Here is a 57,671-nt window from a genome sequence, read left to right as displayed (position 1 = left end):
CGCGGTTATATTCTGAATACAGTAAAATCAGTCAGCAGAACGTTTAAGGTACATCATACAGACGAACAGCTGGAAGAGGAACTGAATGCGATCGTTGATCTGGGCGGCTGCGTGGAAAATGTCATGATACATCACAGGGTATATGGTACGATGGAAGCTGAACTCGGCGTGAATTCGAGGAGAAAGACAGCGGAATTTATGGAAGATATCCGACGGGGAAAGTCCAGTCCGCTAAAAAACATCACATCGAATTATCATTATCATCGTGTGAGTGCAGACAGTGAAGAGACGCTGGATATGATCGAAGAGGAACTGAAAAAAAGAGGATTTCTTGTGGCAACAACACCGGAGACTGTATAATGTCATATGGGGACTGCAGTAATGAAGTTACGGCAGTCCCTTTCCTGTGCTTAAGATCCGGTACCGAACAATGTCCGAGAACTGTTTGGTCAGCATATTGAAAACGGTAACAATGAAAATTACAGCTTGAAAAATCAATGTGGAACAACTAGAATAGATATATTAGGTTAAAATAAAAGGAAGGATTATAAATATATGGAAATGTTGATAGATGTGTTGATTGATACTTGCCTGGACTGCCTGAAAATGCTTCCTTTTTTATTTGCGGCATTTTTGATGATTGAAGCATTGGAGCATTATTCCGGAGATTTTTCTGCAAAGCTGCTTGCAAAGGTGGGAAAAGCAGGCCCTGTGGCCGGAGCAGTCGTTGGCTGTGTTCCACAGTGCGGCTTTTCTGTGATGGCAGCGAATCTGTATGCGGGAGGAATTATCTCTGTCGGAACTTTGTTGTCTGTATTTGTGGCAACTTCTGATGAAGCGATACTGATCATACTCGGAAAGCCGGAGTATGCAGGGAAAGTGGGTGTTCTTCTGGTGACAAAGGTCGTGATTGCCATTGTGGCAGGATATGTGGCGGATCTGTTTCTGAAAGACAGAATATCCATACCAAAAGCAAACGGCAATCTGTGCCATGACTGCGGCTGTCACAGAGAACATGCGGGGATTGTAAAGCCTGCATGGAATCATACAGTGAAAATGACTGTATATCTTCTGGTATTTACGGGAATATTAAATCTGTGTATCGAATTAATCGGAATTGACCGGTTATCGACATTGCTGCTTGGAGATACGATATTTCAGCCAATGATTGCTGCTGTGATCGGACTGATCCCCAATTGTGCGGCCTCGGTGATTCTTACACAGTTGTATCTGAGCGGTGCCATCTCATTTGCATCGGTGATTGCCGGACTCTGTACAGGGGCAGGAATCGGACTGGTGGTATTGTTCCGCATGAATCATAATAAAAGTGAAAATTTTAAAATCCTGGGAGTATTATACGTCACGGCAGTGATAGCTGGTATGATACTTGAACTGATTTCGTGAAAAACTTGACAGGAAGACGTAAAAAGAATATGATTGGATGAAGGAGAGCAAAGCGGCGGAGATGTCTGTAAGAGATATTCTGCCGTTTTTTCTATAGACAGCTTATGTCATATGATCAAAGGAGGAAAGAAGATATGACAACAAATAAAAGTAAAGTGGTAATTGTCGGATGTGGTCTGGTTGGATCATCTACTGCTTTCAGTCTGCTGACACAGGGAGTCTGTGATGAGATTATGATGGTAGATATCAATCAGGAAAAAGCATTGGGAGAAGTGCTGGATCTCAAGGACTGTGTGGAGTACCTGAACAGAAATACCAAGGTATATCAGGGAAATTACGAGGATTGTGGGGATGCGGATATTATTGTGATTACAGCAGGAGCACCTCCAAGACAGGGACAGTCACGGCTGGATACGCTGGAAGCATCTGCAAAGATTACCAGGTCGATCGTAAAGCCGATTATGGAAAGCGGGTTTGACGGTATTTTTCTGATCATATCGAATCCGGTGGATATTATCGCACATTATGTACAGATATTATCCGGACTTCCCAAGAATCAGGTGATCGGTACAGGCACTGCATTGGATTCTGCACGTCTGAAGAACTTTATTGCAGAACTGATCCACGTGGATCCGAGAAGTGTGTATGCATTTTCCATGGGTGAACACGGGGATTCACAGATGGTGCCATGGTCTGCAGTAACGGTGGCGGGCAAACCATTTTATGATATTATTCGTGATAACCCGGAGCTCGTCGGAGACGTGGATCTGGACAGTCTGGTCATGAAAACGGCACAGGAGGGCTGGGAGATTCTCAACAGAAAGGGAACTACCTATTATGGAGTTGCAACGACTGCTGTCGGTGTGATCAAGGCGATTCTCCATAATGAGAACCGTATTATTCCGGTATCCACACTGCTGGAAGGAGAGTACGGAGAGAAGGATGTATACTGTGGAGTTCCGGTTGTTCTGAACAGAACAGGAGCGTCTGATGTGCTGGAGATTCATATGACGGGCCAGGAGCTGACCAGATTTAAAGAATCTGCAAAGGTCATTCGGGAATATACGCATAAAATTATGGAATTTTAGCTTATAATTGCATTTTCCAGATATTGTGATATAATAGTCAAGTCTAGGTGACGAAGCTTAGGACAATGAGGAGGAATTATAATGGCTACAAAAAAAGCAACATCAGTAACCCCGAAAACCGAAACTGTAAAGGAAACAGCAACAAAAGCAGAGACTGTAAAAGTATCAGCAAAAGCAGAGACGGCAAAGACTCCTGCAACAGAAGCAGCAACAGAGGATAAGGCACCTGAGAAGAAAGCACCTGCAAAGAAAGCAACAACTACAAAAAAGACAACGACGAAAGCAGCAACTGCTAAAAAACCTGCAGCAAAGAAGAATGCAGCAAAGAAAGAAATGAAAGTAAGTGCTGTTGTTCAGTACGGAGGAAAAGAAGTCGAAGAAAAGGATATCATTGCCAGAGTGAAAAAGGCATGGACAGCTTCCGGAAAGAAAGTTGGAGATATCAAGACGATGGATTTATACATAAAGCCGGAAGAAACGACTGTTTATTATGTAATTAACGGTACAGAGACGGGATCAGTTGAGTTCTAGGGAAACATGTATGGAGAGGGGCTGTTGCGGTGACAGCCTCTTTTTGGTATCTGAAAGGGATTTTTTCAGGATTCTCTTTACGATTGAATATCTGACTGATATAATAAAATAGGTTTTTTATATGCGTATCGTTATTGACAAGAATTGAAGGAGATTAGAAACAATGAACGAAATGATGAACATGCTGGATATGCTGAAGGATATGGACGGATCAGCAGATGCGATACTTGAGGGAGCGTCTCAGATTGTTACGGGAGCTGCGGTCGTCACGATTGTGATTGGACTCGTGATTGCGATTTTCGGATTGAAGATCGTCCGGGTGCTTGCCGCATTGATTGGTCTTGTGCTCGGGGCAGGGATCGGAATCGCCGCAGGCGTAGTGGCGGGGCTGAATGGAACGGCAATGATTGGTGTTACTGCTGCGGGAGCTCTTATTCTGTGTATACTGGCTGCTGTTTTGAAAAAGTTCGGCGTCTTTTTAGTGACCTTTTTTTATAGTATGGGAACAATGAGCCTTCTGATTCGGTCAACGAATCTGATCGTCATTATCATCTGTCTGGCAGTATCGATTATTCTTGCTGTTCTGGCTGTGCTTTTTACGGATCTGATTGTAATATTGATTACCGGAATTACCGGCGGAACGGAAGCAGGTATGGCCCTTCCTGTTCTGTTCGGAATGAGCAATACGGTTTGGATCGGATATGCGCTCAGTGCAGCACTCGCTGTGATCGGCTGGATGATTCAGACAATGATGCATTCCAGAAAGGTCGGAAAGAAAGAAAAGATATATTCCAGAAAAGTCAGAGATCAGGAATCCATGGAATCTGAAGTGGAAAAAGCGAGAATGGTTCTTGATGAAGATATGGAAGATTCAGAGGATGAAGACGATTAAAAAGTATTGTGGATAATAGGAAAATGAGTCCATTTTATGACACACCTCTTCTGCTATAGTAATCACTATGGAAGGAGAGGTGTATTTTATGTCAGAAAAGATGAAAATGGTTGTTGCTATTACAGGAATTGCAGTTCAGATGATGTTGATGCTGCTGTATAGTTTTTCGGAGATTGAAGTGCCGGGATATCTTTATATGATTGTATGGATTATGTGTGCGGTTTTTGTGAAAAGGTCTGTTAATAATGGAAAAATAATCTAATTAACAGTATTCTGGCTTAGTTGTATTTTGAACAGGATGTGCTATAATATTGTTAAGATTATTGTGAAGGAGGCTTACTTATGAAACTGGATATGCATTGTCACGTGCGGGAAGGATCTGTTGACAGCAAGGTAAGCTTGGACGAGTATATCATGATCTTAAAGGAAAAAGGATTTGACGGAATGTTGATCACGGATCATGATACGTATCATGGATATCGTCATTGGAAGAATCACATGAAGGGAAAGATGCACGAAGATTTTGTTGTGCTCAAAGGCATCGAGTATGATACTCTGGATGCCGGGCATATTATCTGTATCATGCCGGAGGGTGTGAAGATGAGACTTCTGGAATTAAAAGGTCTGCCGGTCAGTGTACTGATTGATTTTGTGCATCGCCATGGTGGAATTCTGGGACCGGCACATCCCTGTGGAGAAAAGTATCTGAGTTTTACGAATACAAACAGATTCTACAAATCTCCGGAGTTGATCAAACGTTTTGATTTTATCGAAGCATTTAATGCGTGTGAATCGGAAGCCTCAAATGACGGAGCAATGAAACTTGCAAAAAAATATAAAAAACCGGGAATCGGAGGAAGCGATGCACACAAACAGGACTGTGTGGGAATGGGATATACAATTCTTCCGGAACGCGTCACCTGTGAGACCGAGCTGATCTCCCTGATCCGAAGTAAGGCACAGATTGAAACGGGCGGTGCTCTCTATGGCAAGACGGTTAAAGATAAGATGGGAGCAGCACATAAGATTCTGACATACTCATTCTGGTTTTATAACAGAGGAGGGGCGCTTCTCAAGAAACACAGCAGAACGGAGAAAGGGAAAATTGAGAATCCGATTGATCCGATCGATCCGATCGAGATCCCATATCTGCACAATATAAGAAGACAGAAAATGCATGCAGATATGTAAATAAAGGAAAGGTGAAATGGTGGTGAAGAAATTCATCACCATTCTTTGTTGCACCAATATATTTATCTGTGTTAAAATACAGCGTAAGACCAGACATATAAGGAGGAATAATTGTTATGGGAATGACAATGACGCAGAAAATACTGGCAGCACATGCCGGCCTGGAATCTGTAACCGCAGGACAGCTGATTGAAGCAAAGCTGGACGTGGTTATGGCAAATGATATCACAGGACCAATGGCACTGCCTATTTTCAGAAAAATGGCAGATTCCGTATTTGATAAAGATAAAGTGGTTCTTGTACCGGATCATTTTACCCCGAATAAGGACATTAAATCAGCAGAAAATTCAAAAGCAATTCGTGAGTTTGCCAGAGAACAGGGACTGTCCTGGTATTTTGAACAGGGCAAATCAGGAGTAGAGCATGCAATTCTTCCGGAGGCGGGAGTTGTAGCCGCCGGCGAATGTATTATCGGTGCGGATTCGCATACATGTACATATGGAGCTCTTGGATCGTTTTCCACAGGTGTGGGTACAACGGATATTGCAACCGGAATGGCAACCGGAGAACTGTGGTTCAAGGTTCCGGGAGCAATTAAGTTTGTGCTGACCGGGAAACCGGGACCATACGTAAGTGGTAAAGATATTATCATTCATATTATCGGTAAGATCGGTGTAGACGGAGCACTGTACAAATCTATGGAGTTTACAGGAGAGGGTATTGCAAGCCTTTCTATGGATGACAGATTTACAATGGCTAATATGGCAATTGAAGCCGGAGCCAAGAACGGTATCTTCCCGGTGGATGAAAAGACAGAAAGCTATCTGAAAGAGCATACAAAGAAATCTTATCAGGTATTCGAAGCAGATGAAGATGCAGAATATGATGAAGTTGTTGAGATCGATCTTTCTGAAGTACGTCCGACAGTGGCGTTCCCACATCTTCCGGGCAACGCAAAGACGATTGATGAGATCGAAGCAATGGAGCCGATCAAGATCGATCAGGTAGTGATCGGATCCTGTACAAACGGAAGAATGGAGGATATGAGAAGAGCGGCAGCAATTCTCAAGGGACGTACCGTTCATCCGGATGTTCGTGTGATGGTGATACCTGCAACACAAAAGATCTACAAGCAGTGTATTGCAGAAGGTCTTCTGGATATCTTTGTAGATGCGGGATGTGCAGTTAATACACCAAGTTGTGGACCTTGTATGGGTGGCCACATGGGAGTTATGGCAGCAGGAGAAAAGTGTGTATCTACAACAAACCGTAATTTTGTCGGAAGAATGGGACATGTGGATTCACTGATATATCTTGCTTCCCCGGAAGTGGCAGCAGCAAGTGCGATAGCAGGATGTATTGCAAATCCAGAGAAAGTAGGTGACAGATAATGAAGGCATTGGGACACGTTTTTAAATATGGTGACAACGTTGATACGGACGTAATTATTCCTGCAAGGTATCTGAATTCTTTTGATCCGCAGGAACTTGCAAGTCATGCTATGGCAGACATTGATCCGGAATTCGTTCACAAGGTTCAGCCGGGGGATATCATTGTGGCAAATAAGAACTTTGGATGCGGGTCTTCCAGAGAACATGCGCCGCTTTGTCTTAAGACTGCCGGTGTCAGCTGCGTGATCGCTGAGACATTCGCAAGAATCTTCTACAGAAATGCAATCAACATCGGACTTCCGATCATAGAGTGTCCGGAAGCAGCAAAAGAGATTGAAGCAGGGGATGAGGTGGAGATTGATTTTGACAACGGAAAAATCTATGATAGAACCAAAGGCACCGAATACCAGGGACAGCCGTTCCCGGAATTCATGCAGAAGCTGATTGCGGCGGGAGGCCTTGTAAAGTATACAAACAGTAAGAAAAAGTAAATAAGAGGTGTTGGAATGGGTCAAGAGAGAGGTAACGCGGCAGCATTGCTGCCGATAGGAGTTTTCCTGGTAATATTTTTGGGCTCGGGCATCGTGACGGGGGATTTTTATGCGATGCCTGCAATAGTAGCATTTTTGATTGCATTGTTCATTGCCTTTTTGCAGAACAGTGAGCTGAGCTTTAATGATAAGATCAGAATTGCGGCACAGGGAGTCGGAGATGACAATATCATTACGATGTGTCTGATCTATCTGTGTGCCGGTGCATTTTCCGGAGCAGTCACGGCAGCAGGCGGAGTTGAGAGTACAGTCAATCTGGGACTTTCTGTTCTTCCGGCAGGGATTGCAGTAGTGGGACTGTTTGTGATCGGATGCTTTATCTCCGTTTCCATGGGGACATCTATGGGGACGATCGCAGCGCTGGCTCCGATTGCAGTCGGTATCAGTGAAAAGACCGGATTTGCTCTGGCAATCTGTATAGGAGCGGTTGTATGCGGCGCGATGTTTGGAGATAATCTGTCCATGATTTCAGATACGACGATCGCGGCGGTCAAGACACAGGGATGTGAAATGCGGGATAAGTTCAGAGAGAACTTTCTGATCGTGCTCCCTGCAGCGTTGATCACTATGGTGCTGTTTTTTGTACTGACAATGCATGGAGAATGCGAATTAAATGAAGAACTTACATATAATGTTCTGAGGGTCATCCCGTATCTTGTCGTTCTTGCAGGTGCACTGATCGGAATCAATGTGTTTCTGGTGCTGATCGGAGGTACAGTGCTGTCGCTGGTTATTGGAGTTGCGACCGGAAGCCTTGCGCTGGGAGAGATGTTCTCTGCAGTAGGAAACGGTGTGACCGGGATGTATGATATTACGGTGATATCTATGATCGTGGCATGTATTGTGTCACTGGTAAAGGAATATGGGGGAATTCGCTTTATTCTGAATATGATAAAAACGAGAATCAAAGGACAGCGCGGAGCTGAGATCGGAATTGCAGGTCTGTCACTTCTTGTAGATATGTGTACAGCAAACAATACGGTTGCAATCGTTATGACAGGACCGATCGCAAAGGAGATCAGTGAAGAATTTCATGTGTCTCCGAGACGATCTGCATCTTTGCTGGATATCTTCACATCGGTGGGGCAGGGGCTGATTCCATATGGAGCACAGCTTCTGTCAGCGGCGGGTCTTACCGGACTTACTCCGTTTCAGATTATGCCGTATCTGTTCTATCCTGTGTTGATGGCGATCAGTGCCGTGCTTTTCATTCTGTTTCGAAAAGCAGATTAAAGTAAGTATGGAAGGAAGAAAAGAGAATGAATCTACATTATAAAAGTACAAGAAATTCCAATCTCAGAGTGACAGCTTCAGAAGCAATCTTAAAAGGACTTGCTCCGGACGGAGGACTTTTTGTTCCGGAAAAACTTCCGGTGCTGGATGTTTCTATGGAAGAACTGAAGGGAATGACGTACCAGGAGACGGCATATACCGTAATGAAGCAGTTTCTGACAGATTTTACGGAGGAAGAGTTGAGAAACTGTATCACCAGGGCATATGACAGTAAGTTTGATACAAAAGAGATTGCGCCACTGGTAAAAGTAGACAATACCTATTATCTGGAATTATTCCATGGTGCAACGATTGCGTTTAAGGATATGGCACTTTCGATTCTGCCACATCTCATGACGACATCTGCGAAGAAGAATCAGGTGCAGAATAAGATTGTGATCCTTACTGCAACCTCCGGAGATACAGGCAAGGCTGCACTCGCCGGATTTGCGGATGTGGAAGGAACCAGAATCATCGTATTCTATCCGAAAAACGGTGTCAGCAGAGTGCAGGAGCTCCAGATGGTCACTCAGAAGGGAAATAATGTAGATGTTGTGGCAATCCATGGCAATTTTGATCATGCACAGAGCGGTGTGAAAGCGATGTTTGAAGATTCGGAGCTGGCGAAGAAGCTGGAAGATAATGGTTATCAGTTTTCTTCTGCTAATTCCATTAATATCGGACGCCTTGTTCCACAGGTCGTATATTACGTATATGCATATGCAAAACTTCTGGAAAATGAAGAGATTCAGCTAGGAGAGAAGATCAATGTTGTTGTTCCGACAGGAAACTTCGGAAATATTCTTGCGGCCTATTATGCAAAGCAGATGGGAGTGCCGATCGATAAGCTTGTATGTGCATCCAATGAGAATAAAGTTCTGTTTGATTTCTTCCAGACCGGAACTTATGACAGAAATCGTGAGTTCGTACTTACTTCTTCTCCGTCTATGGATATTCTCATCTCCAGCAATCTGGAACGTCTGATCTATCTGATATCAGGAGAAGATGATCAGAAGACAAAGCAGATGATGGAAGATCTGAAGTGCAGAGGTGTATATGAGATAACGGATGATATGAAGGCACGAATGAATGATTTTGTGTCAGGATATGCAACGGAAGCAGAATGTGCTCAGAATATCAGGGAAGTATACAATAAGACCGGATATGTGATCGATACACACACTGCGGTGGCATCTTATGTATGCGGGAAATATCAGGAAAACTCACTGGATTCCAAAAAGAGTGTGGTTGCATCTACTGCAAGTCCGTATAAGTTTGTAAAAAGTGTTCTGACGGCAATCGATGAAAAGTATGCAGATATGGATGAACTGGATCTCTTGAAAGTATTGGAGACTGTGTCCGGTGTAGAGATGCCACAGGCAATTCAGGATATTCTGAATGCAAATGTTCTGCATACCCTGGAATGCGAGAAGGATAATATGCGCGAGACAGTGGAGAAGATTTTAAATATATAAGAATATTTATGTTAATTATAAATAAATTTCATAATTGGAAAAACAAAAAATGCAGGATTAATTGATTAATCCTGCATTTTTTGTAAAAGTGAAAACGAATTTTTAGGAAAAGAGAAAAATAAATGAATAATAAAGGATATAAACTTTCGCGAAAGAGATTGTTAAAGTGTTGACTTTTTTGTAGAAAAATGCGATAATGGAACAAATGTCGTTGTTGCGGGACATGGGATAGGATGAACAGCTCCGACGACGCTCAAATTTATAGAAAAGAGGTTAAACAAAGATGGCGAAAATCGATTTAAGTAAGTACGGCATTTCAGGAACTACAGAGATTGTACACAACCCTTCTTATGAATTATTATTTGAGGAAGAGACACAGGCAGGTCTTGAAGGATTTGAAAAAGGACAGGTCAGCGAGCTTGGAGCAGTGAACGTAATGACAGGCGTATATACCGGACGTTCTCCAAAAGATAAATTCATCGTTATGGATGAAAACTCCAAAGATACTGTATGGTGGACTTCTGATGAGTACAAGAACGATAACCATCCGGCTTCTGAAGAGACATGGGCAGCAGTAAAGGATATTGCAGTAAAAGAGCTTTGCGATAAGAAGCTTTATGTAGTAGATGCTTTCTGTGGAGCGAATAAGGATACACGCATGGCGATCCGTTTCATCATGGAAGTTGCATGGCAGGCTCATTTTGTTGAGAACATGTTCATTATGCCTACCGCAGAAGAACTTGAGAGTTTTGAGCCAGATTTTGTTGTTTATAATGCTTCAAAAGCAAAAGTTGAAAATTATAAAGAATTAGGACTGAATTCAGAGACTGCAGTTGTGTTCAATATCACAAGTCGTGAACAGGTTATCATTAATACATGGTACGGCGGAGAGATGAAGAAAGGTATGTTCTCCATGATGAACTATTACCTTCCGCTGAAAGGAATTGCATCTATGCACTGTTCAGCAAATACAGATATGAACGGAGAGAACACAGCAATCTTCTTCGGTCTGTCCGGAACTGGTAAGACAACACTTTCTACAGATCCAAAGCGTCTTCTGATCGGTGATGATGAGCACGGATGGGATGACAATGGAGTATTTAACTTTGAAGGTGGATGCTACGCAAAAGTAATTAACCTGGACAAAGAATCTGAACCGGATATCTACAATGCGATCAGACGTAATGCGCTTCTTGAGAACGTAACACTTGACGCTGACGGAAAGATTGACTTTGCAGACAAGAGCGTAACAGAAAATACACGTGTTTCTTACCCGATTGATCATATTGAAAAGATTGTACGTCCGGTATCTTCCGCTCCGGCTGCTCAGAATGTAATCTTCCTGTCTGCAGACGCTTTCGGAGTACTTCCACCGGTATCTGTACTGACACCAGAGCAGACACAGTATTACTTCCTGTCAGGATTTACAGCAAAGCTTGCAGGAACAGAGCGTGGAATCACAGAGCCGACACCTACTTTCTCTGCTTGCTTCGGACAGGCATTCCTGGAACTGCATCCTACAAAATATGCAGAAGAGCTTGTTAAGAGAATGGAAAAGAGTGGTGCAAAAGCATACCTTGTTAATACAGGATGGAATGGCACAGGAAAACGTATCTCTATCAAGGATACCCGTGGAATCATCGATGCAATCCTGAATGGAGATATCCTGAATGCACCTACAAAGAAGATTCCATACTTTGATTTTGAAGTACCTACAGAGCTTCCGGGCGTTGATCCTGCAATTCTGGATCCTCGCGATACTTATGCAGATGCTGCACAGTGGGAAGAGAAGGCAAAAGACCTTGCGGGAAGATTCATCAAGAACTTTGCAAAATACGAAGGAAATGAAGCCGGAAAAGCATTAGTTTCTGCTGGTCCACAGTTATAAAAAAACGCTTTTATGAGTTGTAAAATGTACGTAAATAGGTTATAATAATTTTAGTCAAAACCTGGGATGTGCGATAACTTCTGTAATTTTGAACCTACAATACTTTAAACGGGACTCCTACATCTCTGTAATATGTCAGGCCCCCGATCATGCAGGGGAAGACAAAAAAGCAGATGCGGACACCCACCTAGCTGTGGCTAGGAGTCAAAATACAGAAACCGGCATTTTGGGGATATGCAAATGATAAAGGGCAGCCGTGCGTGGCTGCCTTTTTTGCAGTATAAAACGAGTTCATAGAAGAACATATTGAAGCATACATTAGAGAAAGACCTGGGACAAGAGGTTACATGGCAAGTGAGCAGAAACAGAAAAAATAAAGCGTTGAGAAATGAAGAATTGAAACGGATGTCTTACCTTGGGATGTCCCTTTTGATCATGCTTCTGATCGTCTGCGGTCTGTTGTCAGCAGTATATGCAAAGCAGGATCAGAACAACCGGAAATACGAGACAGATATTCAGGATGGGAATACAGCATCGCAGGAAGAAACAGGACAGGACTCTTCCGTTATTCGGGTGCTGATCATGACGGATGGGTATAAGCAGGAGGTACATTCCTCGGTAGAAGTATGTGCTGCAGGCGGCATGGAGATCTGTGCAGGTGAAACGGTACTGGAAACTGCGGAAGGGGAGACGGTTCAGTTCCTGCCGGATAGTACATGGTTTCAGGACGGCATCGTCCGGATAAAGGCCAGAGATGGAGGAGAAGTTACAGTAACGGGAATTACGAGGGCCTGCGGACATCCATCCTATGCGGGAGTGCTGGAACTTCGGACGACTCCGGAGGGAATCGTGGTCATCAATGAGCTTCCGGTAGAAACATATCTGTGCAGAGTAGTTCCAAGCGAGATGCCGGCTTCTTATGAACTGGAAGCATTAAAGGCTCAGGCGGTGTGTGCAAGGAGTTATGCATGGCAGCAGATGGAAAGCTATGCATATCCGGAATATGAAGCACATGTGAATGACAGCACAGATTATCAGGTATATGGAAACAGTCTTCCGCAGGAGATGACAGATCAGGCGGTCTCAGAGACGGCCGGTCAGGTACTCTGTTATCACGGACAGATAGTAACGGCGTATTATTATTCAACCTCCTGTGGTGTCACTACGGATGTCCGGGCATGGGGGACACCGGTCAGTGAAGCAAATCAATATCTGAAGTCGGTTGAAGTAAGAGGAGAAAACGGCGATTATGAAAAGGACCTTCCATGGTACCGGTGGGAAGCAGACATTCCGGAAGAAGTGTTGTCCGGACTGATCGGTTTTTATACGGGGAAGGACATTGGAAAACTGAAAAGTATAGAAGTGACAAGAACAGGAGCCGGGAATATTGTGCTCCAGATCTGTGCAGTGGGTGATAAAGGGAGTGTAACAGTAGATACAGAAAATAAGATCCGAAGGGCACTTGGCGGAAGTGGATATGAGATCATCAAACAGGATGGTACAAAAGTACCCGGCCAGACGCTGCTTCCGAGCGCATTTTTTACAATCGAAAAGAACGAAGATGTATATAAGATCAGAGGAGGCGGGTATGGGCACGGAATCGGAATGAGCCAGAACGGAGCAAATGAAATGGCAAAAAACGGGAAAACTTATATAGAGATACTGACCCTGTTTTTTCAGGGGATCACAGTTGAAGTTAAGATGTAATAGACAAACCGGTGAAAATCAAGTAAAATATAGGTTAAATATATCGGGAGAATACAATGAAGAAAGTAAAAAATCTGTATAGTAAAGTAATTGAAATAACGAGCAGGATAGGAAATGATCATGTCGGAGCATATGCCGCACAGGCAGCATATTTCTTCATGCTGAGTCTGATCCCGATTATCCTGCTTCTGATTACAATGGTGCAATATACACCGGTTACAAAAGCTGATATCATGACGGCTGTTCTGCAGGTATTTCCAAGTTCGGTAGAGACATTGATCACATCCATCGTGAATCAGGTGTATAATCAGTCGATGGGTGTCATCCCGCTTACAATTCTTGTGGCGCTCTGGTCTGCCGGAAAAGGCGTGCTTGCAATGACAAATGGACTGAACATGATCTACAAGTGTCAGGAGACAAGAAATTATGTCGTTCTGCGAATCCGGGCGACCATCTATACCGTCATGTTCCTGCTTGTGATTATATTTCTTCTGGTAATGTCTGTATTTGGTAATACGCTGAATATATTCATTACAGAGCATATTCCGTTCCTGGAGCAGTTCGCGGACAAGCTGATTCGGATAAGGATCGTCATTACTCCTATCCTTCTGGTAGTATTTTCCCTGATGCTCTATAAGTTCCTTCCGAACCGGAAAGGCAGGATAAAGGAGCAGCTCTCCGGAGCGGCATTTACAGCAGTCGGATGGATGATCGTGTCCTGGATCTTTTCTGTATACCTGGATGTATTCAAAGGGTTTTCGACAATGTACGGCAGCCTTACGACGATCGTACTGATTATGTTATGGATGTATTTCTGCATGTATGGAATCCTGCTTGGCGGAGAAATGAATGTTATGGTTAAGGAAAAGTGTGAACAGAAAGGGGAAGAGCGGAGGTAAGAGAATTATTTCTTGACATCCTCGATTCTTATGTTACAATAATTAAGTATTCATAGTTAAAAGCAATGACCGTGTAAGTAGTGCTCCATTTTCCAAAAGAGAGAGGGGATCACCGGGCTGAAAGTTCCCTTTGGTTCAGATGGTAAACGAATTTCCCACGTAAGCTGCACTTTTGAAGTAATAGTAGAAGGTGACGTATATGCACGTTACGCATGTTATGAGTGCTCATATCCGAAGGAAGGATATGGGAATCAGGGTGGTACCACGGGTTATACCTCGTCCCTTTCGGGATGGGGATTTTTTTTACCTATAAAAGAATCATAATGCTTTAATTTAAAGAAATGAAAGGAAGAAAATGATGAAAGACAAACTTCAAAACATCAAAGATGAAGCACTGAAGGCCATTGAACAGGCCGATGTGCCGGAAAAACTGAATGATGTGCGTGTAAGATTCCTTGGTAAGAAAGGGGAACTTACCGCAGTATTAAAAGGAATGAAAGATGTTGCACCGGAAGACAGACCGAAGGTAGGACAGATGGTCAATGAAACGAGAGCGGCAATCGAAAGTATTCTCGAAGAAAGTAAAGTAAAGATGGAAAGAGCCATCAGAGAAGAGAAGATGAAGCAGGAAGTAATCGATGTTACTCTTCCGGCAAAGAAAAATACCGTCGGACATCGTCATCCGAACACAATCGCACTCGAAGAGGTAGAGAGGATCTTTACCGGTATGGGTTATGAAGTTGTGGAAGGACCGGAAATTGAGTATGACGAATATAATTTCCGTAAACTGAATATTCCGGACGGACATCCGGCAAAGGATGAACAGGATACTTTCTATATTAATAAAGATATTGTACTTCGAACACAGACATCTCCGGTACAGGCACGTATCATGGAGCAGGGTAAGCTCCCAATCTGTATTCTGTCTCCGGGACGTGTATTCCGTTCTGATGAAGTGGATGCGACACATTCTCCATCCTTCCATCAGATCGAGGGACTTGTAATTGATAAAAACATATCTTTTTCAGATTTGAAGGGAACTCTGGAAGTATTTGCAAAAGAGTTGTTCGGTGAAGAGACAAAGACAAAATTCAGACCGCATCACTTCCCATTTACCGAACCAAGCGCGGAGATGGATGTTACATGCTTCAAATGCGGCGGAAAAGGCTGCAGGTTCTGTAAAGGATCCGGATGGATTGAGATTCTCGGCTGTGGTATGGTACATCCGCATGTACTGGAAATGTGTGGAATTGATCCGGAAGAATATACCGGATTTGCATTCGGTGTCGGTCTGGAGCGTATCGCGCTGCTGAAATATGAAATCGATGACATGAGACTGTTGTACGAAAATGATATTCGTTTCCTGAAACAGTTCTAATTCATAAGGAGGAGAAAAAGAGAATGAATACTTCATTATCATGGATAAAAGCGTATGTTCCGGATCTGGATGTAACGGCTCAGGAATATACAGATGCAATGACTTTGTCCGGTACAAAGGTAGAAGGATATGAAAAAATGGATGCTGATCTGGATAAGATCATAATCGGACAGATTGAAAAGATCGAGAAACATCCGGATGCAGACAAGCTGATCATCTGTCAGGTAAATGTAGGAACAGAAACAGTACAGATCGTAACCGGTGCTCCGAACGTGAAGGAAGGAGATAAGGTTCCGGTTGTGCTGGACGGCGGACGTGTGGCTGGCGGACATGAGCCGGGACAGCGTGTGGCCGGCGGTATCAAGATCAAGAAAGGCAAGCTTCGCGGTGTGGAGAGCTGCGGTATGATGTGTTCTATCGAGGAGCTTGGTTCTGACAGAGATATGTATCCGGAGGCTCCGGAATATGGAATCTATATATTTGATGATGACGCAGTGGTCGGAGAAAGCGCAATTAAAGCACTGGGATTGGATGATGTTGTCGTAGAATATGAGGTTACATCCAACCGTGTAGACTGCTTCAGCGTGATCGGAATTGCAAGAGAGGCAGCGGCAACATTTGGAAAAGAGTTCTATCCGCCGGTTGTGACTGCGACAGGCAATGATGAGGATGTGAATGACTATATTAAGGTTACAGTGAAAGATACAGAGCTGTGTCCGAGATATTGTGCGAGAGTGGTAAAAAATATTAAGATTGGTCCGTCTCCGAAATGGATGCAGAGACGTCTGGCATCTGTAGGAATCCGCCCGATCAATAATCTGGTCGATATTACAAACTATGTGATGGAAGAGTATGGACAGCCGATGCATGCATATGATCTGGATACGATCGAAGATCATGAGATTGTAGTACGTACAGCAGCAAAGGGTGAGAAGTTTACGACTCTTGACGGTCAGGAGCGGGAGATGGATGAGTCTGTGCTGATGATCTGCGACGGAAAGAAATCCATCGGTATCGCTGGTATCATGGGTGGAGAGAATTCCATGATCACGGATGACGTGCATACCATGTTATTCGAGGCAGCTTGTTTTGACGGAACCAATATCCGTAAATCCAGTAAGAAGATCGGACTTCGTACAGATGCATCCGGTAAATTTGAAAAGGGCCTGGATCCGAATAACGCACAGGCTGCAATCGATCGTGCCTGTCAGCTGGTAGAAGAGATGGGAGCCGGTGAAGTTGTCGGCGGAATGGTAGATGTATACGGGAAAAAGAAAGAACCGGTGAGAGTACCATTTGACCAGGATAAGATCAACAGTCTTCTCGGAACCAATATCTCCAAAGAAGATATGCTTGGTTACTTTAAGAAGATTGATCTGGAATATGATGAAGAGACAAATGAGGTGATTGCACCTACTTTCCGTCATGACCTGTTCCGTATTGCGGATCTGGCAGAAGAAGTTGCAAGATTTTACGGATATGATAATATCCCGACAACGCTTCCGAAGGGAGAAGCAACGACCGGAAAACTGTCCTTCAAACTGAGAATTGAGCAGGTTGCACGTGATATCGCAGAATTCTGTGGATTCAGTCAGGGAATGACATACTCTTTTGAAAGCCCGAAGGTATATGAAAAGCTTCGTATTCCTGAGGATTCCGTACTGCGTCAGGCAATCGAGATCAAAAATCCACTGGGAGAGGATTACAGTATTATGCGTACATCTTCTATTAACGGAATGCTGACCTCTCTTGCAACCAATTATAACAGAAGAAATAAAGATGTAAGATTATACGAACTTGCCAATATCTATCTTCCGAAGGCACTTCCGCTTACCGAACTTCCGGAAGAACGTGTCCAGTTCACACTGGGTATGTATGGAGAAGGAGATTTCTTCACTATGAAGGGAGTAGTAGAAGAGTTCTTTGATAAAGTAGGAATGCACAAAAAAGAAACCTACGATCCAAATGCAGGCAAAACGTTCCTGCATCCGGGACGCCAGGCGAATATCATCTATGACGGAGTCGTAGTCGGATATCTGGGAGAGGTACATCCGGATGTTGCTGATACGTATGGAATCGGAACCAGAACTTACATTGCAGTGATTGACATGCCGGAGATTGTTGCAAGAGCAACATTTGACAGAAAATACAGCGGAATTGCCAGATTCCCGGCTGTTACCCGTGATATCAGTATGGTTATGCCAAAAGAGATCCTTGTTGGACAGGTTGAAGATGTGATTGAGAAGAAGGGTGGAGCATATCTGGAAAGCTATTCTCTGTTCGACATCTATGAAGGTGCTCAGATTAAAGCCGGATTCAAATCAGTCGCTTACTCTATTGTGTTCCGTGCAAAAGATAAGACGCTTGAAGATGCGGATGTGACTGCAGCAATGGACAGAATATTAAAGGCACTGGAAGAGATGGGTATTGAACTTCGTAAATAAAGAAAAGGAGTTACAATATGAAGAAAAAACAGATCGTTGGACTGGTAATAGCAGTGGTACTGTTTATCATAACGAGTGTGGCAAGTGTTCTTACGAATGCATTTTCCAGACAGCTGTTTGAAGAAAGTGTAGGCGATATCATCACCGGGTCTTATGAATTCAATCCGCCGGTAAATGATTATATTGCAATCGTCCGGGTAGAAGGAACGATTCAGGAACAGGCGGATACGAATGCATTTGGTGAGGCGGTAGGGTATCAGCATGCGACTACACTGGATTATATCGACAATCTGATTGATGACTCCGGTAATGTGGGAATCCTCTTATATGTGGATTCCCCGGGAGGAACCGTCTACGAATCGGAAGAGCTGTATCTGAAGCTCAAAGAGTATAAAGAAAAGACCGGCAGGCCAATCTGGGATTACATGGCACATTATGCCGCTTCCGGTGGATATATGGTCTCAATGGCAGCAGATAAGATCTATGCGAATCCGAATACGACCACCGGCTCGATTGGTGTCATTATGTCAGGATATGATATGTCAGGGCTGTATGAAAAGCTTGGCATCCGTTATGTCAGCATTACCAGCGGCGCCAATAAAGACAGCAGTCAGATGACAGATGAGCAGATTGCGATCTATCAGGAGCAGGTAGACGAATACTATAATAAGTTCGTTGGTATCGTGGCTGAGGGAAGAAGCATGTCTGAGGAGGATGTAAAAGTTCTCGCAGATGGCCGCACTTATACTGCAAATCAGGCAATTGACAACGGATTGATTGATGAGATCGCTCTGTATGATGATATGGTAAGTGAGATGCGTGACGAATTGGGAACCGGCGAATTCTATGAACTCGAAGCAACGCAGAGTGTGCTGGCTTCGTTTCTTTCAAAAGCAGAAAAGCTGATTCCGAAGTCAGAAGCTCAGATTCTGAAGGAAACCGCAGCAAGTATGGAAAGCGGGGTGCCAATGTATTATGCAGAACAGTTACGATAGTCAGAAGATAGACTATGCCGGATTCTGGGTGAGGCTGGCAGCATATGTAATGGACAGCCTGATCGTATTTGGCGGGCTGGCGATCGTAAGACTCGTTCTTGGCATAGTATCACTCATTATAGGAGGAACCGTGTTCAGTGAAAATATATTGTTCCATTATACACTGAAGGATATTCTCCTGTACGTATTTCAGGTATTGTATTTCGTATTATGTACATACTATACCGGTACAACATTGGGAAAAAGAGCACTGAATATCAGAGTGGTCAGTGCGGACGGGGAAGATAGACTGAGTCTTCTGAATGTGATATACAGAGAGACGATTGGACGATTCTTATGTGGCATGACCATCGGAATCGGATATATTATGGCCGGTATCGATCAGGAAAAAAGAGGACTTCACGATATGCTCTGCGATACACGGGTCGTATACCTGAAGAAAATCAAAGTAAAGACCGTCTGTCAGCCGGCGGAAGGGGCAGTGCCTCCTTCGCAAAATCCGACGGGAGAAGCACAGGAAGATACACAGTTGGTACCGGAGGAGAGACAGACAGAGATACAGTCGTCGCGGGAACAGGAGGAACCACCGACACTTGGATGGCCGGTGAGTGAACCTTGTAAAGGAGAGGGACAGATTCCGTCTACCGTATATCGACTGACAGAGGAACTTCCCAAAGAGGAATTTCCGAAGGAAGAACAACAGGAAAGGAATTCATAATTATGAAACGTCAGGATTTTTATTATGAATTGCCGGAAGAATTAATTGCGCAGGATCCGCTTGAAGATCGTTCCAGCTCCAGACTTCTTGTATTAGACAAGGAGTCTGGGGCTGTTTCCCATCATGTATTTAAAGAAATCGTAGACTATCTGCATGAAGGAGACTGCCTGGTTATCAATGATACAAAAGTACTTCCGGCGAGATTGATAGGATCGAAGGTTGGAACAAATGCAAAAATAGAAATATTATTATTAAAAAGGAAAGAAAATAATATCTGGGAAACATTAGTAAAACCTGGAAAGAAAGCTAAGATCGGTACAAAGATCAGCTTTGGCGAGGGACTTCTGATCGGAGAAGTGATCGATGTCGTGGAAGAAGGAAACCGTCTGGTTCAGTTTACTTATGAAGGGATCTTTGAAGAAATTCTGGATCAGCTGGGACAGATGCCGCTTCCGCCTTATATTACACATCAGCTTCAGGATAAAAACCGTTATCAGACTGTGTATGCAAAACATACAGGCTCTGCGGCGGCCCCGACAGCCGGACTGCATTTTACTCCGGAACTTCTGGAACAGATTGAGCAGATGGGTGTAAATATCGCAAGAGTGACACTTCATGTGGGGCTTGGAACATTTCGCCCGGTAAAGGTTGAAGAAATCACAGATCATCATATGCATTCCGAATTCTATATGATTGATGAAGCAGCGGCAGAAAAGATCAACCGGGCCAAGGATTCCGGACACCGGGTCATCTGCGTGGGAACGACGAGCTGCAGAACCATAGAATCGGCTGCGGATGAGACAGGACATCTGAAAGCCTGCAGTGGCTGGACAGAGATATTTATCTATCCGGGATATCAGTTCAAGATCCTGGACTGCCTGATCACGAATTTCCACCTGCCGGAGTCAACATTAATCATGCTGGTTTCCGCATTGGCAGGAAGAGAACATGTACTTGCGGCTTATGAGGAGGCTGTAAAGGAAGGATACAGATTTTTCTCCTTTGGAGATGCCATGCTGATTCAATAATTGACACGCATATTACATGTGAAGTCTGCATAGAATGCTCCAAGGAGTGTGATGCAGAGATGGATTATAAGGGAAAGCCGGCAGCTTATGCCTTGATTGCCGGGAATAAGAACTATCCAAAACTGAATGGAAAGGTCTGGTTTTTTGATACACATGGAGGAACGCTTGTAACCGTGTCGGTTTGTGGAATTACAGACAAAGATGGGGAATACAGTCAGAGCTTTCATGGGCTTCATATCCATGCGGGAAAGTCATGTACGGGCAACGCACAGGAACCGTTTGCGGATGCTGATGGACATTATAATCCGCGGGATACGGGACACCCGCAGCATGCAGGAGATCTTCCGCCTTTATTAAGCTGCCATGGCTCTGCATGGATGTCGGTATATACGGACCGATTTTATCCGGAGGATATCATTGGGAAAACGGTTATCATTCATGCGATGCCGGATGATTTTCATACACAGCCATCCGGAGATTCGGGCGAGATGATCGCCTGTGGTGAGATTCAGGAATGGAAAGAAGAACAGTAAGAAAAATAGAAACCGGTGCCGCTCCGAAGGAAGATCACAGTCTTGGAGCAGCATCGGTTTTTTGCAGAAATTTATAAGATCATCAGATCTTTTGGGAAGTGTGTCAGAGGTTCTGCACCGTTTTCGGTAATGAGAACGGTATCTTCGATACGCACACCGCCCCAGCCTGGAATATAGATTCCCGGCTCCATGGTGATGACACAGCCAGGAAGCATTGTGCGGGTACCGTTGATGCCGAGGAATGGTTCTTCGTGAAGATCCAGACCAACACCGTGTCCCATGCCTGAATAGTAGTATTCCTCATACTTGGATACGATCTTGCGGATTTCTGCATCCGGCTTTGTCGCATGGACGCCCGGACCCATGTTCATGAGACCTGTTTCCTGTCCTTTTCTTACTAATTCGTAGATTTCTCTCTGCTTTTCTGTCGGCTCGCCCACAACAAAAGTTCTGGTGATATCAGATATGTAGCCATTATACATAGCGCCAAAATCAACCAGTACAAAGTCGCCTTTTTCTACCAGCTTGTCACCCGGTTTTCCATGGAGAAGAGAGGTCTTTGCTCCGGAGATCAGGATGGTTTCAAAGCCAAGATCATGCGCACCGTGCATCTTCATGCTGAATTCGAGACGTGCACATAATTCACGCTCGCTGACTCCCGGACGGATATAAGGAACGAGTTCTTCCAGAGCCTTGTCTGCAATCTCGCAGGCAATACGTGTATTGGCTACTTCTTCTTCGGATTTGGCATAGCGCAGTTCTTCTATAATATTGCGTGTCGGAACCAGTGTCGTGCCACAGGATGAAAGGAGCTGTTCCAGTTCTGCATATTTGTCATATGTGGTAAAGCATTCTTCAAATCCAAGCCGTTTGATTCCTGCTTTCTCGCAGACCTGTGCAACTGCCTTTGGAAGGCTGCGGTCGCAGAAATGCCAGTTGATGATTTCATAATCCGGGCATGAGATCTCGGCAAGCTCGGTAAAACGACTGTCTGTAATTACGTATTGTCCCTGTGGACAGATGACTGCATAGGCAAGTTCGTCCGGATAACCGGTTGTATAGTTGACGTTTGATTTTTTGGTGATGTAGAATCCGTCGAGATTCTGTTCTTTTAAGATACTTAATATCTTTTCGACCTTATTCATTGTGATAATCCTCCTATAGAAAAAATGAATATATAGACTGAAGTATAGACTATGGTCTATAAATAAGATAACAGATTTGGTAATATGTGTCAATATAGAAAGAAAAAAACAAGAAAAAACATACAAAATGCATAACGGATGAGAGGGGAGACCTTCATGTACGGATGAGAAGAATGATTTGACAGACGGAAATGAAACCGATAGAATTGTAGGCAGAGATATGGAGTACACGGCAACAGAAATCAGGAGCGAGGAGCAAAAGGAATGACACAGAAACCACTGGCAAGAGGATATACAACAGGGACTTGTGCACAGGCGGCAACAAAAGCTGCGATGTGGATGCTGATGACCGGAAAACCATGTGAAAAAGTGCAGGTAGAACTGCCACAGGGAGAAACGCTCATACTGGATATCTGTGAGATTAAGTTTGAAAACGGAGAGGGAGGGAAACTGCTTCCGGAAGAAGTATGCTGTGCAGTCAAAAAAGACAGCGGAGATGATCCGGATATTACCAATGGAGTGCTGATCTACAGCAAGGTGAGCCGGAATCAGGGGACAGAGATTACGCTGGATGGAGGAGAAGGAATCGGAAGGGTTACAAAACCGGGGCTGGATCAGCCGGTCGGCGCCGCGGCAATTAATCGAGTTCCCAGACAGATGATCATAAAAGAAGTAAAGGAAGTATGTGAGGAAGTCGGATATGAACGGGGAATTCACGTAGAGATATCTATTCCGGAAGGGAAGCGTCTTGCGGCGGGAACCTTTAATCCAAGACTTGGAATCGAGGGAGGCTTATCGATTCTTGGAACGACCGGAATCGTAGAGCCCATGAGTGAACAGGCACTGGTTGATACGATCCGGGTAGAAATGAAGGTGTGTATGGCCGGGGGATACCGTTATCTGATCGTGGCACCCGGCAATTATGGGCTGGACTTTTTGTCGGAACAGTATGGAATGAAAGATGAGGATGTTGTCAAGTGCAGCAATTATATCGGACAGACTCTGGATATGGCAGTGGATATGGAATGCAGAGGACTTCTTCTTGTCGGTCATATCGGGAAGTTGATCAAAGTGGCGGGAGGCATTATGAATACCCATTCCAGATGGGCAGACTGTCGTATGGAACTGATGGCTGCAGCGGCACTTCGTGCAGGAATAGAAGGTACAAAAGCAGCAGCGCTTCTGGAATCTGTAACGACAGATGATGCACTTGGAAAGTGTACACCTGACGAAAGGGTGCTGATCATGAATCAGATTATGAATAAGATTGAAGAGTATATGAATTATCGAACGGAAGGAAAACTGGTGACCGGGGCAATGACATTTTCGGGGGTATATGGAATCCTTGGGAAAACAGACCGGGCAGATGAATTAATAGAGAGTTTCAAAAGGGAAAGAGGACTGTAGATATATGAAAGGGAAATTATATGGAGTCGGTGTCGGGCCGGGGGATCCGGAACTTATGACGATAAAAGCAGCCAGAATTATTAAAGAATGTGATGTAATTGCTGTTCCGGGAAAGATCCCGGAAGAATCGATTGCTTTCCGGATTGCAAGACAGGCATGTCCGGAAATTGATGAAAAGCTGCTGATCGGAATCCCGATGCCCATGACGAAAGATGAAAAGGTATTGAAAAGAAGCCATGAAGAAGGAGTTCTAAGTCTGAAGCATCAGCTGGATGAAGGAAAAGACACGGCATTCTTAACACTGGGAGATCCGACCGTATATTCTACCTATCTTTATCTGCACAATGAGATCCGAAAAGGAGAATATGAGGCTGAGATAATAAGTGGTGTTCCGTCGTTCTGTGCAGCTGCTGCAAAGCTTCACATGAGTATTGGAGAAAAAGATGAGCAGATTCATGTGATTCCGGCTTCCTACCAGGTGGAAGGAGCACTCGGACTCCCGGGAACGAAGGTGTTGATGAAAGCAGGGAAAAAACTTCCGGATGTAAAAAAGCTTTTGCGGGAGCAGAATGCTGAATCAGTAATGGTAGAGAACTGTGGTATGGAAAATGAGAGAATCTATCATGGGACGGAGAACATACCGGAAGATGCAGGATATTATACATTGTTGTTTGTGAAGAAAAGAGGAGGAGAACAATGATTCATTTTGTAGGAGCCGGCCCAGGAGCGGTCGATCTGATTACGGTGCGGGGACAAAAACTGTTAGAAGAGGCGGATATTGTAATATACGCAGGATCACTGGTGAATCCCGGATTATTAGATTGTGTCAGACAAGATTGTATGATATATAACAGTGCGAAAATGACTCTGGAAGAAGTGCTCGAAGTCATGGAACAGGCAGAGCGTGAAGGAAAGACGACAGTAAGACTCCATACGGGAGATCCATGCCTGTATGGAGCGATCAGAGAACAGATGGACTGGCTGGAAGAACAGAAGATTCCCTATGATTCCTGTCCGGGAGTCAGTTCTTTTTGCGGTGCGGCTGCAGCCCTGAACCTTGAGTATACATTGCCGGAAGTTTCTCAGAGTGTAGTGATTACCAGAATGGAAGGACGAACACCGGTGCCGGAAAAAGAAACGGTTGCTTCATTTGCCGCCCATGGTGCAACGATGGTACTTTTCTTAAGTACCGGATTACTGGAGAAGCTGGAAGAGCAGCTGACGGAAGGCGGATATGCAGCGGATACTCCGGCGGCAATTGTCTATAAGGCAACCTGGCCGGAAGAGGAGACGTATATCTGTACGGTATCTACGCTTGCAGAAACAGCGAAAGAACATCAGATTACGAAAACGGCTCTGATCATCGTGGGAGATGTTGTAACGCATCATTCCTACGAAAGGTCCAAATTGTATGATCCGTCATTTGCGACAGAATTCAGGGAGGCAAAATGAAGATTGCAGTCATAAGTTTTACACGGAATGGGAAATATCTGGCAGATCATATCACAGAATTACTGAAAGCAGATCATGAGGTTATAAATGCAGTAAAATGTTCCAGTGTGTCATCTTCTATCGGGGAAAGCCTGAGTGAATGGACCGGGAAGATGTTTCAGAGTCAGGATGCACTGGTCTTCGTCGGTGCGGTCCAGATTGCGGTTCGTGCAATTGCACCGTATGTCAGATCGAAAAAAACGGATCCTGCCGTCCTGGTATTTGATGAAAAAGGAACTTATGGAATCCCGGTTCTGTCCGGACACCTGGGCGGGGCCAATGAGCTTGCAATGTCAATCTGTGCCGGTATTCAGGCACGACCGGTTGTAACAACTGCAACGGATCTTCAGGGAAGATGGGCAGTTGATGTATTTGCAAGAAAGAATGGACTTGTGATCCGTGAGATGGAACGGGCCAGACAGATATCTGCAGCAGTTCTGGAAGGCCGGAAGATTACGATTGCGGCAGACGACTGGACACGGAGAGTGGAAGGAGTGCTTCCGGAAGATGTGGTTCGATATGAAGATACTCCGGGGGCAGAACCGGATATCCGGATCGGAATCTTAGAACAGGAGAGGCAGGCTCTGCATCTGATACCAAGAGCGGTGATCGCCGGAATCGGATGTAAAAAAGGAGTTTCGGCTGCGCAGATTGAAGAAGCCGTTGATCTGGCGTGTTCGCGGGCCGGTGTATGCAGAGAAAGCATATATAAAGTTGCAAGTATCGATCTGAAGGCCCGGGAACAGGGACTTCTGGAATATTGTGATAAGTATCGGCTGGAAAGAAGTTTCTATTCGGCGGAAGAATTAGGACGTGTACCGGGCATCTATTCGGGGTCGGAATTTGTCGCCTGCGTGACCGGTGTGGATAATGTATGTGAACGAAGTGCGGTGCTTGCTTCAGGCGGAGGCAGACTGATTGCAGAGAAACTGGCCCGGAACGGTGTGACCGTTGCGCTTGCACAGAAGGATTGGAGGATTAGATTTGAATAAAGTATACGTAGTAGGAATGGGCCCCGGTGCCTATGAAGAGATGACAGTACGAGCGGTGAAGACTCTGGAAGCGTGTGAAGTGATTGTTGGATATACGGTATATGTGGATCTGTTAAGAGAACATTTTCCGGGAAAGGAATTCATGACCACATCTATGAGACAGGAAGTACAGAGGTGCCACATGGCATTTGAAGCAGCAGCAGCCGGAAAGACGACGGCGATGGTATGCAGTGGAGATGCCGGAATCTATGGGATGGCAGGCCTGATGTATGAAGTGGGGGAAGAATTTCCACAGGTAGAGATCGAGGTGGTTCCGGGGGTAACTGCAGCAATTGGTGGTTCGGCAGTTCTTGGAGCAGCGGTCGGACATGACTGTGCGCTGATCAGTCTGAGTGATCTTCTGACTCCGTGGGAAGCAATTGAAAAGCGGCTGCTGGCAGCCGCTGAAGCAGATTTCGTGATCTGTCTGTATAATCCGTCGAGCAAAAAGCGAAGTGACTATCTGAAAAAAGCGTGTATGCTGATTCAGAGATATAAAGCGGATGATACAGTATGTGGAATTGTACGACAGATTGCAAGAGAAGGGGAAGCGCTTAAGCTTCTGACCCTGGGAGAATTGAAAGATACAGAAGTTGATATGTTTTCAACTGTATTTATCGGAAATCGTCAGACGAAAATCGTACGGGGTCATATGGTGACGCCAAGAGGATATCATATATGAAAAAAGACAGGATTCTAATCTATGCAGGTACAACAGAAGGAAGAAAACTGGCATCTTATCTGGTAAGAAAGGGTGTATCGGTACATGTCTGCGTTGCTACTTCCTATGGAGCAAGTCTGCTTCCCAAGGAAGGTGATATTACAGTATCTCATGAACGTATGGACCGCATACGGATGAAGGAGTTTATCTCTGATTACAAACCGACATATGTGGTAGATGCCACACATCCTTATGCGAAAGAAGTAACTGCGAATCTGAAAGCGGCATGTGAAGAATTGCAGATACCATATCTGAGACTGGTACGTGAGGAAGAAGAGACAAGCGGTGAGATCTGTGTGGAGGATGTGAATGCAGCGGTAAGATATCTGGAACATACCGAAGGAAATATTCTGGTGACCACCGGGAGTAAGGAACTGGAAGCATTTACAAAGCTTACAGATTACAAGGAGCGCATCTATGCAAGAGTATTGTCTTTGAAGCAGGTAGTGGAAAAGTGCGAGGAGCTGGGGGTTGCAGGCAGGCATCTGATCTGTATGCAGGGACCGTTTTCTACAGAAATGAATCTTGCAATGCTTCGGGAATATGAGATTGCATATATGGTGACCAAAGAATCCGGTGCAGCCGGAGGGTTCCTTCAAAAGTGTGAGGCTGCAGAAGAAGCCGGTGTGAGTCTTGTGGTGATCGGACGTCCTGAAAAAGAAAAGGGATATGAGTTCGGAGAAATATGTCGGTTGTTTAAGAAAGAATTAGATTTAAATGATAACAAAAAAGTTGCCATTATTGGAATCGGCACCGGTGCAGTACAGGTGATGACCGGTGAGGCCGGGGAAGCGATAAAAAAAGCTGATCTTCTGATCGGAGCGGGCAGAATGCTCCGATCTGCGGCCGGGTATGGACGGCCGGTCTATGAAGAATATCTTCCGGAGAAAATACTGGAATACATAAAAATGCATCCGGAATATGAACAGATCGCAGTGCTGCTGTCAGGAGACTGCGGGTTCTACAGTGGTGCAAAAAAACTGACGGCGATGCTGAAAGAAGAGCCGGAGATAGAAGTAACGGTGTTACCGGGGATCTCTTCCGTCTCTTATCTGGCAGCAAAGCTTGGGGTATCCTGGGAGGATGCATTTTTGACCAGTTCTCACGGAAGAAAAGCGAATCTGATCTCGGATATCCGGGAGCATCAAAAGGTATTTGCTCTGGTGAGCGGGAAAAAAGAGATCCATGAGATTCTGGAGCAGATGATTGTATACGGGTATGGAGATCTTGGAGTATGTATTGGAACAGAATTATCGTATCCGACAGAACGGATTCAGACGGGAACCGCACGTACGCTTCTGGAGGATCCGGCAGGGAGTCTGGCAGTCTTGTATATTGAGAATCCGAACGGCGGTAAACAGCCTGTTGTTCCGGGAATTCCGGATGCGGAATTTATCCGTGGAGAAGTACCGATGACAAAGGAAGAAGTGAGAACCATCTCCCTGTCAAAGCTTCGGATCCGGTCGGATTCTGTAATCTATGATATCGGAGCGGGGACAGGTTCGGTGTCTGTGGAGGCAGCGATACAGGCAGAAAAGGGGCATGTATATGCAGTGGAACGAAAGCAGGAAGCCATTGAAGTGATTCAGAGGAATCAGAAAAAAATGCATGTCGACAACCTGACGGCGATTGCAGGAGAGGCACCGGATGCGCTCCTTGAGCTGCCCGTGCCGGATCGTGTATTCATAGGTGGAAGCAGTGGCCATCTGAGGGAGATTCTTAAGATCATAGAATCTAAGAACCCGAAGGCTCGTATTGTGATCAATGCCATCTCGCTGGAAACACTGAGTGAAGTACTGGACTGGATCAAAGACAGAACCGTGGCAGAAGAAGAGATTGTGCAGGTATCTGTAAGTAAATCCAGAAAGATAGGAAACTATCATATGATGACAGGACAGAATCCGATCTTTATCATCAGCTTCTGTCTGGAGGGAAAAGAGGAAGAGATATGAAACTGCCGAGAATGCTTATCACTGCGCCGGGAAGCGGGACCGGAAAGACGATGATTACCTGCGGGATTCTTCAGGCGTTAAAAAACAGGGGACTTCGTGTGTCTTCGTTCAAATGTGGACCGGATTATATTGATCCCATGTTTCACAGGGAGGCGATCGGTGTAAGCAGTTATAATCTGGATTCCTTTCTGTGTGGGAAAAGTGGTGTAAAAGAGCTGCTTGTAAAATATGGAAAAGATACAGAACTGGCAGTGATAGAAGGTGTCATGGGATATTATGACGGACTGGCAGGAATCTCTGTACAGGGGAGTGCTTATGATATTGCAGATATTACGGATACCCCTGCAGTTCTGGTGATGGACTGTAAAGGTATGAGTGTCTCTGTGGTGCCGTATATTCAGGGCTTTCTTGGTTATCGCGATAACAGTCATATTAAAGGTGTGATATTGAATCGACTGTCTCCCGGTATGTATGACAGGATGAAACAGATGATAGAGTCGCAGACCGGGATCCGGGTATACGGATATGTTCCGGTTATAAAGGAAGGTGCACTGGACAGTCGTTATCTGGGGCTTATGCTTCCGCATGAAGTGAAAGATCTTAAGAATCGTCTGGAGCAGCTGTCTGAAACACTGGAAGAAACACTGGATCTGGATGCGCTCCTTATGCTTGCACGCGGGGCTTCTGAATTGGAGGCGGGTTCTGAGAAAAAGGACGAGATGGACAGACTCGCTTCCCGTTACCGGGATCTTCGAATCGGCATCGCAATGGATGAAGCATTTTGTTTTTTTTATCAGGATAATCTGGAACTGATAAAGGAAAGTGGAGCGAATCTGGTTCCGTTTTCGCCGATCCGGGATAGAGCACTCCCGGAGGATCTGGACGGTCTTCTGTTATATGGAGGGTATCCGGAATTATACGCAGAGGAATTGAACAGGAACGAAACCATGCGTGCTGCAGTCAGAGATGCAGTGAAAGAAGGAATGCCATGCATTGCAGAGTGTGGTGGGTATATGTATCTGCAGGAAGCAATCCAGAATGCCGGGGGAGAGTATTTTCCTATGGTGGGTGTGCTTCCGGGGAAAAGCTACCATACCGATTCACTGAAACGGTTTGGATACATCACTTTAAAAGGTGGAACGGTTTTTGGAAAGGAGATCGGTGCGATTCCTGCGCATGAGTTTCATTACTATGATTCTGAAGTGTGCGGAGAAGCATTTCAGGCAGATAAGCCGTTGTCTAAGCGATCCTGGAGGTGTATGATCAGTACAGATACTCTGCTTGCGGGATATCCGCATATTCATTATTATGGAAATCAACGGGTTCTTCAGGCATATCTGGATGCGTGTGAAAAATGGAAGAATGACAGAGGAAAGAAAAGATGAAAATAAGTACAGAAGAAAAGAACTTGAATCAAATCATCAAAGCAATACAGCCTGTTGATGAAACATCCATACAGACTGCACAGAAAAAATGGAATTCCATCGCAAAGCCACTGCACAGTCTGGGAAAGCTGGAAGAACATATTATCCGGATTGCGGGTATGACAAAAAATCCGGAAGTCAGCCTGGAGAAAAAAGCACTGATCGTGATGTGTGCAGACAATGGGGTGGTAGAAGAAGGTGTGACGCAGACCGGACAGGAAGTAACGGCAATTGTTGCGGAAAATTTTCTGACCTGCCAGACCAGTGCAGCATTGATGTGTCGAAAAGCAGGTGTTGATCTTTTCCCGGTTGATATTGGGATGGTTACGGATACAAAAGTTTTGAATCAGAAGATTGCTTACGGAACAAAAAATATGACAAAAGAGCCTGCCATGACCAGGGAAGAAGCAGTTCGTGCCATCCTTGTCGGAATCGGGGAAGTTCGAAAAAGGAAAGAAGAAGGTTATCAGATTCTGGCAACCGGAGAGATGGGAATCGGCAATACAACGACCAGCAGTGCGGTGACTTCGGTGCTTCTGGGTCATCCGGTCGAAGTGATGACCGGACGGGGAGCAGGACTTACCAGTGAGGGATTGAGACGAAAGATAGATGCAATTCAAAGAGCAATCAGGATCAATCAGCCGGATGCGTCGGATGCGATCGATGTTCTTGCGAAGGTCGGAGGATTTGATCTGGCCGGACTTGCAGGTGTATTCCTCGGAGGTGCTTATTATCGGCTTCCGGTTGTGATCGACGGTTTTATCTCTGCGGCAGCGGCACTGATTGCTGATCGGATCTGTCCGCTATCCAGAGAATATATGATTGCATCGCATGTATCAAAGGAACCTGGCATGCATATGATCCTCGAAGCACTGAATATGGAAGCAGCACTCACCTGTGACATGTGCCTGGGCGAGGGAACGGGAGCTGTCGCTTATCTGCCGGTTCTGGATATGGCTGTTGAAGTATATCAGAAGATGAGTACATTTTCAGAGATCCATGTGGAAGATTATGAGGAGCTGGGAGACAGATAATGATACATCTGATTACAGGCGGAAGTGGAAGCGGAAAATCATCCTATGCAGAAGACTGGCTGATACATAAGCGCAGGAGACCGCAGAGTGTTCCCTGTGTCTATATTGCAACGATGATGCCGTTTGGCGAGGACGCCGCAAAAAAGATAGAAAGGCACCAGAAGCTCAGAGCCGGAAAGGGATTTCTGACAATTGAGCGATATACAGATCTGTCCGGACTTTTCGTACCGGATAATCAGGGAATATTACTTGAGTGTATGTCTAATCTGGCGGCAAATGAACTGTATCGTGCAGACGGATCTCAGAATGACGCGGAGGAAGTCTGTGACAGAATCCTGCAGGGAATCCATTGCCTGCAAAGACAGACCCCCTGTCTGGCAATTGTAACCAATGAAGTCAATTCGGACATCAACGCATACAGTCGGGAAACGGAGCAGTACCGAGAATTGATCGGCAGGATCAATCAACGGCTTGGAAAGCTTGCAGATCGGGTGACAGAGATCGTATATGGAATTCCGGTGGTGATAAAAGAATGAGAAAAAGATTGTGGAACAGCTTTAAAATTGCATTTTCAATGTACAGTAGAATTCCGATGCCAAAGAGTGAATGGACAGAAGAAAATATGTCGTATGCTATGTGTTTTTTTCCCTGTATAGGAGCTACGATAGGAGTGGTAAGCTATGGGGTATTCCGAATTGCCGTCTGGACACAGGCGGGAAAAATTCCGGTCAATGATCTGTTCTGGACGGTTCTTCTGGTACTGATTCCGATATTGATTACCGGTGGAATCCATATGGATGGATTCCTGGATACGCAGGATGCGCTGAGTTCTTATCAGTCCAGAGAACGAAGACTGGAAATATTAAAGGATTCCCATGCCGGCGCGTTTGCCATTATATCCTGTGCTGTATATCTTCTGCTTTATACGGGTGTATATTCTTCACTTTCTGAGGAAAGCATGCTGGTGATCGCACTCGGGTTCATGCTGTCGCGAATACTCAGTGGTCTGTCGGTTGTGACATTTCCACAGGCGAGAAAGCAGGGAATGGCAGCTACATTTTCCCAGAATGCCGCAAAAAAGACGACAAGGATCGTGCTTTGTATCTGGCTTGTGATGCTGGGAATTGTAATGATGATTGTTGGAAAAATACCGGGAATCCTGTGTCTTCTGTCAGCAGGCCTTATGTTTTTATATTATTATCGGATGGCGATGGAAAAGTTTGGAGGAATTACGGGAGATCTGGCAGGATATTTTCTTCAGATGTGTGAACTTGTGATGGCGATAGCAGCAGTTGGAGGAGATATTCTGCTGAAAAGTCTTGCAGGCTAGAATGGAAGATGCGTAAAGGAATACGGTGTACGTGGAGCAGGGAGGAAAAAAGATATGATTATGATCATCGGCGGAGCATATCAGGGAAAGCTTGCATATGCAAAGGAATTGTATCCGGAGATCTCATGGGCGGATGGTCGGGAATGTACAGATGCACAGGCGGTACAATGTGAAGGAATCCATCATTTTCATAAATGGATCGAACGAAAGATGCGTAGAGGAGAAGATGTCAGTCATCTGGCAGAGATGTTGATGACACAGAATCCGGATGTGGTCATTGTAACGGATGAGATCGGATATGGAATTGTTCCGGCGGATCCGTTTGAAAGAGAGTATCGTGAGATGACGGGAAGAATATGTACAGAGCTTGCAGCATATGCAAAACGTGTGGATCGTGTGATCTGCGGGATCGGAAAGGAAATAAAGGGCGTATGAGGATCTGCCTGATCCGCCATTCGATGACGGAGGGAAACAAAAAGAAACGCTATATCGGCCGGACGGATGAAGCACTGTGTCCGGAAGGGGTGGAGCTGCTTTGGAAGAATATGCGAAGAAGGTCAGGACTGAAAGATACCTTATGTGGATATCCTGATGTTCAGGCAGTGTTTGTAAGTCCGATGAAGCGATGTGTCCAGACTGCGGAAATCCTCTATCCGGGAATGAAGTACACGGTAGTAGAGAAGCTTAGAGAGTGTGATTTCGGAATTTTTGAGAATCGAAATTATCAGGAACTGTCCGACTGTCCGGCATATCAGGAATGGATCGACAGTGGCGGGACGTTACCATTTCCGGAGGGAGAGAGCAGGGAAGAGTATGTGCGTCGGACGCTGGAAGGCTTTCGGCAGGTGCTTAAGCTGTGCAGGGAAAGAGACATTCTGCATGCGGCACTGGTGGTGCATGGCGGCACGATCATGAGTATCATGGAGAGGTATGCACGCCTGGAGGATGGGTGTCCTGCGGGCAGTTATTATGATTATCAGGTGGGAAACGGAGAAGGATATGAGCTTGGGATTACAGAGAGTGATATGGATGACAATTGCAGTGGCAGCAGGATTTGTTCTGGATCTGATTCTGGGGGATCCCAGATGGCTGTATCATCCGGTGAGGATGATCGGACATCTGATTACCGGTACGGAAAAAATTATCAGAAGCTGTTTCCCGAAGAATAAGACCGGAGAACGGATTGCAGGAGGAGTTCTGGCTCTGATCGTTCTTTCTGTCAGTACGGCGGTGCCGGCGCTGATCCTCTGCATTGCATATGCATATGCCTGGCAGCTGGGGCTTGTGATAGAGAGTTTTATGTGTTATCAGATTCTTGCAACAAGATCTCTGAGAGATGAGAGTGATAAAGTCTATCTGGCACTGAAAGAAAAGGGAATCGATGAAGCGAGAAAAGCAGTGTCTATGATCGTTGGAAGAGATACCCGGAATCTGACAGAAGAAGGAGTAACAAAGGCTGCTGTAGAAACGGTAGCAGAGAACACCTCTGACGGAGTGATCGCGCCACTGTTCTATCTTGCAATCGGAGGAGCGGTACTGGGATTGGCCTATAAGGCGGTAAATACCATGGATTCCATGATCGGATATAAGAATGACAGATATCGTTACTTTGGAACAGCAGCGGCCAGACTGGACGATATTGTGAATTATATCCCTGCCAGGGTGTCAGCGATGCTGATGATCCTGGCGGCAGCATGTGTGCATATGGACTGGAAAAATGCAATCCGTATCTGGCGCAGGGACCGTCATAATCATAAAAGCCCGAACGCTGCCCAGACGGAAGCAGTGATGGCGGGTGCACTGGATGTGGAGCTTGCGGGAAATGCATGGTATTTTGGAGAACTGTATGAGAAACCGACGATCGGAGATCCGATCCGCAGAATTGAGATCCGGGATATCAGGAAGTCGCATGTGCTTCTTTTTGGAACAGCGGTTCTGGCATTGGTTTTATTTGTGGGAATCAAGAGTGTCTGCCTGCTGGCAGTATATTGACTATTATCTGAAATATAAGTAAGATAGATGAATAGATGAGAAAACATTCAGATATACCTGATAAGGAGAGTTGGACAGGTGGAAAAAAAGAACAGACAGGTGCATGGCGGTGATATCTACCGGAATCCGCATGTGACAGACTTTTCGGTGAACAGTAATCCGCTCGGGGTACCGGAAAGCGCACTTCGGGCTGTGCAGAACAATGCAGAAAATATCGTCCGTTACCCGGATATGTGGTGCAGTAAACTTCGAGAAGCCATTGGCGGTTTTGAGCATACAGATATGGATCATATACTTTGCGGCAATGGGGCTGCAGAGCTTTTTTTTGCAGCGGTACTGGCGATCAGACCAAAACGGGCGCTGGTGACGGCACCGGCATTTTCTGAATATGAACGGGCACTTCGGGTGGTGAACGCGGAAGTCGATTACTGCATACTGAAAAGGGAAGATGCATTTCAGGTGAAAGATGAGATTCTTAAGATGATCACTCCACAGACGGACATGGTGTTTTTGTGCAATCCAAATAATCCGACCGGACAGGTGACAGAAAAAAATCTGATTCTGAAAGTTTTAAAAAAGTGCAGAGAATGCGGTGCCATACTTTTACTGGACGAGTGTTTTCTGGATTTTCTGGAGACTCCGGAAGTGTATGAAAGTAAAGAATATCTGGAACAGTATCCGGAGTTATTGATCGTCAAAGCGTTTACTAAGATATTCTGTATGCCGGGGATCCGTCTGGGATATGCGATCAGTGCGAACCATCAGCTGCTGCATTCGATGGCAGAGATGCTCCAACCCTGGAATGTCTCTGTTCTGGCACAGGTGGCAGGAACGGCAGTGCTTCAGGATTGTGAACAGTACATAGAACAGACAAGAAAATATGTAGGGGCTCAGAAGTCATGGATGATACGGGAATTGAGGAAGATGGGGTATGAGGTCTATGGATCCCGCGCAAACTATATCTTTTTTTCCGGAAGGCCGGGATTGTATGAGGCGGCTCTGGACGCAGGATTTCTGATCCGGGACTGTCAGAATTATGAGGGACTGGATTCAGGGTACTATCGGATCGCAGTGCGAACACAGGAAGAAAATGAAAGGTTGATCGTATGGCTAAAAAAATTATGATACAGGGCACGATGTCCAATGCAGGAAAAAGCCTGATCTGTGCGGGGTTATGCAGGATCTTCAGGCAGGATGGATACAAAGTGGCGCCTTTTAAGTCGCAGAATATGGCACTGAATTCATTTATCACAGAAGATGGACTTGAGATGGGAAGAGCGCAGGTCGTACAGGCAGAGGCCGCGGGAATCCCACCAAAGGTCCAGATGAATCCGATCCTCCTGAAACCGACCAACGATGTGGGATCACAGGTCATTGTAAACGGAGAGGTCCTTGGAAATATGAGCGCAAGGGAGTATTTTGCCTATAAAAAGCAATTGATCCCGGATATTCTGAAGGCATTTCATCAGCTGGAAGAAGAATACGATATCATTGTCATAGAAGGGGCGGGCAGTCCGGCGGAGATCAATCTGAAGCAGGATGACATCGTAAATATGGGGCTTGCCAGAATGGTACATGCTCCGGTGCTGCTGGTCGGTGATATTGACCGGGGCGGAGTGTTCGCACAACTCCTGGGGACTCTGATGCTTCTGGAAAAAGAGGAAAAAGAGCTGGTCAGGGGACTGATCATCAATAAATTCAGAGGAGACAAGACGATTCTGGATCCGGGAATTGACATGCTGGAGCAAAAAGGCGGAATTCCGGTGGTAGGAGTTACACCCTACATGCAGATAGAAATTGAAGATGAGGACAGTCTGACGGAACGGTTTGAAGGACGCCGGAAAAGAAATGTGCAGGATATGTCTGCCGGAAGTATAGATATTGCAGTGATACGTACACCCAGAATATCAAACTTTACAGATTTTATGCTGCTGGAAAACCTGAGTGGAGTATCGCTTCGATATGTGAAGCAGTGCAGTGAACTCGGACATCCGGACATGATTATTCTTCCGGGGACCAAGAATACGATGGAAGATCTACGCTGGATGCGCCAGAACGGACTGGAAGCTGCGATACAAAAAGCAGCGTCGGGAGGAACGGCTGTCTGGGGCATCTGTGGGGGCTATCAGATGCTTGGAGAAAAGTTGTCAGATCCGGATGGCGTGGAATCCGGAGGCTGTATGAGAGGAATGGGACTTCTTCCGGTGGAGACAATCTTTGGAAGAGAGAAAACCAGAACCAGGGTTGTTGGGACATTCCGGCATCCGGATGGAATCTTTCAGGGACTGAAAGATATGGAATTTGAAGGGTATGAAATTCATATGGGGGAAACCGGACTGAAGGGGCTCCTGCCGATGAATGAGATATATGATACCGTGCAGAAGAATAAAGAACCTGAAGTCATCGGAAAAGATTTGGGATATATACGAAATCAGGACGGAGCTTCCAGAGGAAATGTCTGTGGAACCTATGTACATGGAATCTTCGACCGGGAGGAGATCGTAACAGAGATTGTCCGTGCACTTGCTGGGGAAAAAGGAATTGATGTTCATGAATGTGGAACTATAGATTTGAAAAAGTTTAAAGAGTCACAATATAATTTACTGGCTGACACGTTAAGAAATCACCTTGATATGGAACGGATCTATCAGATTCTGGAAGAGGAGGAAGATGGATATGAAGATTGAGATTGAAAATGTATTGCCTGCGGAGATTGAAAAAAGAAGCTTTGAGATTATTACGGAAGAGCTGAAGCAGATGGAAATCTGTATTCCGGAAGAGCATGCCGCAATCGTAAAGCGCTGTATTCACACCAGCGCAGATTTTGAGTATGCAAAAAATCTGATGTTTTCGGAAGGTGCAGTGGAAAAAGCGCTGGAAGCGATTCGAAACGGAGCATCCATTATTACGGATACGCAGATGGGAAAAGCAGGAATTAATAAAAAGAAGCTTGCAAGATATGGCGGTCAGGTGTACTGCTTTATGTCAGATGAAGATGTCGCACTGACTGCAAAAGAGAATGGAACGACCAGAGCGGTCGCAAGCATGGAAAAAGCCTGTGCACTGGATGAAAAACTGATTTTTGCCATAGGAAACGCTCCGACGGCATTGATTCATCTGTATGAGATGATCAGGGGAGGAAGAATCCGACCGGAGCTTGTGATTGGTGTCCCGGTAGGTTTTGTTAATGTGGTACAATCCAAGGAACTGATATTGTCGCAGGAAGAAGTGCCATATATTGTAGCAAGGGGCAGAAAGGGAGGAAGCAATATCGCTGCCTGCATCTGCAATGCATTGCTTTATATGCTTCCATGACAGAAGCCGTGATATGGGCTGTCGGGAAACCGGTAGTCTTAAATAAATTAAAATAAGAATCGCCCACGGGAAATCTCGTATTTCAAAGCACGGAATTCCGTGGGTGATTCTTATTTCTTAGTGAAAGGATTAAAAATCACATCTATTCTGATGTATGTTTTTTAATAAATTCTTTCATTGCCTGAAAACTTTCATCACTGATCTGGTGTTCCATCTCACATGCATCATTCACAGCAGTCTCAGGGGATACTCCCAGAGAAATCAGCCAGTCGGATAACACAGTATGACGTTCATAGACACTTGAGGCAATCTGCTTTCCTTTTTCGGTTAATGTGATGAAACCGGCAGAACTTACTTCGATACATTCATTTTCTCGAAGGTGCTTCATAGCAACACTGACACTGGGTTTTGAAAAATTCAGTTCAGTTGCAATATCTACAGAACGTACAACGGGAAGCTTTTTACTCAATAATAATATGGTTTCCAGATAATCTTCTGAAGATCGGTTATTACGCATCTTTTTCTCCTCTTTTCTGGAGTTGTTTTCTACAGTTATATCGATTATAGCAGTAACTTTTCGGTGGGTCAAGTGCAAAGAAAATGTCCCGGACATACAATCGTATTGAAGAGATCGATTCTCATATTGAAAAAAAATATCAATTACAGTTATTGACATATAATAATGGTAAGCATATACTAACCAATGTAATAAATGAGATTGTTTATTGAAAAACGAAAGCAGGTGGACTATGATGCCTTTGACTATGGCCGAAAGTGGCCGAATGATTCAAATCAGAAAAATTGGCGGAAAGGATGAAACCAGACGTTTTTTAGAAAGCCTGGGGTTTGTGATGGGCGGGTTCGTCACTGTCGTATCAGAAATCAATGGAAATCTGATTGTAAAGGTGAAAGATTCACGTGTGGCAATCAGTAAGGAAATGGCGAATAAAATCATGGTATAAGGAGGAAGGTGTACAGATGGCAACATTAAAGGATGCAAAATGCGGAGAGACAGTGAAAGTTGTAAAGCTCCATGGAGAGGGTGCGGTAAAACGCAGAATTATGGATATGGGTATTACCAAAAACACGGAGGTCTATGTTAGAAAAGTAGCACCTCTTGGGGATCCGGTGGAAGTAACAGTCAGAGGATATGAATTATCTCTCAGAAAAGCGGATGCAGAAATGATAGAAGTACAATAACTGATTATTTTTTTAGATATAAGTTAGTAAAAACTAATAAAAGTTAAATACAAGCAATAAAACTTATAAAAAAACAAATAGATATGATATAAGGAAGAGAGGCAGAATATGAAAGTAAAAATTGCACTTGCGGGTAATCCGAACAGTGGAAAGACAACATTGTTTAATGCACTGACCGGTTCCAATCAATTCGTGGGAAACTGGCCTGGTGTAACAGTGGAGAAAAAAGAAGGAAAAATCAAAGGATATACAGCGAAAGGGGAAGAAGCAATTCTGGTGGATCTTCCGGGAATCTATTCTCTGTCTCCTTATACGCTGGAGGAAGTAGTATCCAGAAACTTTCTGATTGGAGAAAAACCAGACGCAATTATCAATATTATTGATGGAACCAATTTGGAGAGAAATCTGTATCTCACAACACAGCTTACCGAACTTGGAATTCCGGTCATCATTGCAGTAAATATGATGGATCTGGTGAGAAAGAATGGAGAAGTGCTGAATATTGAACGCCTTGGAAAGGATACCGGCTGTAAAGTTGTAGAGATCTCTGCATTAAAGGGAGAAGGTATTGATCAGCTTGCACAGCGTGCCGTAACGATTGCTAAGAGTGGAAAGAGCAGCCAGCCGGCACACAACTTTGACGGATGCGTAGAACATGCAATTGCGCACATCGAAGAAGCGATTACAGGACGTGTAGAATCGAGTATGGAACGCTGGTATGCCGTAAAGCTTTTTGAACGGGATGAGAAGGTTCAGGAGAGTCTGAAACTTGAAAAATCCCTGCTGGATCATATCGAAGAAGATATTGTAAGCTGTGAAAAAGAGATGGATGATGATGCGGAAAGTATCATTACCGGAGAACGTTATAATTACATAGGAAGTATCATTGAAGACTGCTATAAAAAACGTGTAAAGAATCAGATGTCTTTATCAGATAAGATCGACAGAGTGGTAACCAATCGTTTCCTTGCACTGCCAATCTTTGCAGTCGTAATGTTTATCGTATATTATGTGTCTGTTTCTACAGTCGGAAGCATCCTGACTGACTGGACAAATGATACGCTATTTGGTGAGTGGATCATTCCGGGTGCACAGAGTGCGCTGGAATCTATCGGCTGTGCCCCATGGCTTACCGGACTTCTGGTAGATGGTATCATCAGTGGTGTTGGTGCAGTACTTGGATTTGTTCCGCAGATGCTGGTATTATTCCTTTTTCTGGCATTTCTGGAAGGCTGTGGATATATGGCACGTATCGCTTTTATCATGGATCGTATCTTCCGCAAATTCGGACTGTCCGGTAAGTCGTTTATCCCGATGTTGATCGGTACCGGATGTGGTGTTCCGGGTGTTATGGCTTCCAGAACGATTGAAAATGACAGAGACCGCAAGATGACGATCATGACGACTACATTTATTCCATGTGGTGCAAAGCTTCCGATCATTGCTCTGATCGCAGGTGCGTTATTTGACGGAGCTGCATGGGTTGCTCCGAGTGCATATTTTGTAGGTATTGCGGCAATTATATGCTCAGGTATCATTTTAAAGAAGACCAGGATGTTCGCAGGAGATCCGGCACCGTTCGTTATGGAGCTTCCGGCATACCATCTGCCGACAGTCGGTAATGTGTTGAGAAGTACATGGGAGCGTGGATGGTCTTTCATTAAGAAGGCCGGAACCATCATTCTTCTGTCTACGATCTTTGTATGGTTTGCACAGGGATTCGGATTCGAAGGCGGACACTTCGGTATGGTTGAGGATATGGAAAACAGTATACTTGCAGCAATCGGTTCTGCAATCGCCTGGATCTTCACTCCGCTTGGATGGGGAGACTGGAAGGCAGCAGTGGCAGCTATTACCGGGTTAGTTGCAAAAGAAAATGTGGTAGGAACGTTCGGAATTCTGTATGGATTTGGAGAAGTTGCCGAGGATGGCGCCGAGATCTGGGGATCCCTTGCAGGTGCATTTACTCAGGTGGCAGCGTATTCTTTTCTGGTATTCAATCTCTTATGCGCACCTTGTTTTGCAGCGATGGGAGCAATTAAGCGTGAGATGAACAATGCAAAATGGTTCTGGTTTGCAATCGGATACCAGACACTGCTTGCATATGTGGTATCTCTGTGTGTATATCAGATTGGTACACTGCTTGCGACCGGAACATTCGGTATCGGAACTGTGGTTGCATTTATCATGATCATTGGTTTCCTGTATCTGTTGTTCCGTCCATATAAGGAAAGTCAGAATCTGACAGTTCCCAAAAGTATTACAGGAAAAGTCAGAGCTTAATCAGCAGCAATTGAAAAAACAGGAGGTGCAGGTTTTATGGGAACAGTAGTAGTATTACTTGTGCTGGTGGGAGTCGTAGGAATGGCCGTACGCAGCATGATAAAAGATAAAAAAGCCGGAAAATCTCTGCAGTGCGGATGTGACTGTAAACACTGCAGCGGACATTGCCATTAGAAGCCGGAGAGTAAACGATGAACAAGGATTGCCAAAGTTCCGTTACGGAAGAAAAAGATACAGAATTTCAGACCTGTGATTCTCAGGTGCCGGAAAAAGAATCCATCATAGAACAGCTTCGTGCCAATGGATTCCGGATTACCAGACAGCGGAAGCTTCTGATCGATATTATTCTGGAAGAACCTTGTACCTGCTGTAAGGAAGTATATTATCTGGCAGTGAAGAAGGATCCGGGAATCGGAAATGCGACGGTATATCGCACAGTTGATGCACTGGAACAGATCGGTGCACTGAAAAGGAAAACTGCTTATCAGCTGTGTGGACAGAAACAGGCTGCGTGCAGAAAATGTCTGATCAGACTGGAAGATGATACGACTGTAGAGCTGGATTATCATTCCATGGGAAAAGTAATCGAAAAAGGACTGAAGCAGTGTGGCTTTTCAAAGGGAAAGCGGGTAAAGGACGTTACACTGGTGCAGTCGGAAGAATAATAATTGATAGAATTGAATCATAAAGGACTGTTGTGATATACGGAGTATGAGTTTTCTGATATCTGCAATTTTCACAAGAACGCCTCGACGCTAAATCGCTTACCTCGGCTTTTCTTGTGAAAATTGCATGATTTCGGATCTCATACCGGTGTAAGATAACAGTCCTTTTTGATTGCAATTGCAGGATATACAAGAATGCTCCTTTTTGTGTAAACGGTGTGGTCAATCCACAGGAATTTTGGTAAAATACAAGTAATGATTTACTTTCGTTGAAAAAGAGAGTGAGTATGGGACAGAAAGGCGGTTCATGTGCATGAATAAACAACAATTGGCCTCCAGAATCTGGGAATCGGCAAATAAAATGCGTTCAAAAATTGAAGCGAATGAATATAAGGATTATATTCTGGGATTTATATTTTATAAATTCCTTTCAGATAAAGAAGTGGAATTCTTAAAGAAAAATGATTGGGAAGAAGAAGATTTTGTTGAATTAGTAGAAGAGGATATAGAAACGGTTAATCAGTGCAAAAAAAATCTTGGTTATTTTATTGCATATGATCATTTGTTTTCTACCTGGCTCAGCATGGGAAAAAATTTTGATGTGTCTAATGTTACAGATGCGTTGTCTGCATTTGAACGATTAATCAATGAATCCCACAGAAAAGTATTCGATGGCGTATTTGATACCCTGCAGACTGGACTATCCAAACTTGGAGAGACCAGTAATGCAAGGACAAAAGCAATCAGTGATCTGATTCAGCTGATTAAAGATATCCCCATGGATGAGAAACAGGGCTATGATGTGCTGGGGTTTATATATGAGTATTTGATTTCTAATTTTGCCGCAAATGCAGGAAAGAAGGCAGGAGAATTTTATACACCGCATGAGGTATCACTACTCATATCAGAGATTGTTGCAAATCATCTGAAGGACAGAGATCATATTGCAATTTATGATCCGACATCAGGATCCGGTTCTCTCCTGATCAATATCGGACACAGTGCGTCCAAATATATGAATCGGGACAGTATTCAGTATTACGCACAGGAGCTAAAGGAAAACACATATAACCTTACCAGAATGAATCTGATTATGCGAGGTATTAATCCTTCTAATCTATTTACGCGAAATGCAGATACTCTGGAGGATGACTGGCCTATCGATATTGGTAGTTATCCGCCGGTACTTCGTGTAGATGCGGTAGTATCGAATCCACCATATTCACAGCAGTGGACTCCGGATGGAAAAGAGTCTGATCCAAGGTATTGTGAGTATGGTCTGGCACCAAAGGGCAAGGCTGATTATGCCTTTCTTTTACACGATCTGTATCATCTGAAGCCAGATGGAATTATGGCAATTGTATTACCGCATGGTGTACTGTTCCGAGGTGGGGAGGAAGAAAAAATCAGAACAAATCTGATTGAGAAAAACCACATAGATGCAATTATTGGGCTTCCGGCGAATATTTTCTTTGGAACGGGTATCCCAACGATTATTATGGTGTTAAAGCAGAAGCGGGAGCAAAGTGATGTACTGATCATTGATGCATCCAAGGGATTTGTAAAGAGTGGGAAAAACAATATACTTCGGGCTTCAGATATCAAAAGAATTGTAGATACTTACACAGAGAGAAAAACGATTGATAAGTATGCAAAACTCGTCAGCCGTGATGAAATTCGTGCCAATGGATATAATCTGAATATTCCTCGTTATGTCGATTCTTCGGAAAAAGCAGAATCCTGGGATCTTTATGCAAGTATGGTGGGGGGAATCCCGAATTCAGAGATTGACGATCTTGCGATATACTGGCAGGCTTTTCCCAAATTAAAAGATCAGCTGTTTGTCAGTAACGATGCTTTTTATTCTGAACTTAGAAGTAAAGATATCAGCCATGTTATAGAAAACAGCGAGGATGTAAAAGGATTCATCGAGAGGTACGAAAAACGCTTTGAAGACTTTGAAGAATATATAAAAGAACGATTGATTCGTCAGATGGAAGAGGTGCAGCCGGTAAAAGAGGAAATAGAGATTGGCAACAATATATTTGCAAGACTGGCAGATATTCCATTAGTAGATAAATATCACGCATATCAGGTGTTGGATGATGAATGGATAAAGATATCGATTGACTTTGATATCATTGGCACAGAGGGGAAAGCTGCAGTGAAAGTAGTAGAACCGAATCTGATTATGAAAAAAGATAAAGAAGTACAGGATGGATGGAAAGGAAGAATTCTTCCATTTGATTTGGTTCAGAGAGTATTTCTTTCTGACCAGTTGGCAGAGATAAAAGAAAAAGAAAGACGGATTGAAGAGATTATTTCTGAGTATGAAGAAATGATAGAGGAGATGGCAGAAGAAGACAAAGAAAGCGAAATATTAAATGAGGCTCAGGATGCCTTTCATGCAAAAGGTGTAACTGCAAGATTAAAAGAATTGAAGCATCCGGAGACAGAAGACGAGAAGAAATTAAAAGAAATACTTGAACAATATACGAAGTTGAGCAAAGAAGAAAAAGAAACAAAAAAAGAAATAAAAGACCTGACAGCTGCACTGCATATAAAGACAAAAGAAACGATAGAATCTCTTACTGATATACAGGCAGAAGAACTTCTTGTAGAAAAATGGATCCGGCCTTTACAAGAGGAATTAATGGACATTCCTAAGCAAGTAATTGGAGAATTGATCAAGCAGGTACAGACACTCGGTGATAAGTATGAAACTACACTTATTGGTATAGAAAAAGAAATAAAAGAAGCGGAAAAATCATTGGTATCGATGCTGGACGAATTATGTGGAAATGAATCTGATATGAAGGGGATAGCCAGCCTCAAAGCACTGCTTGGAGGTGAATAATATGGAGGAAAACAGAAAAAAACCACAAATAAGATTTGCCGGATACACGGATGATTGGGAACAGCGTAAGTTGGGGGAAGTAGGCTCTGTGTCTATGTGCCGTCGTATTTTCAAGGAACAGACTTCCGAAAGTGGAGATATTCCTTTCTATAAAATTGGGACTTTTGGTGGACAAGCTGACGCTTATATTTCAAGCGAGTTATTTGCTGAATATAGGTCAAAGTATCCTTATCCAAAAGAGGGTGATATTCTAATATCTGCTTCTGGTAGTATCGGTAGAACTGTTGAATTTACAGGCAAAAATGAGTATTTTCAAGATTCCAATATCGTATGGTTAAGCCACGATGATAGACTTGATAATTCATTTTTGAAATGCTTTTATTCTGTCGTAAAATGGGCAGGGATTGAAGGTAGCACCATTAAAAGACTTTATAACGACAACATTTTGAATACAGTTATTAGTATGCCGTCAGTTGATGAGCAGAGGAGAATTGGGACATTTTTTAAGGAGTTAGACAACCTTATCACCCTTCATCAGCGTAAGTATAACAAGTTGGTTGATGTGAAAAAATCTATGTTGGAAAAAATGTTTCCTAAAAACGGTGAAAAAAAACCAGAGATTAGGTTTGGCGGATTTACTGATGATTGGGAACAGCGTAAGTTAGGAGAAGTAGCAACATATAGGCGTGGTTCGTTCCCTCAACCATACGGAAAAAGTGAATGGTACGATGGCGATGGAGCAATGCCATTTGTTCAAGTAGCTGATGTATCAGATGAAATGAATTTAGTTGAAGATACCAAACAGAAAATCAGTATATTAGCTCAACCTATGAGTGTTTTTGTTGAGAAAAATTCGGTGTTAGTTACTTTACAAGGAAGTATCGGGCGTGTTGCGATCACGCAATACGGGGCTTTTGTAGATAGAACAGTCCTAATCTTTGAAAAATATAAGGTTGAAATTGATAAGACCTTCTGGGCATATATAATTAAGCAAAAGTTTATAGATGAAGCTCGGAAAGCACCGGGAGGAACAATTAAAACTATAACCAAAGAAGCTTTATCTGATTTTGATTTATCTATTCCAAACTATCAGGAACAGAAACAAATCGGAGAATATTTCCGCCACCTCGACAACCTTATCACCCTTCATCAGCGAGAGGTGGAAAAATTAAAAAATATTAAAAAATCAATGTTAGCGAAGATGTTTCTATAAATAAGTAAAGCATAAGATGTGAAAAGGGGATTGATTTGAGTGAAATTGTTGACACTATATCATGGAAGTAGGGAAATTGTAGAGTTTCCGGAAATACGAAAAACTAAATATACCAAAGATTTCTCTTGGGGATTTTATTGTACAAACAGTTATAAGCAGGCATGTAGATGGGCTGAACGACGAAACGAAAATGGAATTGTAAATATATATTCTTATCAGGAGAATCAGAATTTAAATATTAAGAAATTTAATGAAATGAGTGATGAATGGTTAGATTTTATTGCAGAGTGTCGGTCAGGAAAGATCCATTCATATGATATAGTGGAGGGACCAATGGCAGATGATACAATTTGGAATTTTGTGAATGATTATCTTGCTGGAAATATTAGCAGGAAAGTGTTTTGGGAATATGCTAAATTTCAGCATCCAACACATCAAATCAGTTTTCATACAATAAAGGCATTGGATTGTCTTCGGTATGAGAGGAGTGAATGTATTAATGAATGAAAAAAGAAATGATGATATATATTATGTGTGTACGATGATAGAGTATGTGGCACGAGTGACAAAAAATCATAGAAAAGATATTGTTGCACGAATTTCAAAAAAAGATATGGAACATGAATTGAAGGTAGCTGAGGTAAATCATTGCCTAAGTTTTGAACAGGTTTCTGATGAGTGGATTGAACAATACGGAATCCTAGAGGGGAATTTTGATACAGTTACTACTTGCAAGTATAATGTACCATCTGTCACATCCATTGGAAGGGTGTATCAGCAACTTGTTTTGGCAACAGCGGAGAAGGATGAAGAAGCACAGGCAATTATAGACGTGTTCGCTTCCTTTATTAGTGATGAAATATCATATTTTAATTCCAATGTATACTATAGCAATCCTGATTATTTGCGATGTTCTTATCAAGAAGGAGCTTTGTTGGCATAGATAGAATTAATAGATAGCATAGTATGTAAAAATGTGTACGGTTATATAAATGCTAATCCTTGGGAACAGCGTAAGGTTCGAGAAGTCGCAGACAGATATGACAATCTTCGCATTCCTGTGGCTGCAAATCTTCGTATTCCCGGTTCGACTCCTTATTATGGAGCAAACGGAATACAAGATTATGTTGACGGTTATACTCACGAAGGCGAATTTATTCTTGTTGCCGAGGACGGGGCGAATGACCTCAAAAATTATCCAGTAAAGTGTGTAAAAGGGCGTATTTGGGTGAATAACCACGCCCATGTGCTGCAAGGCAAGAATGAAATTGCAGACAACAAGTTTCTTGCATTTGCCATCAGTCAAGCAGATATTGAGTCATTACTGGTTGGTGGTAGTCGTGCCAAGCTGAATGCAGAAACACTTATGGAAATTGATTTACTTTTACCTGAAAAACAGGAACAGGTGTCAATAGGCAACTATTTGACCAACCTCGACCACCTTATCACCCTTCATCAGCGTAAGGCTAAAATGCTTCAATTTATTAAGAAAATAATGATTGAAAAGATGTTTGTACCAAAGTAAAAAGCTAAGTATATGTCTGGTAACGCAAAGGCTGTATGTTGTATGGATAGAAACTGCAATACAATTAATATACATATAGAATTTAGAATTGAATGGAAGTGAAGAAATGAGTTATGACAGTGAGGCCAGATTTGAAGCCGATTTGATTCGGACGCTCGTCGAAGAAAAAGGCTGGAAGGATGGCGTTTTACGATACAAAGATGAAAAAGACCTGATACAGAACTGGGCAAATATTATATATGAGAATAACAGATCTGTTGACCGTCTGGGAGATTATCCGATTACCCAGGGGGAGATGCAGCAGATTTTGGAACAGATGAAGGCGTTAAAAACACCATTGAAATTGAATGGATTTATCAATGGCGGTCATGTGCAGATCATCAGAGATAATGAACAGGATGTTCATAATTTTGGAAAGATGATTTCACTGAAAATTTTTGACAGAAATGAAATTGCTGCCGGAAGAACAAGATATCAGATTGCTGAGCAGCCGATATTTCATGCAAGGAACGAAGTTTATCCGAAGCGAAGAGGAGATTTTTGTCTGTTGATTAATGGAATGCCATTGATTCATGTAGAACTCAAAAAAAGTGGAGTACCTCTTTCTGATGCGCAGTATCAGATTGTGAAGTATCTGCAGGAAGGTGTGTTTTCCGGATTGTTTTCTTTAGTACAGATCTTTGTGGCGATGAATCCGGAAGAATGTGTATATTTTGCAAATCCCGGGCGTGCAGAATTTTATAATAAAAAGTTTTGTTTTCACTGGGCAGATCAGTATAATAACCCAATCAATGACTGGAATACGATAGCGGAAAGATTGTTGTCCATTCCTATGGCACATGAATTAATTGGGTTTTATACCGTTGCGGATCAGACGGATAACACACTGAAAGTAATGAGAAGTTATCAGTATTATGCAGTCAGCAAGATATCAAGAAGAGTCAGTGAAATGAAGTGGGATGACCAGAATATCTACGGTGGTTATGTGTGGCATACAACCGGATCAGGAAAGACCATGACAAGTTTTAAGGCTGCGCAGATGATTGACAACTCAAAGGACGCAGATAAAGTTGTATTTCTTATGGATCGAATTGAACTGGGGACGCAATCTCTGAGAGAATATCGGGGATTTGCAGATGAAACTGATGAGGTGCAGTCTACTGAAAATACGGAAATTCTTGTGGGAAAATTAAAGAGTGATTCTGCAAAAGATACCTTGATTGTTACATCTATTCAGAAAATGAGTCGGATAAAGCCGGACGAAAGCATCAATATCGCAGACATTCAAAAAATAAATCAAAAAAGAATTGTATTTATTGTGGATGAATGTCACCGAAGTGTATTTGGGGACATGCTGGCAACGATTAAACATACATTTCCCAGAGCAATTTTTATTGGATTTTCTGGAACTCCAATTCTTGAGATTAATAAGAAGAAAGATACAACTACTGCAGATGTGTTTGGGGATGAACTGAAGGGAACGAGATATACCATTGCAGACGGAATGAGGGACGGAAATGTGCTTGGGTTTGATACTATTCCTCAGCCGACATATAAAGATTATGATTTGAGAACGGCAATTGCACTGGAAAAAGCAAAAGTTGATGATGTGACAGAGATATTTGGAAATGCAAGAAAAGAAGCCATCTATTACCATTGGATGAATGAAGTTCCTATGGGTGCTGATCTGGACGAAGAAGGGAATGAGTTAGAAAGTATTGAGGGGCAGTTGACGGATGCACAGTATGACAGGGATGAACATAGAACGGCGGTTGTAGATGATATTCTTCAAAACTGGATTCCGCAGAGTCATAACGGTAAGTTTCATGCGATGCTGGCAACAAGCAGTATTCCGGAAGCTATCAAGTATTATCATGAAATTAAATCAAGAAATTCCGGGCTTAAGATTACTGCTGTGTTTGATCCTCATGACGGCAATAACCAGAAATCTTTCGATAAGATAGAAGGAATAGCAGAAATATTAATTGATTATGAGAATACTTTTGGTGTGAAGTATAATATACCCGGTTATGCGGCATTTAAAAGAGATGTGTGTGCCAGACTGGCGCACAAAGACGCATATGTGGCAATCGAAAATGAACCGGAAAAGTGTCTGGATCTTCTGATTGTTGTGGATCAGATGCTTACCGGCTATGATTCAAAGTGGTTAAATACCTTATACATGGATAAGTTCTATAAATGGACGAACATTGAGATGATTATCCAGGCCTTTTCCAGAACGAATCGTGTTTTTACAGATGATAAATCACATGGAATTATCCGTTATTACAGAAGACCTTACACCATGAAAAACATTGTGGAATATGCGTTTGAACAGTATTCCGGCAATAAGCCATACGGCATCTTTGTCCCGAAATTAAAAGAAAATCTGGAAGCAATGAACAAATGTTACGAGGAGATACATAGACTGTTTGAAGTGGCAGGCATATCTGACTTTTCCAGGCTTCCGGATGATGTGACTGAGAAGCGGAAGTTCGCCAGGTTATTCCGGGAGATAAACCAGCATTTGGAACCGGCGAAGGTACAGGGCTTCATATGGAAAGAACTGACTTATGAATTCGATACCGTCGATGGAGAAAAGGAAAGTTATTCGCTTAAATTTGATGAACATACTTTTGATTCTTTATTGCAGCGGTATAAAGAATTAAGCCGCGGAAGAGATGCGGGGGACAGCGTTGATGAAGCATATGATATCGATCCTTATCTGATGTCATTATCTACTGAAAAAATTGATTCTGATTATATGGACAGCCGATTTAAAAAGTATGTTAAGCTGCTAAATGATCATGCAGACGAAGAAACGATTAACCATATGTTAAATGAACTTCATCGATCTTTTTCCAGCCTTTCCCAGGAAGAACAAAAATTTGCCAATCTTCTTCTGAAAGACATACAGAACCATGATTTGGTAGTCAGTGATGAAAAAAATGTGAGAGAATACATCGTTGAATATCAGACGAGGGCGAAAAGCGATCAGATCAGTACCTTTGCAGAGCGCCTGGGAATCTATGAACAGAAACTGAGACAGATTATGGAAAAACATGTTACGGAAGAGGACATTAATGCATTTGGCCAATATGATGAATTGATTCAAAACATAGATATTGAGACAGCAAAGCGATATTTTGATGAAAAAGAAAATACAGATATACCAAAGCGGAAAGTTCGGGCAAAATTAGATCACCTGCTGCGAACATTCATATTAGAGGGTGGATTTGATATTTAACAGTAGGAAGGCGTTATCAAAGAGATAGCGCCTTTTGTGGTGAATCAATCATAACCTTAATCCCTTGTTGGCAGCACAGTGAAGAAAGAGTAATTGTCAGTCCACTATATGTTGTTTTTGGGGTTGATGAATCTGTAGATAAAAGGTATTTATTACATTACCTGAAAAGTGACATTGCCCATATGCTAATCAAAAACTATGCTTCTGGAAGTGTGCGTGATAATTTGAAATTATCAACGCTGATGGAGTTCCCTTTTAATTTTCGATCACTGGAGGAACAGAAGGAAATAGCGAATGTTTTAGATAAAATAGATTATCTTATAGGAGTTCAGAAGCAAAGAATGGATTATTTTGACAGGCTTGTGAAATCCCGATTGAACCAAATCGCTGCGCGATGGCCTACCAAGGCTGTTGCGCAGTTTTTTCTAAAAAAGCAGTGACAGGAATGTCCCAAGATAGTATTGTTTAAGTGCGACCAAAAACATACTTCAAAAACGGGCTTATCCCGACCACTGCCTATGAAAATAATACTATCTATCCGCTTGTTTTACAAGCATTTTTATGATGCTAATGCACCTCCATGTAAGCAGTGTTTTTACTACTGATTTTTTATGGAGGTTTTTTATGTACGAAAAATATTTTGAACAACTGAAAGAAGAATGTCTGATTCGCAACCGTTCTTTTCGAACTGCAGAAGCTTATATATCAAATATCGCTTCTTTTATGAAATGGACTGGTAATAAACCTATGGAAGAACTCTGCCTACAGGATGCCAGAGAGTTTATTCTTTTCAAAAGAAAAAGTGGTGTCTCTGCAACCACATGCAACTTTTACAATTCTTCCATTGCATTTCTATTTAAACATGTGCTTCATATACCTTGGGATCAGGATGTTGTTCCTAGAATGCGAATTGATGCACGACTTCCGGAAGTCCTGTCACTTGATGAAGTTGAGACTCTGATTGCTACTGCTTCACACATCCGAAACAAAGCGATCATTGCACTGCTTTATTCATCAGGACTTAGAGTTGGCGAACTTGTAAAACTTAGGGCTGAAGATATATACATGAGCAGGATGCAGGTTTATATTCCCAAAAGTAAGAATCATCGTGACCGTTGGACAATACTCTCAAACCGGGCACTTGAACTCTTAAAGGAGTATTGGAGAAGTTATCCTGTTAAACGAGACTATCTGTTTGTTTCTTTGGACGAACCTCATGAACCACTAAAAGTAAGTGGTGTCGAGATTATGCTTCGAGTGGTTGGAAAAGATGCGGGACTAAGTGTGCATCCACACACCCTCCGCCATTCCTTTGCCAGTCACATGATTGAGCAAGGTGTTCCCATTAATTATGTCCAATCTATGCTTGGGCATCGTTGTCTGGAGTCGACACAGGTTTATATCCATATTTCCAATAAAACAGTAATGGGAATCAAAAGTCCATTAGATCATCCTCAAAAGAAAAAACGTGGTCGTAAACCCAAGAAAAAGGATGGGGATTCTAATGAGTAATGAAATCACCATTCGGGATATTTTTCATCAATTCCTTCCGGAGTACAGCGAAACACATCTTTTTTCAACAGAACAGCATATGGCAACGCTATGTATCTCTAAATGTAGAACTGCCGAAATGGGAGCAAATATCAGTGAATGTGAATCTTGTCACAAGCGGTATATTCATTATAATTCCTGCAAAAACAGAAACTGTCCGATGTGTCAGGCTATGGAAGTCGATGAATGGATTGATAAACAACAGGAAAATGTACTTGATGTTCCATACTTTCATACCGTATTTACACTCCCGGAAGAACTGTATCCTTTAGTGTATTCGAATCAGAAGCTTTTATATGATGCGCTGTATCATGCAGCACATCTGACTATGACAGAACTGTCTTCTGATCCAAAACATCTTGGAGCAAGAATCGGGTACATTTGTGTCCTTCACACTTGGGGTTCAAGAATGAATTATCATCCGCATCTTCATACCATAGTTCTTGGCGGTGGTCTGGATTCTATCAATCATTGGAGAGATAAAGGAAAAAAATTTTTCTTTCCAGTAAAAGTGATGTCAGCTGTATTTAAGAAACATTATCTAAAAGAACTCAAACTGCTTCGTGAGTCAAGAAAACTGCAATACTCTGGGACATCACAAAAACTTCAAAATCATTATACCTTCAAGGAACTATTAGATACGCTTTATGCAAAAGAATGGATTGTATATACCAAAGAAGCCTTTAATGGAGCTAATTCGGTGATTAAATATCTGGGCAGATACACACATCGGATTGCCATCAGCAATCGCCGGATTATCAGTATGACATCCGAAACAGTCACTTATCTTGCTAAAGACTACAAAAATGGTGGAAAAATGATTCCTTATACTGTGAAAGGGACAGAATTCCTGCGCATGTTTCTTATGCATGTGCTCCCTAAAGGTTTTGTTCGTATCCGGCACTACGGTATTCTTTCTTGCAGAAGCAAAAAAGAAAAGATGGATTTATGCAGAAAACTTTTAAACAGTATGCGATATTTCTCAAAGTTAAAAAATAAGACAGTTGCCGAAAAGCTTCTGATTTTATATCAAAAAGATATCTGCAAATGTGAAGCATGTGGTGGAAAACTCTCATCCTACAGACTCCATGGTTCCTATTCCCTTACGGGGTAGAAAATACAATTAAATATGATTGGAAAGCCTTCTGACCAGGAAGGTCTATTTGTCGTGTCATCAATCCACAAAAGTGTCAGTAAGAGAATTTACAGATTTTCAAAATCGATTATTTTTGATAAAATCAGGGAAGAGAAAACAGATTGAAATTCCATAGCGTCTTGGCTAACCGGACGCGATTTGGTTCAATTGGTAAAAATCGGTGTGCAGTCCAGAGGAATGGGCAGATACATGAAAAGTGTAGTCTGCTTTTTCCTCTGCCCTGACGCCGATTGTTCACGAAATAATTTGTCGAATTGTTTGGGGATCCATTAAAGAATGAAAAATGCCTACCAACGGTTTCAGGCGAGGCATTATTCAAACTGTCAAATGGCAAAACATTGCCAAACAACAAGAGGTTTGATACGGGCGTTCCCGCTTATGGTGGCAATGGAATTTCATGGTACACAGATGAAGTTCTTTGCGATTATGACACTATCATTGTTGGACGTGTAGGTTTTCAGAGCGGCAACGTTCATTTGGTCAAAGCCCCACTTTGGGTGACTGATAATGCGATGTATATTAGCAACATAAATAGCCAAGAGTGTGATATCCGATATCTATGTGCCTTGATGGAGCATATTGATTTCACACGATATCAAGATGCGGGAGATTTGAAAAAGATTACCCAAAAGCCATTTATGCAAATGCACTATTTAATACCGCCGCTACCACTGCAAAAACAATACATTACCTTTGTCGAACAGACCGACAAATCAAAATTGGCAGTACAGCAGGGGCTTCAAGAACTGGAAACTTTGAAAAAATCTCTTATGCAGGAATATTTTGGCTAAAAATAAGTGGGGTAGGATGTTGGTATAGTATGAATTTTGGAGGTATACCAACATGAAAGAACAAATTATTTCAGAAATTATTCGTCAGATGCTGCCATATTTAGACAATGCACAGTTGGAACATCTTTTAGAAACATTACAGCATTGTTTATGGTCAGTTGAAGTTATTGAAAAACCAGAAGGTGCAGTGCAACGGAATACAGAAACAAACGAAGAACTTTTAACAATGTTTCTTTCCGCAAAGCGTGTGGAGGGCTGTAGTGAAAAAACTCTGCGCTATTATGAAACTTCATTGCAAAAGATGTTTTCCCAAGTGGATAGTCATGTGACACACATGACTACGGATGCTTTACGTAATTATTTATCAGAGTACCAGCAGAAATCTCAGTGCAGCAAGAGTAATATAGATAATATTCGTCGCATTTTGTCCAGCTTTTTCGCTTGGCTTGAAGATGAGAATTATATTATGAAAAGTCCGGTATTGACAATATCACACCTTTATTTCGTACGACTTGCAGATATGCTCCATTGAGGTTATCGCTAGATAGTATCTGCTCCATTAGATTACTTGTGTCCATGCGTTCTTTCCTTTCCGTCTCGCTTGATTTGACCACCTTTATCCCAATTGGATACGCCAGATGTTGTCATTTCTGCAATTCGAGACATACTCAAACTTATTGATTGTTCACCCCTTCGCTCCATTTCCATTACAGAAACTTCTTCACTACTATGGGCTCGGCTGACTTCTCACAGTTCGTTGTTACTAGGCTAATGGAACCTCTGTGAGATCTCCACGCTTAAGGTGCACGCTCTTTCTCTCCATATATCCGCCGCATCTACTCTGCTACTACAAATGTGGTAGTTATTAGACTTCGTTGCTTTGTGCCAACTTATCTCTCGCAGCCTAGCCTTATATGCGATTTCTGTCCGTCGGACCAGAGATTTGCTTACAGCTTCCTTCAGATTCCACCTCACGATGGACACCCTTGCTGTTCGGCTATACATTTCCCACTACCCGGGCATGTTCGGGACTTGCACCCGCTAGAGCGCGCCCATGGCGCGCAAACACAAAAAAAGAAAGCCAGCGACTGTTTTTCACATTGACGCTGGCATTCTTTTTACTTTTCAATCTCTATTCCAAGCTCCGAACCGTCCAGAAGGTGGAAGGTAATAACGCCTTCCGGCTCCACTGTACAATATTCCAGCGTCTTGCTGACCAAGGAAAGCTGCAATTCATTCTGCGGCGTGGTGTCCGCAGCCAGCTCCATGAATTGCCTTGCCCGCAAAGCCGCCAGCGCATTATCTCCATGAGCCTGTTCCTCCCATATCGGAAGGAAATCCTCTCGGTTCTCCAAGACGGCGTTCCAAGCCATCAAAAACGCCCGATGCAGATCTTTTTCATACAAAGTCTTGCTGGTCATCCGACTTTGAGATATAATAAAAAAAACAGTGATGATTGCTAGAATGTGTCAAGAATTCTATCGCATGACGATACAAAAGTAGAAAAGATAAGAGAATGGGAAAACTCTACACGGTAAAATGTGGCGAGACATTTCACATTTACGCAACAGAGCGATATCGACTTTGCGATGGAGAGCCGTTTCCCTCAGTTATCATTGTTCCATCATCGTGGTTAAATCAAAGCCGCAGGAGCAGACCATACATAATTTCTGTACTCGATGTGGTACAAAGCTCACCCCGGGCAATAAATTCTGCTGCGAATGTGGGAAATCCGTTTTATAAAAAGTGTTTTGATAAAATGATAAGGAGGACGTAAAAAATGAGTAGCTTGACCGAACGATACAATCAGGCACAGATTAATATGCGTGAGCATAAGAAAAAGGATGATCATTACACTGACGTATTCAACAAAACTCCGTATTTGGTTGAATCGTTAAAATATGGAAGCTCTGATTTCACAATAGCGTTAAACAAAAAAGCTGAATATTATGAGAAGTCTTTGCCATTTCAGTTTTCAAACGAGTACGTTGATTTAGCAAAGAAGTTATTATTTGAGGAAGCGATTCCGCTGATTGGCGACGATAAGTGGCAAACACTCCAAATACCGACAATAGATGAAGTGGATAGATACGTTATTACTAATACTAAACATAAGATGGTCAGCAGACTCAATTGTTCAGGAAAGTTTCGCTGGGCAGACGGAAGCATACATCATACCGATTTTGAATGTGCAATTGGCAAACATTATGAGGTAAAAAGTGGTCTTTTCAGTTCCATAGTAAATGAGAAAAGGCAAAATAAGGCACGAGTGGAGTGCTTTGCCGAAGCACAGGAATTTTATCGTCTTGTTCAAGAAGCGGCATATGGTGTGCAAGAGCATATAACTTTATCTTTTTTTGACAACAGTTACCCCTTGACTTTATATAAAGACGGATCGGTGTTTACAGGAAATAAATATTATCTCGAACAAATATCTGTAGAAAAATTAGAAAGCCACCTTCTTACCGCATTGAATCATCTGATGTTGTATAAATAAAGTTGACACCTTATTCTCAAAGAATTCATGTATAATAAAGAGAATAAGGAGGAACTCTCAATGTCACGTACTCAACGAAAATACGACCACGAATATAAGGTCCAGGCTGTCAAACTTGCCAGAGAAATCGGCGGTGCTAAGGCAGCCAAAGAATTAGGTATTCCAGAAGGAACCATCCATACATGGCTGAAAGCAGTTAGAGCCGGCACATTGGATATTGGCGACGGTGTACATACTCCAGAAAGTGCAATGAGCCTCGCTGAGGAACTTGCTATGCTCCGCAAACGTGTTAAGGATCAGGATAAAGAAATCCGGCGTCTGAAAGAGGAAAATGAATTTCTCGAGGAAGCAAGTGCTTTTTTCGCAGCCAGCCGTCGGAAGTCAGCAAGAACCAAAGAATGATGTTCATTGCCATAAAGACAGAAGACGGCGCGATTAAGGGAAAACTCTCATTCTATT

56 protein-coding genes, 1 other RNA gene and 1 other annotated feature (1 of these 58 running past the window's edge) are annotated in these 57,671 nt (G+C 43.2%); of the genes, 54 read left to right on the top strand and 3 right to left on the bottom strand.

Annotated elements, in window-relative coordinates:
• From ABE547_RS11575 to ABE547_RS11475, 21 genes are all read left to right on the top strand, one after another.
• On the top strand, positions 1-360 hold the 3' portion of the coding sequence (locus ABE547_RS11575) for a transcription repressor NadR (RefSeq protein WP_347378930.1). It extends 165 nt beyond the left edge of the window; only the last 360 of its 525 coding nucleotides appear in the window; its start codon lies beyond the left edge, outside the window; it ends in the stop codon at positions 358-360.
• Positions 361-555: 195 nt separating this feature from the next.
• Positions 556-1,404 carry a putative manganese transporter gene (locus ABE547_RS11570; protein WP_347378929.1) on the top strand — a complete coding sequence of 283 codons (849 nt, stop codon included), beginning with the start codon at positions 556-558 and terminating at the stop codon, positions 1,402-1,404.
• 134 nt (positions 1,405-1,538) lie between these two features.
• On the top strand, positions 1,539-2,492 hold the full coding sequence (locus ABE547_RS11565) for an L-lactate dehydrogenase (RefSeq protein WP_347378928.1): 954 nt from the start codon (positions 1,539-1,541) through the stop codon (positions 2,490-2,492).
• Between the two features lie 81 nt (positions 2,493-2,573).
• Positions 2,574-3,023: a DUF6465 family protein gene (locus tag ABE547_RS11560; RefSeq protein WP_347378927.1), complete on the top strand. Its 450-nt coding sequence runs from the start codon at positions 2,574-2,576 to the stop codon at positions 3,021-3,023.
• A 163-nt stretch (positions 3,024-3,186) separates the two neighbouring features.
• The gene (locus ABE547_RS11555) at positions 3,187-3,915 is read left to right on the top strand and encodes a hypothetical protein (protein ID WP_347378926.1); all 729 of its coding nucleotides are present in this window, start codon (positions 3,187-3,189) and stop codon (positions 3,913-3,915) included.
• 88 nt (positions 3,916-4,003) lie between these two features.
• Positions 4,004-4,177 (top strand): hypothetical protein, encoded by a 174-nt coding sequence (locus tag ABE547_RS11550; RefSeq protein WP_347378925.1) that lies wholly within the window; start codon positions 4,004-4,006, stop codon positions 4,175-4,177.
• A gap of 80 nt (positions 4,178-4,257) precedes the next feature.
• Positions 4,258-5,106, top strand: coding sequence for a PHP-associated domain-containing protein (locus ABE547_RS11545; RefSeq protein ID WP_347378924.1), 849 nt, complete (start codon positions 4,258-4,260; stop codon positions 5,104-5,106).
• Between the two features lie 116 nt (positions 5,107-5,222).
• Positions 5,223-6,497 carry a 3-isopropylmalate dehydratase large subunit gene (gene leuC / locus ABE547_RS11540; protein WP_347378923.1) on the top strand — a complete coding sequence of 425 codons (1,275 nt, stop codon included), beginning with the start codon at positions 5,223-5,225 and terminating at the stop codon, positions 6,495-6,497.
• Complete coding sequence (gene leuD, locus ABE547_RS11535) at positions 6,497-6,988, top strand: 3-isopropylmalate dehydratase small subunit (protein WP_347378922.1); 492 nt, start codon at positions 6,497-6,499, stop codon at positions 6,986-6,988. Before leuC ends, leuD begins: the two co-directional genes overlap by 1 nt.
• A 15-nt stretch (positions 6,989-7,003) precedes the next feature.
• Positions 7,004-8,281 carry a Na+/H+ antiporter NhaC family protein gene (locus ABE547_RS11530; protein WP_347378921.1) on the top strand — a complete coding sequence of 426 codons (1,278 nt, stop codon included), beginning with the start codon at positions 7,004-7,006 and terminating at the stop codon, positions 8,279-8,281.
• 26 nt (positions 8,282-8,307) lie between these two features.
• A complete protein-coding gene (gene thrC / locus ABE547_RS11525) occupies positions 8,308-9,795 on the top strand; it encodes a threonine synthase (protein ID WP_347378920.1) in 1,488 nt (495 codons plus the stop codon).
• A 283-nt stretch (positions 9,796-10,078) separates the two neighbouring features.
• Positions 10,079-11,683: a phosphoenolpyruvate carboxykinase (ATP) gene (pckA, locus tag ABE547_RS11520; RefSeq protein WP_347378919.1), complete on the top strand. Its 1,605-nt coding sequence runs from the start codon at positions 10,079-10,081 to the stop codon at positions 11,681-11,683.
• A gap of 55 nt (positions 11,684-11,738) precedes the next feature.
• Positions 11,739-11,920: non-coding RNA, 6S RNA (gene ssrS, locus ABE547_RS11515), on the top strand.
• Between the two features lie 117 nt (positions 11,921-12,037).
• The gene (locus tag ABE547_RS11510) at positions 12,038-13,390 is read left to right on the top strand and encodes a SpoIID/LytB domain-containing protein (protein WP_347378918.1); all 1,353 of its coding nucleotides are present in this window, start codon (positions 12,038-12,040) and stop codon (positions 13,388-13,390) included.
• Between the two features lie 56 nt (positions 13,391-13,446).
• Positions 13,447-14,289, top strand: coding sequence for a YihY/virulence factor BrkB family protein (locus ABE547_RS11505; protein WP_347378917.1), 843 nt, complete (start codon positions 13,447-13,449; stop codon positions 14,287-14,289).
• 56 nt (positions 14,290-14,345) lie between these two features.
• Positions 14,346-14,576: a binding site (T-box leader), on the top strand.
• A 71-nt stretch (positions 14,577-14,647) separates the two neighbouring features.
• The gene (gene pheS / locus ABE547_RS11500; protein WP_235248728.1) at positions 14,648-15,667 is read left to right on the top strand and encodes a phenylalanine--tRNA ligase subunit alpha; all 1,020 of its coding nucleotides are present in this window, start codon (positions 14,648-14,650) and stop codon (positions 15,665-15,667) included.
• Positions 15,668-15,690: 23 nt separating this feature from the next.
• A complete protein-coding gene (gene pheT, locus ABE547_RS11495; protein WP_347378916.1) occupies positions 15,691-18,111 on the top strand; it encodes a phenylalanine--tRNA ligase subunit beta in 2,421 nt (806 codons plus the stop codon).
• A gap of 17 nt (positions 18,112-18,128) precedes the next feature.
• Complete coding sequence (gene sppA, locus ABE547_RS11490) at positions 18,129-19,106, top strand: signal peptide peptidase SppA (protein WP_347378915.1); 978 nt, start codon at positions 18,129-18,131, stop codon at positions 19,104-19,106.
• On the top strand, positions 19,087-19,824 hold the full coding sequence (locus ABE547_RS11485) for an RDD family protein (RefSeq protein WP_347378914.1): 738 nt from the start codon (positions 19,087-19,089) through the stop codon (positions 19,822-19,824). Before sppA ends, ABE547_RS11485 begins: the two co-directional genes overlap by 20 nt.
• A gap of 2 nt (positions 19,825-19,826) precedes the next feature.
• A complete protein-coding gene (gene queA, locus ABE547_RS11480; protein WP_347378913.1) occupies positions 19,827-20,852 on the top strand; it encodes a tRNA preQ1(34) S-adenosylmethionine ribosyltransferase-isomerase QueA in 1,026 nt (341 codons plus the stop codon).
• A gap of 59 nt (positions 20,853-20,911) precedes the next feature.
• Positions 20,912-21,385, top strand: a complete 474-nt coding sequence (locus ABE547_RS11475; protein ID WP_347378912.1) for a superoxide dismutase family protein — start codon at positions 20,912-20,914, stop codon at positions 21,383-21,385.
• Between the two features lie 71 nt (positions 21,386-21,456).
• Here the strand turns inward: ABE547_RS11475 and ABE547_RS11470 are convergent, their stop codons facing one another.
• Complete coding sequence (locus tag ABE547_RS11470; protein ID WP_347378911.1) at positions 21,457-22,530, bottom strand: Xaa-Pro peptidase family protein; 1,074 nt, start codon at positions 22,528-22,530, stop codon at positions 21,457-21,459.
• Positions 22,531-22,794: 264 nt separating this feature from the next.
• Between ABE547_RS11470 and cbiD the strand changes: the two genes are divergently transcribed.
• The 16 genes from cbiD (at position 22,795) to ABE547_RS11390 (ending at position 38,227) form a co-directional block, all read left to right on the top strand.
• Complete coding sequence (gene cbiD / locus ABE547_RS11465) at positions 22,795-23,937, top strand: cobalt-precorrin-5B (C(1))-methyltransferase CbiD (RefSeq protein ID WP_347378910.1); 1,143 nt, start codon at positions 22,795-22,797, stop codon at positions 23,935-23,937.
• A 4-nt stretch (positions 23,938-23,941) separates the two neighbouring features.
• Positions 23,942-24,637 carry a precorrin-2 C(20)-methyltransferase gene (cobI, locus tag ABE547_RS11460; RefSeq protein WP_347378909.1) on the top strand — a complete coding sequence of 232 codons (696 nt, stop codon included), beginning with the start codon at positions 23,942-23,944 and terminating at the stop codon, positions 24,635-24,637.
• On the top strand, positions 24,634-25,389 hold the full coding sequence (gene cobM / locus ABE547_RS11455; RefSeq protein ID WP_347378908.1) for a precorrin-4 C(11)-methyltransferase: 756 nt from the start codon (positions 24,634-24,636) through the stop codon (positions 25,387-25,389). Before cobI ends, cobM begins: the two co-directional genes overlap by 4 nt.
• A complete protein-coding gene (locus ABE547_RS11450; protein WP_347378907.1) occupies positions 25,386-26,420 on the top strand; it encodes a cobalt-precorrin 5A hydrolase in 1,035 nt (344 codons plus the stop codon). The genes cobM and ABE547_RS11450 overlap by 4 nt, the downstream gene beginning before the upstream one ends.
• Positions 26,413-27,141 (top strand): precorrin-3B C(17)-methyltransferase, encoded by a 729-nt coding sequence (gene cobJ, locus ABE547_RS11445; RefSeq protein WP_347378906.1) that lies wholly within the window; start codon positions 26,413-26,415, stop codon positions 27,139-27,141. Before ABE547_RS11450 ends, cobJ begins: the two co-directional genes overlap by 8 nt.
• Positions 27,138-29,132, top strand: coding sequence for a precorrin-6A reductase (cobK, locus tag ABE547_RS11440; protein ID WP_347378905.1), 1,995 nt, complete (start codon positions 27,138-27,140; stop codon positions 29,130-29,132). The genes cobJ and cobK overlap by 4 nt, the downstream gene beginning before the upstream one ends.
• Positions 29,129-30,517, top strand: coding sequence for a cobyrinate a,c-diamide synthase (locus ABE547_RS11435; protein WP_347378904.1), 1,389 nt, complete (start codon positions 29,129-29,131; stop codon positions 30,515-30,517). The genes cobK and ABE547_RS11435 overlap by 4 nt, the downstream gene beginning before the upstream one ends.
• Entirely contained in the window at positions 30,514-31,590 is a 1,077-nt protein-coding gene (cobT, locus tag ABE547_RS11430) for a nicotinate-nucleotide--dimethylbenzimidazole phosphoribosyltransferase (protein WP_347378903.1), read from the top strand. Before ABE547_RS11435 ends, cobT begins: the two co-directional genes overlap by 4 nt.
• Entirely contained in the window at positions 31,590-32,126 is a 537-nt protein-coding gene (locus ABE547_RS11425) for a bifunctional adenosylcobinamide kinase/adenosylcobinamide-phosphate guanylyltransferase (protein WP_347378902.1), read from the top strand. Before cobT ends, ABE547_RS11425 begins: the two co-directional genes overlap by 1 nt.
• Complete coding sequence (gene cobS / locus ABE547_RS11420) at positions 32,123-32,920, top strand: adenosylcobinamide-GDP ribazoletransferase (RefSeq protein WP_347378901.1); 798 nt, start codon at positions 32,123-32,125, stop codon at positions 32,918-32,920. The genes ABE547_RS11425 and cobS overlap by 4 nt, the downstream gene beginning before the upstream one ends.
• A 54-nt stretch (positions 32,921-32,974) precedes the next feature.
• Positions 32,975-33,355 carry a bifunctional adenosylcobinamide kinase/adenosylcobinamide-phosphate guanylyltransferase gene (locus ABE547_RS11415; protein WP_347378900.1) on the top strand — a complete coding sequence of 127 codons (381 nt, stop codon included), beginning with the start codon at positions 32,975-32,977 and terminating at the stop codon, positions 33,353-33,355.
• Positions 33,352-34,089: a histidine phosphatase family protein gene (locus tag ABE547_RS11410; RefSeq protein ID WP_347378899.1), complete on the top strand. Its 738-nt coding sequence runs from the start codon at positions 33,352-33,354 to the stop codon at positions 34,087-34,089. The genes ABE547_RS11415 and ABE547_RS11410 overlap by 4 nt, the downstream gene beginning before the upstream one ends.
• Positions 33,980-34,912: an adenosylcobinamide-phosphate synthase CbiB gene (gene cbiB, locus ABE547_RS11405; protein ID WP_347378939.1), complete on the top strand. Its 933-nt coding sequence runs from the start codon at positions 33,980-33,982 to the stop codon at positions 34,910-34,912. The genes ABE547_RS11410 and cbiB overlap by 110 nt, the downstream gene beginning before the upstream one ends.
• Before the next feature lie 78 nt (positions 34,913-34,990).
• Positions 34,991-36,037, top strand: a complete 1,047-nt coding sequence (locus ABE547_RS11400) for a threonine-phosphate decarboxylase (RefSeq protein ID WP_347378898.1) — start codon at positions 34,991-34,993, stop codon at positions 36,035-36,037.
• On the top strand, positions 36,019-37,599 hold the full coding sequence (locus ABE547_RS11395) for a cobyric acid synthase (RefSeq protein ID WP_347378897.1): 1,581 nt from the start codon (positions 36,019-36,021) through the stop codon (positions 37,597-37,599). Before ABE547_RS11400 ends, ABE547_RS11395 begins: the two co-directional genes overlap by 19 nt.
• Entirely contained in the window at positions 37,589-38,227 is a 639-nt protein-coding gene (locus ABE547_RS11390; RefSeq protein WP_347378896.1) for a precorrin-8X methylmutase, read from the top strand. The genes ABE547_RS11395 and ABE547_RS11390 overlap by 11 nt, the downstream gene beginning before the upstream one ends.
• Before the next feature lie 142 nt (positions 38,228-38,369).
• Here the strand turns inward: ABE547_RS11390 and ABE547_RS11385 are convergent, their stop codons facing one another.
• Positions 38,370-38,744: a metal-dependent transcriptional regulator gene (locus tag ABE547_RS11385; RefSeq protein ID WP_347378895.1), complete on the bottom strand. Its 375-nt coding sequence runs from the start codon at positions 38,742-38,744 to the stop codon at positions 38,370-38,372.
• A gap of 232 nt (positions 38,745-38,976) precedes the next feature.
• Between ABE547_RS11385 and ABE547_RS11380 the strand changes: the two genes are divergently transcribed.
• The 15 genes from ABE547_RS11380 (at position 38,977) to ABE547_RS11310 (ending at position 55,247) form a co-directional block, all read left to right on the top strand.
• A complete protein-coding gene (locus ABE547_RS11380; RefSeq protein ID WP_347378894.1) occupies positions 38,977-39,189 on the top strand; it encodes a FeoA family protein in 213 nt (70 codons plus the stop codon).
• A 16-nt stretch (positions 39,190-39,205) separates the two neighbouring features.
• The gene (locus ABE547_RS11375; protein WP_235248703.1) at positions 39,206-39,427 is read left to right on the top strand and encodes a FeoA family protein; all 222 of its coding nucleotides are present in this window, start codon (positions 39,206-39,208) and stop codon (positions 39,425-39,427) included.
• 108 nt (positions 39,428-39,535) lie between these two features.
• Entirely contained in the window at positions 39,536-41,710 is a 2,175-nt protein-coding gene (feoB, locus tag ABE547_RS11370; protein WP_347378893.1) for a ferrous iron transport protein B, read from the top strand.
• Between the two features lie 36 nt (positions 41,711-41,746).
• A complete protein-coding gene (locus ABE547_RS11365; RefSeq protein ID WP_347378892.1) occupies positions 41,747-41,884 on the top strand; it encodes a FeoB-associated Cys-rich membrane protein in 138 nt (45 codons plus the stop codon).
• 17 nt (positions 41,885-41,901) lie between these two features.
• Positions 41,902-42,375, top strand: coding sequence for a transcriptional repressor (locus tag ABE547_RS11360; protein WP_347378891.1), 474 nt, complete (start codon positions 41,902-41,904; stop codon positions 42,373-42,375).
• Positions 42,376-42,688: 313 nt separating this feature from the next.
• The gene (locus ABE547_RS11355) at positions 42,689-45,232 is read left to right on the top strand and encodes a type I restriction-modification system subunit M (protein WP_347378890.1); all 2,544 of its coding nucleotides are present in this window, start codon (positions 42,689-42,691) and stop codon (positions 45,230-45,232) included.
• A 1-nt stretch (position 45,233) separates the two neighbouring features.
• Positions 45,234-46,445 carry a restriction endonuclease subunit S gene (locus ABE547_RS11350; RefSeq protein ID WP_347378889.1) on the top strand — a complete coding sequence of 404 codons (1,212 nt, stop codon included), beginning with the start codon at positions 45,234-45,236 and terminating at the stop codon, positions 46,443-46,445.
• 48 nt (positions 46,446-46,493) lie between these two features.
• Positions 46,494-46,952 carry a DUF3990 domain-containing protein gene (locus ABE547_RS11345; protein ID WP_347378938.1) on the top strand — a complete coding sequence of 153 codons (459 nt, stop codon included), beginning with the start codon at positions 46,494-46,496 and terminating at the stop codon, positions 46,950-46,952.
• Positions 46,945-47,388 (top strand): hypothetical protein, encoded by a 444-nt coding sequence (locus ABE547_RS11340; RefSeq protein ID WP_347378888.1) that lies wholly within the window; start codon positions 46,945-46,947, stop codon positions 47,386-47,388. Before ABE547_RS11345 ends, ABE547_RS11340 begins: the two co-directional genes overlap by 8 nt.
• A 33-nt stretch (positions 47,389-47,421) precedes the next feature.
• Positions 47,422-47,970: a restriction endonuclease subunit S gene (locus ABE547_RS11335; protein WP_347378887.1), complete on the top strand. Its 549-nt coding sequence runs from the start codon at positions 47,422-47,424 to the stop codon at positions 47,968-47,970.
• Positions 47,971-48,076: 106 nt separating this feature from the next.
• A complete protein-coding gene (locus tag ABE547_RS11330) occupies positions 48,077-51,217 on the top strand; it encodes an HsdR family type I site-specific deoxyribonuclease (protein ID WP_347378886.1) in 3,141 nt (1,046 codons plus the stop codon).
• A gap of 624 nt (positions 51,218-51,841) precedes the next feature.
• Positions 51,842-52,729, top strand: coding sequence for a tyrosine-type recombinase/integrase (locus tag ABE547_RS11325; RefSeq protein WP_347378885.1), 888 nt, complete (start codon positions 51,842-51,844; stop codon positions 52,727-52,729).
• Positions 52,722-53,882 carry an IS91 family transposase gene (locus ABE547_RS11320; protein ID WP_347378884.1) on the top strand — a complete coding sequence of 387 codons (1,161 nt, stop codon included), beginning with the start codon at positions 52,722-52,724 and terminating at the stop codon, positions 53,880-53,882. Before ABE547_RS11325 ends, ABE547_RS11320 begins: the two co-directional genes overlap by 8 nt.
• Before the next feature lie 296 nt (positions 53,883-54,178).
• A complete protein-coding gene (locus tag ABE547_RS11315; protein WP_347378883.1) occupies positions 54,179-54,715 on the top strand; it encodes a restriction endonuclease subunit S in 537 nt (178 codons plus the stop codon).
• 52 nt (positions 54,716-54,767) lie between these two features.
• Entirely contained in the window at positions 54,768-55,247 is a 480-nt protein-coding gene (locus tag ABE547_RS11310; protein ID WP_347378882.1) for a site-specific integrase, read from the top strand.
• Between the two features lie 586 nt (positions 55,248-55,833).
• Here the strand turns inward: ABE547_RS11310 and ABE547_RS11305 are convergent.
• A complete protein-coding gene (locus tag ABE547_RS11305) occupies positions 55,834-56,070 on the bottom strand; it encodes a hypothetical protein (RefSeq protein WP_347378881.1) in 237 nt (78 codons plus the stop codon).
• Between the two features lie 425 nt (positions 56,071-56,495).
• Between ABE547_RS11305 and ABE547_RS11300 the strand changes: the two genes are divergently transcribed.
• Together ABE547_RS11300 and ABE547_RS11295 are read left to right on the top strand one after the other, a co-directional pair.
• Positions 56,496-57,212: a hypothetical protein gene (locus ABE547_RS11300; protein WP_347378880.1), complete on the top strand. Its 717-nt coding sequence runs from the start codon at positions 56,496-56,498 to the stop codon at positions 57,210-57,212.
• 60 nt (positions 57,213-57,272) lie between these two features.
• Positions 57,273-57,614, top strand: coding sequence for a transposase (locus ABE547_RS11295; protein ID WP_347375517.1), 342 nt, complete (start codon positions 57,273-57,275; stop codon positions 57,612-57,614).
• The last annotated feature ends 57 nt before the right edge of the window (positions 57,615-57,671 follow it).

This window comes from Dorea sp. YH-dor226 (genome assembly GCF_039832105.1).
Classification (GTDB): Bacteria; Bacillota; Clostridia; order Lachnospirales; family Lachnospiraceae; genus Dorea_A.
The sequence above is the reverse complement of the archived record's forward strand: the minus strand, read 5'-3'. Positions and strand labels throughout refer to the sequence as shown.

Coding starts and splice junctions, on each gene's coding strand:
- cbiD (WP_347378910.1), top strand. CDS start 22,795: ATGACACAGAAACCACTGGCAAGAGGATATACAACAGGGACTTGTGCA.
- leuD (WP_347378922.1), top strand. CDS start 6,497: ATGAAGGCATTGGGACACGTTTTTAAATATGGTGACAACGTTGATACG.
- ABE547_RS11560 (WP_347378927.1), top strand. CDS start 2,574: ATGGCTACAAAAAAAGCAACATCAGTAACCCCGAAAACCGAAACTGTA.
- ABE547_RS11375 (WP_235248703.1), top strand. CDS start 39,206: ATGGCAACATTAAAGGATGCAAAATGCGGAGAGACAGTGAAAGTTGTA.
- ABE547_RS11380 (WP_347378894.1), top strand. CDS start 38,977: ATGATGCCTTTGACTATGGCCGAAAGTGGCCGAATGATTCAAATCAGA.
- ABE547_RS11310 (WP_347378882.1), top strand. CDS start 54,768: ATGAAAGAACAAATTATTTCAGAAATTATTCGTCAGATGCTGCCATAT.
- cobM (WP_347378908.1), top strand. CDS start 24,634: ATGATTCATTTTGTAGGAGCCGGCCCAGGAGCGGTCGATCTGATTACG.
- ABE547_RS11550 (WP_347378925.1), top strand. CDS start 4,004: ATGTCAGAAAAGATGAAAATGGTTGTTGCTATTACAGGAATTGCAGTT.
- thrC (WP_347378920.1), top strand. CDS start 8,308: ATGAATCTACATTATAAAAGTACAAGAAATTCCAATCTCAGAGTGACA.
- ABE547_RS11485 (WP_347378914.1), top strand. CDS start 19,087: ATGCAGAACAGTTACGATAGTCAGAAGATAGACTATGCCGGATTCTGG.
- ABE547_RS11360 (WP_347378891.1), top strand. CDS start 41,902: ATGAACAAGGATTGCCAAAGTTCCGTTACGGAAGAAAAAGATACAGAA.
- ABE547_RS11340 (WP_347378888.1), top strand. CDS start 46,945: ATGAATGAAAAAAGAAATGATGATATATATTATGTGTGTACGATGATA.
- pheS (WP_235248728.1), top strand. CDS start 14,648: ATGAAAGACAAACTTCAAAACATCAAAGATGAAGCACTGAAGGCCATT.
- ABE547_RS11365 (WP_347378892.1), top strand. CDS start 41,747: ATGGGAACAGTAGTAGTATTACTTGTGCTGGTGGGAGTCGTAGGAATG.
- ABE547_RS11350 (WP_347378889.1), top strand. CDS start 45,234: ATGGAGGAAAACAGAAAAAAACCACAAATAAGATTTGCCGGATACACG.
- ABE547_RS11470 (WP_347378911.1), bottom strand. CDS start 22,530: ATGAATAAGGTCGAAAAGATATTAAGTATCTTAAAAGAACAGAATCTC.
- ABE547_RS11390 (WP_347378896.1), top strand. CDS start 37,589: ATGAAGATTGAGATTGAAAATGTATTGCCTGCGGAGATTGAAAAAAGA.
- ABE547_RS11410 (WP_347378899.1), top strand. CDS start 33,352: ATGAGGATCTGCCTGATCCGCCATTCGATGACGGAGGGAAACAAAAAG.
- ABE547_RS11545 (WP_347378924.1), top strand. CDS start 4,258: ATGAAACTGGATATGCATTGTCACGTGCGGGAAGGATCTGTTGACAGC.
- cobI (WP_347378909.1), top strand. CDS start 23,942: ATGAAAGGGAAATTATATGGAGTCGGTGTCGGGCCGGGGGATCCGGAA.
- ABE547_RS11530 (WP_347378921.1), top strand. CDS start 7,004: ATGGGTCAAGAGAGAGGTAACGCGGCAGCATTGCTGCCGATAGGAGTT.
- ABE547_RS11325 (WP_347378885.1), top strand. CDS start 51,842: ATGTACGAAAAATATTTTGAACAACTGAAAGAAGAATGTCTGATTCGC.
- feoB (WP_347378893.1), top strand. CDS start 39,536: ATGAAAGTAAAAATTGCACTTGCGGGTAATCCGAACAGTGGAAAGACA.
- ABE547_RS11505 (WP_347378917.1), top strand. CDS start 13,447: ATGAAGAAAGTAAAAAATCTGTATAGTAAAGTAATTGAAATAACGAGC.
- ABE547_RS11565 (WP_347378928.1), top strand. CDS start 1,539: ATGACAACAAATAAAAGTAAAGTGGTAATTGTCGGATGTGGTCTGGTT.
- ABE547_RS11425 (WP_347378902.1), top strand. CDS start 31,590: ATGATACATCTGATTACAGGCGGAAGTGGAAGCGGAAAATCATCCTAT.
- ABE547_RS11415 (WP_347378900.1), top strand. CDS start 32,975: ATGATTATGATCATCGGCGGAGCATATCAGGGAAAGCTTGCATATGCA.
- ABE547_RS11300 (WP_347378880.1), top strand. CDS start 56,496: ATGAGTAGCTTGACCGAACGATACAATCAGGCACAGATTAATATGCGT.
- ABE547_RS11570 (WP_347378929.1), top strand. CDS start 556: ATGGAAATGTTGATAGATGTGTTGATTGATACTTGCCTGGACTGCCTG.
- ABE547_RS11555 (WP_347378926.1), top strand. CDS start 3,187: ATGAACGAAATGATGAACATGCTGGATATGCTGAAGGATATGGACGGA.
- ABE547_RS11330 (WP_347378886.1), top strand. CDS start 48,077: ATGAGTTATGACAGTGAGGCCAGATTTGAAGCCGATTTGATTCGGACG.
- ABE547_RS11435 (WP_347378904.1), top strand. CDS start 29,129: ATGAAACTGCCGAGAATGCTTATCACTGCGCCGGGAAGCGGGACCGGA.
- sppA (WP_347378915.1), top strand. CDS start 18,129: ATGAAGAAAAAACAGATCGTTGGACTGGTAATAGCAGTGGTACTGTTT.
- cobK (WP_347378905.1), top strand. CDS start 27,138: ATGAAAAAAGACAGGATTCTAATCTATGCAGGTACAACAGAAGGAAGA.
- ABE547_RS11385 (WP_347378895.1), bottom strand. CDS start 38,744: ATGCGTAATAACCGATCTTCAGAAGATTATCTGGAAACCATATTATTA.
- leuC (WP_347378923.1), top strand. CDS start 5,223: ATGGGAATGACAATGACGCAGAAAATACTGGCAGCACATGCCGGCCTG.
- queA (WP_347378913.1), top strand. CDS start 19,827: ATGAAACGTCAGGATTTTTATTATGAATTGCCGGAAGAATTAATTGCG.
- ABE547_RS11475 (WP_347378912.1), top strand. CDS start 20,912: ATGGATTATAAGGGAAAGCCGGCAGCTTATGCCTTGATTGCCGGGAAT.
- ABE547_RS11295 (WP_347375517.1), top strand. CDS start 57,273: ATGTCACGTACTCAACGAAAATACGACCACGAATATAAGGTCCAGGCT.
- cobT (WP_347378903.1), top strand. CDS start 30,514: ATGAAAATAAGTACAGAAGAAAAGAACTTGAATCAAATCATCAAAGCA.
- pckA (WP_347378919.1), top strand. CDS start 10,079: ATGGCGAAAATCGATTTAAGTAAGTACGGCATTTCAGGAACTACAGAG.
- ABE547_RS11450 (WP_347378907.1), top strand. CDS start 25,386: ATGAAGATTGCAGTCATAAGTTTTACACGGAATGGGAAATATCTGGCA.
- ABE547_RS11395 (WP_347378897.1), top strand. CDS start 36,019: ATGGCTAAAAAAATTATGATACAGGGCACGATGTCCAATGCAGGAAAA.
- cobS (WP_347378901.1), top strand. CDS start 32,123: ATGAGAAAAAGATTGTGGAACAGCTTTAAAATTGCATTTTCAATGTAC.
- ABE547_RS11355 (WP_347378890.1), top strand. CDS start 42,689: ATGAATAAACAACAATTGGCCTCCAGAATCTGGGAATCGGCAAATAAA.
- pheT (WP_347378916.1), top strand. CDS start 15,691: ATGAATACTTCATTATCATGGATAAAAGCGTATGTTCCGGATCTGGAT.
- ABE547_RS11320 (WP_347378884.1), top strand. CDS start 52,722: ATGAGTAATGAAATCACCATTCGGGATATTTTTCATCAATTCCTTCCG.